Source organism: Streptomyces sp. NPDC002536, assembly GCF_053594995.1.
On sequence record NZ_JBSFWU010000003.1, the window covers coordinates 1 to 54,107 of the forward strand.

The 54,107-nt window shown below is 71.2% G+C and carries 57 protein-coding genes and 1 pseudogene (1 of these 58 running past the window's edge); 23 read left to right on the forward strand and 35 right to left on the reverse strand.

Features of this window, described 5'->3' with window-relative positions; all coding sequences use genetic code 11:
• Positions 1-102: 102 nt before the first annotated feature.
• A complete protein-coding gene (locus ACWD4B_RS01720) occupies positions 103-600 on the reverse strand; it encodes a hypothetical protein (protein WP_451418879.1) in 498 nt (165 codons plus the stop codon).
• Positions 601-766: 166 nt separating this feature from the next.
• On the opposite strand from ACWD4B_RS01720, the gene ACWD4B_RS01725 reads away from it, so the two are divergent.
• From ACWD4B_RS01725 to ACWD4B_RS01745, 5 genes are all read left to right on the forward strand, one after another.
• Positions 767-1,189, forward strand: coding sequence for a hypothetical protein (locus ACWD4B_RS01725; protein ID WP_451418880.1), 423 nt, complete (start codon positions 767-769; stop codon positions 1,187-1,189).
• Positions 1,186-1,980 (forward strand): transcriptional regulator, encoded by a 795-nt coding sequence (locus ACWD4B_RS01730; RefSeq protein WP_451418881.1) that lies wholly within the window; start codon positions 1,186-1,188, stop codon positions 1,978-1,980. The genes ACWD4B_RS01725 and ACWD4B_RS01730 overlap by 4 nt, the downstream gene beginning before the upstream one ends.
• A 34-nt stretch (positions 1,981-2,014) precedes the next feature.
• Positions 2,015-2,449 (forward strand): roadblock/LC7 domain-containing protein, encoded by a 435-nt coding sequence (locus ACWD4B_RS01735; protein WP_336412333.1) that lies wholly within the window; start codon positions 2,015-2,017, stop codon positions 2,447-2,449.
• 104 nt (positions 2,450-2,553) lie between these two features.
• Positions 2,554-2,928, forward strand: coding sequence for a hypothetical protein (locus tag ACWD4B_RS01740; RefSeq protein ID WP_451418882.1), 375 nt, complete (start codon positions 2,554-2,556; stop codon positions 2,926-2,928).
• Positions 2,929-2,973: 45 nt separating this feature from the next.
• The gene (locus ACWD4B_RS01745) at positions 2,974-3,669 is read left to right on the forward strand and encodes an ester cyclase (RefSeq protein WP_451418883.1); all 696 of its coding nucleotides are present in this window, start codon (positions 2,974-2,976) and stop codon (positions 3,667-3,669) included.
• On the opposite strand, the gene ACWD4B_RS01750 is transcribed toward ACWD4B_RS01745, so the two are convergent.
• The 4 genes from ACWD4B_RS01750 to ACWD4B_RS01765 all read right to left on the reverse strand — a co-directional run bounded on the left by ACWD4B_RS01750 (position 3,659) and on the right by ACWD4B_RS01765 (position 6,942).
• Positions 3,659-4,813 carry a methyltransferase gene (locus ACWD4B_RS01750; RefSeq protein ID WP_451418884.1) on the reverse strand — a complete coding sequence of 385 codons (1,155 nt, stop codon included), beginning with the start codon at positions 4,811-4,813 and terminating at the stop codon, positions 3,659-3,661. The genes ACWD4B_RS01745 and ACWD4B_RS01750 overlap by 11 nt on opposite strands.
• An 89-nt stretch (positions 4,814-4,902) precedes the next feature.
• On the reverse strand, positions 4,903-5,514 hold the full coding sequence (locus ACWD4B_RS01755) for a transglycosylase SLT domain-containing protein (RefSeq protein ID WP_451419019.1): 612 nt from the start codon (positions 5,512-5,514) through the stop codon (positions 4,903-4,905).
• Positions 5,515-5,589: 75 nt separating this feature from the next.
• Entirely contained in the window at positions 5,590-5,919 is a 330-nt protein-coding gene (locus tag ACWD4B_RS01760; protein ID WP_451418885.1) for a hypothetical protein, read from the reverse strand.
• A gap of 150 nt (positions 5,920-6,069) precedes the next feature.
• Positions 6,070-6,942, reverse strand: a complete 873-nt coding sequence (locus tag ACWD4B_RS01765; protein ID WP_451418886.1) for an alpha/beta fold hydrolase — start codon at positions 6,940-6,942, stop codon at positions 6,070-6,072.
• Positions 6,943-7,041: 99 nt separating this feature from the next.
• Between ACWD4B_RS01765 and ACWD4B_RS01770 the strand changes: the two genes are divergently transcribed.
• Together ACWD4B_RS01770 and ACWD4B_RS01775 are read left to right on the forward strand one after the other, a co-directional pair.
• Positions 7,042-7,629 carry a TetR/AcrR family transcriptional regulator gene (locus tag ACWD4B_RS01770; protein WP_451418887.1) on the forward strand — a complete coding sequence of 196 codons (588 nt, stop codon included), beginning with the start codon at positions 7,042-7,044 and terminating at the stop codon, positions 7,627-7,629.
• Between the two features lie 325 nt (positions 7,630-7,954).
• The gene (locus ACWD4B_RS01775; protein WP_451418888.1) at positions 7,955-9,469 is read left to right on the forward strand and encodes a M28 family metallopeptidase; all 1,515 of its coding nucleotides are present in this window, start codon (positions 7,955-7,957) and stop codon (positions 9,467-9,469) included.
• Here ACWD4B_RS01775 and ACWD4B_RS01780 read toward each other — a convergent pair.
• Genes ACWD4B_RS01780 through ACWD4B_RS01800 form a run of 5 tightly spaced genes read right to left on the reverse strand, consistent with a single transcriptional unit; the run spans position 9,447 to position 14,944 of the window.
• Positions 9,447-10,790, reverse strand: coding sequence for a hypothetical protein (locus tag ACWD4B_RS01780; RefSeq protein ID WP_451418889.1), 1,344 nt, complete (start codon positions 10,788-10,790; stop codon positions 9,447-9,449). The genes ACWD4B_RS01775 and ACWD4B_RS01780 overlap by 23 nt on opposite strands.
• Positions 10,787-11,905: a GNAT family N-acetyltransferase gene (locus ACWD4B_RS01785; protein WP_451418890.1), complete on the reverse strand. Its 1,119-nt coding sequence runs from the start codon at positions 11,903-11,905 to the stop codon at positions 10,787-10,789. Before ACWD4B_RS01785 ends, ACWD4B_RS01780 begins: the two co-directional genes overlap by 4 nt.
• Positions 11,902-12,651 (reverse strand): class I SAM-dependent methyltransferase, encoded by a 750-nt coding sequence (locus tag ACWD4B_RS01790; protein WP_451418891.1) that lies wholly within the window; start codon positions 12,649-12,651, stop codon positions 11,902-11,904. The genes ACWD4B_RS01785 and ACWD4B_RS01790 overlap by 4 nt, the downstream gene beginning before the upstream one ends.
• The gene (locus tag ACWD4B_RS01795) at positions 12,632-13,579 is read right to left on the reverse strand and encodes an LLM class flavin-dependent oxidoreductase (protein WP_451418892.1); all 948 of its coding nucleotides are present in this window, start codon (positions 13,577-13,579) and stop codon (positions 12,632-12,634) included. The genes ACWD4B_RS01790 and ACWD4B_RS01795 overlap by 20 nt, the downstream gene beginning before the upstream one ends.
• Positions 13,580-13,588: 9 nt before the next feature.
• Entirely contained in the window at positions 13,589-14,944 is a 1,356-nt protein-coding gene (locus tag ACWD4B_RS01800) for a DUF6002 family protein (RefSeq protein ID WP_451418893.1), read from the reverse strand.
• A gap of 190 nt (positions 14,945-15,134) precedes the next feature.
• Between ACWD4B_RS01800 and ACWD4B_RS01805 the strand changes: the two genes are divergently transcribed.
• Positions 15,135-16,409 (forward strand): MFS transporter, encoded by a 1,275-nt coding sequence (locus ACWD4B_RS01805; protein WP_451418894.1) that lies wholly within the window; start codon positions 15,135-15,137, stop codon positions 16,407-16,409.
• A gap of 180 nt (positions 16,410-16,589) precedes the next feature.
• Here ACWD4B_RS01805 and ACWD4B_RS01810 read toward each other — a convergent pair whose 3' ends face one another.
• Complete coding sequence (locus ACWD4B_RS01810; RefSeq protein WP_451418895.1) at positions 16,590-17,186, reverse strand: TetR/AcrR family transcriptional regulator; 597 nt, start codon at positions 17,184-17,186, stop codon at positions 16,590-16,592.
• 154 nt (positions 17,187-17,340) lie between these two features.
• Between ACWD4B_RS01810 and ACWD4B_RS01815 the strand changes: the two genes are divergently transcribed.
• Positions 17,341-18,519, forward strand: a complete 1,179-nt coding sequence (locus ACWD4B_RS01815; protein WP_451418896.1) for an FAD-dependent oxidoreductase — start codon at positions 17,341-17,343, stop codon at positions 18,517-18,519.
• A gap of 122 nt (positions 18,520-18,641) precedes the next feature.
• On the opposite strand, the gene ACWD4B_RS01820 is transcribed toward ACWD4B_RS01815, so the two are convergent.
• A complete protein-coding gene (locus ACWD4B_RS01820) occupies positions 18,642-19,460 on the reverse strand; it encodes a class I SAM-dependent methyltransferase (protein WP_451418897.1) in 819 nt (272 codons plus the stop codon).
• Positions 19,457-20,785: an XRE family transcriptional regulator gene (locus ACWD4B_RS01825; protein ID WP_451418898.1), complete on the reverse strand. Its 1,329-nt coding sequence runs from the start codon at positions 20,783-20,785 to the stop codon at positions 19,457-19,459. The genes ACWD4B_RS01820 and ACWD4B_RS01825 overlap by 4 nt, the downstream gene beginning before the upstream one ends.
• Positions 20,786-21,158: 373 nt before the next feature.
• On the opposite strand from ACWD4B_RS01825, the gene ACWD4B_RS01830 reads away from it, so the two are divergent.
• A complete protein-coding gene (locus ACWD4B_RS01830; RefSeq protein ID WP_451418899.1) occupies positions 21,159-21,674 on the forward strand; it encodes a hypothetical protein in 516 nt (171 codons plus the stop codon).
• The gene (locus ACWD4B_RS01835; protein WP_451418900.1) at positions 21,671-21,925 is read left to right on the forward strand and encodes an NUDIX domain-containing protein; all 255 of its coding nucleotides are present in this window, start codon (positions 21,671-21,673) and stop codon (positions 21,923-21,925) included. Before ACWD4B_RS01830 ends, ACWD4B_RS01835 begins: the two co-directional genes overlap by 4 nt.
• 422 nt (positions 21,926-22,347) lie before the next feature.
• On the opposite strand, the gene ACWD4B_RS01840 is transcribed toward ACWD4B_RS01835, so the two are convergent.
• The 5 genes from ACWD4B_RS01840 to ACWD4B_RS01860 form a co-directional block, all read right to left on the reverse strand.
• Positions 22,348-23,061: a DNA/RNA non-specific endonuclease gene (locus ACWD4B_RS01840; RefSeq protein ID WP_451418901.1), complete on the reverse strand. Its 714-nt coding sequence runs from the start codon at positions 23,059-23,061 to the stop codon at positions 22,348-22,350.
• 126 nt (positions 23,062-23,187) lie between these two features.
• Positions 23,188-23,745: a hypothetical protein gene (locus tag ACWD4B_RS01845; protein WP_451418902.1), complete on the reverse strand. Its 558-nt coding sequence runs from the start codon at positions 23,743-23,745 to the stop codon at positions 23,188-23,190.
• A 267-nt stretch (positions 23,746-24,012) separates the two neighbouring features.
• Positions 24,013-24,483 (reverse strand): DIP1984 family protein, encoded by a 471-nt coding sequence (locus ACWD4B_RS01850; protein ID WP_336412195.1) that lies wholly within the window; start codon positions 24,481-24,483, stop codon positions 24,013-24,015.
• 75 nt (positions 24,484-24,558) lie between these two features.
• Positions 24,559-25,185 carry a TetR family transcriptional regulator gene (locus tag ACWD4B_RS01855; protein ID WP_451418903.1) on the reverse strand — a complete coding sequence of 209 codons (627 nt, stop codon included), beginning with the start codon at positions 25,183-25,185 and terminating at the stop codon, positions 24,559-24,561.
• Positions 25,182-26,756, reverse strand: coding sequence for an MFS transporter (locus tag ACWD4B_RS01860; RefSeq protein WP_451418904.1), 1,575 nt, complete (start codon positions 26,754-26,756; stop codon positions 25,182-25,184). Before ACWD4B_RS01860 ends, ACWD4B_RS01855 begins: the two co-directional genes overlap by 4 nt.
• A 51-nt stretch (positions 26,757-26,807) precedes the next feature.
• Between ACWD4B_RS01860 and ACWD4B_RS01865 the strand changes: the two genes are divergently transcribed.
• On the forward strand, positions 26,808-27,836 hold the full coding sequence (locus ACWD4B_RS01865) for an aminotransferase class V-fold PLP-dependent enzyme (RefSeq protein ID WP_451418905.1): 1,029 nt from the start codon (positions 26,808-26,810) through the stop codon (positions 27,834-27,836).
• 78 nt (positions 27,837-27,914) lie between these two features.
• Here the strand turns inward: ACWD4B_RS01865 and ACWD4B_RS01870 are convergent, their stop codons facing one another.
• The 5 genes from ACWD4B_RS01870 to ACWD4B_RS01890 form a co-directional block, all read right to left on the reverse strand.
• On the reverse strand, positions 27,915-28,877 hold the full coding sequence (locus tag ACWD4B_RS01870) for a hypothetical protein (RefSeq protein ID WP_451418906.1): 963 nt from the start codon (positions 28,875-28,877) through the stop codon (positions 27,915-27,917).
• A 1-nt stretch (position 28,878) separates the two neighbouring features.
• A complete protein-coding gene (locus ACWD4B_RS01875; protein WP_451418907.1) occupies positions 28,879-29,487 on the reverse strand; it encodes a TetR family transcriptional regulator in 609 nt (202 codons plus the stop codon).
• A 76-nt stretch (positions 29,488-29,563) separates the two neighbouring features.
• On the reverse strand, positions 29,564-30,412 hold the full coding sequence (locus ACWD4B_RS01880) for a helix-turn-helix domain-containing protein (protein ID WP_451418908.1): 849 nt from the start codon (positions 30,410-30,412) through the stop codon (positions 29,564-29,566).
• A 14-nt stretch (positions 30,413-30,426) separates the two neighbouring features.
• Positions 30,427-30,942 carry a DUF6879 family protein gene (locus tag ACWD4B_RS01885; RefSeq protein WP_451418909.1) on the reverse strand — a complete coding sequence of 172 codons (516 nt, stop codon included), beginning with the start codon at positions 30,940-30,942 and terminating at the stop codon, positions 30,427-30,429.
• Positions 30,914-31,168 (reverse strand): hypothetical protein, encoded by a 255-nt coding sequence (locus ACWD4B_RS01890; RefSeq protein WP_451418910.1) that lies wholly within the window; start codon positions 31,166-31,168, stop codon positions 30,914-30,916. Before ACWD4B_RS01890 ends, ACWD4B_RS01885 begins: the two co-directional genes overlap by 29 nt.
• Positions 31,169-31,684: 516 nt before the next feature.
• On the opposite strand from ACWD4B_RS01890, the gene ACWD4B_RS01895 reads away from it, so the two are divergent.
• Complete coding sequence (locus ACWD4B_RS01895; RefSeq protein WP_451418911.1) at positions 31,685-32,140, forward strand: glycine-rich domain-containing protein; 456 nt, start codon at positions 31,685-31,687, stop codon at positions 32,138-32,140.
• A 354-nt stretch (positions 32,141-32,494) separates the two neighbouring features.
• A complete protein-coding gene (locus tag ACWD4B_RS01900; RefSeq protein ID WP_451418912.1) occupies positions 32,495-34,039 on the forward strand; it encodes a serine/threonine-protein kinase in 1,545 nt (514 codons plus the stop codon).
• Positions 34,040-34,045: 6 nt separating this feature from the next.
• On the opposite strand, the pseudogene ACWD4B_RS01905 reads toward ACWD4B_RS01900, so the two are convergent.
• Positions 34,046-35,073, reverse strand: a pseudogene (locus tag ACWD4B_RS01905) (mechanosensitive ion channel family protein).
• Between the two features lie 359 nt (positions 35,074-35,432).
• Here ACWD4B_RS01905 and ACWD4B_RS01910 point away from each other — a divergent pair.
• Positions 35,433-36,692: a S53 family peptidase gene (locus ACWD4B_RS01910; protein WP_451418913.1), complete on the forward strand. Its 1,260-nt coding sequence runs from the start codon at positions 35,433-35,435 to the stop codon at positions 36,690-36,692.
• 70 nt (positions 36,693-36,762) lie between these two features.
• Here the strand turns inward: ACWD4B_RS01910 and ACWD4B_RS01915 are convergent, their stop codons facing one another.
• Both ACWD4B_RS01915 and ACWD4B_RS01920 read right to left on the reverse strand, forming a co-directional pair.
• Positions 36,763-37,092 (reverse strand): hypothetical protein, encoded by a 330-nt coding sequence (locus ACWD4B_RS01915; RefSeq protein ID WP_451418914.1) that lies wholly within the window; start codon positions 37,090-37,092, stop codon positions 36,763-36,765.
• Between the two features lie 135 nt (positions 37,093-37,227).
• Positions 37,228-38,577 (reverse strand): RNA-guided endonuclease InsQ/TnpB family protein, encoded by a 1,350-nt coding sequence (locus tag ACWD4B_RS01920; RefSeq protein ID WP_451418915.1) that lies wholly within the window; start codon positions 38,575-38,577, stop codon positions 37,228-37,230.
• Between ACWD4B_RS01920 and tnpA the strand changes: the two genes are divergently transcribed.
• Complete coding sequence (gene tnpA, locus ACWD4B_RS01925; RefSeq protein ID WP_451418916.1) at positions 38,537-38,863, forward strand: IS200/IS605 family transposase; 327 nt, start codon at positions 38,537-38,539, stop codon at positions 38,861-38,863. The genes ACWD4B_RS01920 and tnpA overlap by 41 nt on opposite strands.
• 176 nt (positions 38,864-39,039) lie before the next feature.
• Here tnpA and ACWD4B_RS01930 read toward each other — a convergent pair whose 3' ends face one another.
• The gene (locus ACWD4B_RS01930) at positions 39,040-39,777 is read right to left on the reverse strand and encodes an ABC transporter permease (RefSeq protein ID WP_451418917.1); all 738 of its coding nucleotides are present in this window, start codon (positions 39,775-39,777) and stop codon (positions 39,040-39,042) included.
• Positions 39,774-40,541, reverse strand: a complete 768-nt coding sequence (locus ACWD4B_RS01935; protein WP_451418918.1) for an ABC transporter ATP-binding protein — start codon at positions 40,539-40,541, stop codon at positions 39,774-39,776. The genes ACWD4B_RS01930 and ACWD4B_RS01935 overlap by 4 nt, the downstream gene beginning before the upstream one ends.
• Positions 40,542-40,657: 116 nt before the next feature.
• Here ACWD4B_RS01935 and ACWD4B_RS01940 point away from each other — a divergent pair, with 116 nt between their 5' ends.
• The 4 genes from ACWD4B_RS01940 (at position 40,658) to ACWD4B_RS01955 (ending at position 45,033) form a co-directional block, all read left to right on the forward strand.
• On the forward strand, positions 40,658-41,095 hold the full coding sequence (locus tag ACWD4B_RS01940; RefSeq protein ID WP_451418919.1) for a helix-turn-helix domain-containing protein: 438 nt from the start codon (positions 40,658-40,660) through the stop codon (positions 41,093-41,095).
• 10 nt (positions 41,096-41,105) lie between these two features.
• Positions 41,106-41,519, forward strand: a complete 414-nt coding sequence (locus ACWD4B_RS01945; protein ID WP_451418920.1) for a VOC family protein — start codon at positions 41,106-41,108, stop codon at positions 41,517-41,519.
• 114 nt (positions 41,520-41,633) lie between these two features.
• Positions 41,634-44,048: an excinuclease ABC subunit UvrA gene (locus ACWD4B_RS01950; protein WP_451418921.1), complete on the forward strand. Its 2,415-nt coding sequence runs from the start codon at positions 41,634-41,636 to the stop codon at positions 44,046-44,048.
• Between the two features lie 121 nt (positions 44,049-44,169).
• The gene (locus tag ACWD4B_RS01955; RefSeq protein WP_451418922.1) at positions 44,170-45,033 is read left to right on the forward strand and encodes a TauD/TfdA family dioxygenase; all 864 of its coding nucleotides are present in this window, start codon (positions 44,170-44,172) and stop codon (positions 45,031-45,033) included.
• Between the two features lie 42 nt (positions 45,034-45,075).
• Here ACWD4B_RS01955 and ACWD4B_RS01960 read toward each other — a convergent pair whose 3' ends face one another.
• Positions 45,076-45,648 (reverse strand): TetR/AcrR family transcriptional regulator, encoded by a 573-nt coding sequence (locus ACWD4B_RS01960; protein ID WP_451418923.1) that lies wholly within the window; start codon positions 45,646-45,648, stop codon positions 45,076-45,078.
• 176 nt (positions 45,649-45,824) lie between these two features.
• Here ACWD4B_RS01960 and ACWD4B_RS01965 point away from each other — a divergent pair, with 176 nt between their 5' ends.
• Positions 45,825-47,015, forward strand: a complete 1,191-nt coding sequence (locus tag ACWD4B_RS01965; RefSeq protein WP_451418924.1) for a cytochrome P450 — start codon at positions 45,825-45,827, stop codon at positions 47,013-47,015.
• 140 nt (positions 47,016-47,155) lie between these two features.
• Positions 47,156-48,460, forward strand: coding sequence for a NucA/NucB deoxyribonuclease domain-containing protein (locus tag ACWD4B_RS01970; protein ID WP_451418925.1), 1,305 nt, complete (start codon positions 47,156-47,158; stop codon positions 48,458-48,460).
• A gap of 19 nt (positions 48,461-48,479) precedes the next feature.
• Here the strand turns inward: ACWD4B_RS01970 and ACWD4B_RS01975 are convergent, their stop codons facing one another.
• Positions 48,480-48,944, reverse strand: a complete 465-nt coding sequence (locus ACWD4B_RS01975) for a hypothetical protein (protein WP_451418926.1) — start codon at positions 48,942-48,944, stop codon at positions 48,480-48,482.
• 89 nt (positions 48,945-49,033) lie between these two features.
• The gene (locus tag ACWD4B_RS01980) at positions 49,034-50,218 is read right to left on the reverse strand and encodes an MFS transporter (protein WP_451418927.1); all 1,185 of its coding nucleotides are present in this window, start codon (positions 50,216-50,218) and stop codon (positions 49,034-49,036) included.
• Between the two features lie 159 nt (positions 50,219-50,377).
• Here ACWD4B_RS01980 and ACWD4B_RS01985 point away from each other — a divergent pair, with 159 nt between their 5' ends.
• Entirely contained in the window at positions 50,378-51,232 is an 855-nt protein-coding gene (locus ACWD4B_RS01985) for a helix-turn-helix transcriptional regulator (RefSeq protein ID WP_451418928.1), read from the forward strand.
• 63 nt (positions 51,233-51,295) lie between these two features.
• Here ACWD4B_RS01985 and ACWD4B_RS01990 read toward each other — a convergent pair whose 3' ends face one another.
• The 4 genes in view from ACWD4B_RS01990 to panD are tightly spaced (at most 47 nt apart) and all read right to left on the reverse strand, a layout consistent with a single transcriptional unit that may run on beyond the window.
• The gene (locus tag ACWD4B_RS01990) at positions 51,296-52,402 is read right to left on the reverse strand and encodes a zinc-binding dehydrogenase (RefSeq protein WP_451418929.1); all 1,107 of its coding nucleotides are present in this window, start codon (positions 52,400-52,402) and stop codon (positions 51,296-51,298) included.
• Positions 52,399-53,211 carry a phytanoyl-CoA dioxygenase family protein gene (locus ACWD4B_RS01995; protein WP_451418930.1) on the reverse strand — a complete coding sequence of 271 codons (813 nt, stop codon included), beginning with the start codon at positions 53,209-53,211 and terminating at the stop codon, positions 52,399-52,401. The genes ACWD4B_RS01990 and ACWD4B_RS01995 overlap by 4 nt, the downstream gene beginning before the upstream one ends.
• A gap of 47 nt (positions 53,212-53,258) precedes the next feature.
• On the reverse strand, positions 53,259-53,996 hold the full coding sequence (locus ACWD4B_RS02000) for an SDR family NAD(P)-dependent oxidoreductase (RefSeq protein ID WP_451418931.1): 738 nt from the start codon (positions 53,994-53,996) through the stop codon (positions 53,259-53,261).
• Positions 53,993-54,107: the 3' end of an aspartate 1-decarboxylase gene (panD, locus tag ACWD4B_RS02005; protein WP_390778748.1), read on the reverse strand. 302 nt of this gene lie beyond the right edge of the window; only the last 115 of its 417 coding nucleotides appear in the window; its start codon lies beyond the right edge, outside the window; the stop codon is at positions 53,993-53,995. The genes ACWD4B_RS02000 and panD overlap by 4 nt, the downstream gene beginning before the upstream one ends.

A 54,107-nucleotide genomic window follows, 5' to 3' on the forward strand; every position in this document is an offset into this window, starting at 1 on the left:
TCGTTTTTAGTAGCTAACCCCCCCGGGGGGGGGGGGGGGGCCCCCCCCCCCGAACCTCGACTGCGGGCGCGTCGTGGCCGGTCGCGCAGTTCCCCGCGCCCCTTACGGGGCGTACCCGGCCTGTGACAGGGCCGACACCATCACCGAGCCGATCACGATCGTGCTGTGCGTCAGCTCGTCCAACTGCCGCCGCTGCTCGGCAGGAAGGTGCCAGTCCTCCCACCACACCGTCTCCTGGTGCGAGCAGGCACCCGGTCGTTCCGTCGCCCACGCCTGGGACAGCTGCTGTGCCAGCGGAACGACCCGGCGTGCGTGGTCCGCGTAGGCCTGCAGCAGCACCATCATGTGACTGCCCGGCAGATAGTCTCGCCACAGCGCCAGCAGCTCGTCGGCGACGCGGGCGGCGTCTTCCAGCCAGAGGACGTGCTGGGTCACCCAGCCCTGCGGGTTGCGGCAGGCGGGCATTCCGGGCAGCAGGCGCTGCTCCAGCTGCTCGCGGCGGGCGAAGAACTCACTGGCCAGGGCCAGTTCCTCGGGGATCGGGGTCCACGTGCGCTGATGCAGGGCGACGGCGGCGGCTTCGACGGCGTGGGTCGTCATTCCGCCACCCTACGCGACCTGCACGGACTCCGGACCGGGCGGTCCTGCCGCCTATCACTCGGGGCACATGTGCCGGAGGAAAATGCCAAAACCCTCACGTCCGGGTGCTTTTATCGGTTACCTTCCGTCGCACGGGGCACGCCACTGGTAATCGGGAGAGGATCGTGTGACCGGTATCGACGGGTGCTTAGCCGAGGCCATGACCATCCCGGGGGCCCGGGGGGCGAGCCTGGTGGACTGGAGCAGCGGGCTGGCCCTCGGGGCGGCGGGCGACGGACCGGGCCGCGACCACGAGACCGCGGCGGCGGAGGCCGCCGAGCTGGCCCGGCTGGCCTTCGAGAGCGGGGCGTTCACCGCCGCGGCCGGCCCGCGACCGGGATCCGGGCCGGGATCGGGGCCGGGATCGGGATCGGGGCCGGTCGAGGATGTGATCGTCACCGCGCAGGGCAGCTACCACCTGATCCGCTTCGTCGAGACCTCCTTCGACAGCAGCGTCTTCCTCTACCTGTGGCTGGACCGCACCGAGGCCAATCTGGCGGTGGCCCTGTTCCGGCTCAAGAACATCACCGCCCGGTTGGTGCCGGCATGACCGGCAGCACGGCCGACGCGCCCGGCGCCGTGCTCACCCGGCTCGCCGCGACCGGTGCCACCGGTGCGCTGCACGGCGGGGTGGGGGCCCTCTACTTCGCCGACGGCGCCGTGGTGCACGCCGAGAGCCCGGCGGTGCCGGACGTGGGGTGGCGGCTCACCGCGGGAGGGCGGTTGTCGGCGCGGGAGTGGGAGGAGGCGGTCGAGGAGGGCGGGCCGGACCACCGGGCCGGGTGCCTCCTCGTCGAGCAGGGCCGGCTGAGCCGGGGCGAGCTGGAACTGTGCCATCTCAGCGCGCTGTTCGACGCCGCCTATTTCGTCCTGTCCCCGCTCGACCGCTCCCAGCAGGCGCCGGACCGGTTCCTGAAGGAGGCGCGGCACTGGTTCGGGCCGGTGCGGCCCGTGTCCGTGTCCCTCCTGCAGCGCGAGGTGGGCCGGCGGCGCACGCTGCTCGAACTCGCCTGGCCGCGGCCCGAGGTGGACGTGGCCCCGGTCGTCCCTGCCCCCGGCGCGGGGGCCGGCGGGGCCGGCTGCGACGAGCCGACGTGCGGGCGGCGGGCCGTCCTGGCGGCGGCCGACGGCGTCCGCACCCCGCTGCAGATCGCCCGGGCCCTCGGCCGCTCGGCCTTCGCCACGCTGCTCGACGTCCGGCGGCTGGCGGCCGCCGGGCTGGTCCGTACCCCGGAGGCGGCGGACCCGGCGCCGGGCGGTCCCGTGCCCCGGGCCGCGGGCCCGGCCGTTCCGGAGATCTCCCTGCTGTACCGGATCCGCGACGCACTGGAGGCCCTGTGACCCGGTCCGTGACCCCCGTCGCACCGATCTCATGATGAGGCGCGCCCTGAGGCAGTTCGCCGGAAGGAGACAGTCGATGACCGCCGCACCCGAGGTGCTCTCCGAGCTCCAGGGACTACGAGTCCGGGTACCGCACCTGACCGGTGCGCTGGTGGCCAGCACGGACGGGCTGGTGATCGCGCACGTGGTCAGCGACCTGGAGCCGGACGGCCTCGCGGCGCTGACCGCCGCGGCGCTGGGCGTGGGCGCCCGGCTGACGGAGGCCGTGAGCCACGGCGGCTTCCGGGAACTGCTCGTCTCGGGCGAGCGCGGCTACGTGGCCACCTATGCGGCCGGGCCCTCGTGCGTGCTGACGCTGCTGGCGTCGGCCGAGGCCAACGTGGGCCGGCTGAACCTGGAGGCCCGCAGGGCGGGCCCGCGGATCGCCGGCCTGGTCGACGGCGCGCTGGAGCGTCAACGCCAGGCATGAGCAGCACGCGTGAGCGGACGACCGTAATTCCAGTCCCCATGCCACCCGTCTTTCTCCGGCGGAATCGCCGCCGGGAAACACCGAACCCGGAAAGGGAATTGACCGTGCTGAACACCGAAACGGCCCTCAAGGACGCGATGAGCTCGATCGAGGGAGCCCTCGGCGTGGCCCTCGTCGACTACGGAAGCGGAATGGCGCTGGGCACCCTGGGCGGCTCGCAGTCGCTCGATCTGAACGTCGCCGCCGCAGGGAACACGGACGTGGTGCGGGCCAAGCTGCGGACCATGGAGATGCTGGGCATCCAGGACACCATCGAGGACGTCCTGATCACCCTCAGCGGCCAGTACCACCTGATCAGGCTGCTGACCGGGCGCGGCGGCAACGGGCTCTTCCTCTACCTGGTGCTCGACGCCAAACGCGCCAATCTGGCGATGGCCCGGCACCAGCTCAGGCGGATCGAGGGCGAACTGGAGGTCTGAGTGCCGCGGCACTAGGCTGGAATGGACCTCGGGAGGCGATGTGTCATGACATTCGTCCAGGTAATCGACTGCAGAACCAGCAAATACTCCGAGATGAACCGCCTCTTGGACGCCTGGGTCGAGCAGACCGAGGGGAAGCGCACGGCCACCCATTCCCTCGTCGGCCGGGACCACACGGAACCGGACCATTACGTGGAGATCATCGAATTCCCCTCCTACGAAAAGGCCATGAGCAATTCCAATCTCCCGGAGACCAACCGGATCTTCGAGGAGATGGTGTCGCTCTGCGACGGCATGCCGACGTTCACGGATCTCGACGTGGTCCGGGAGGACCGGCTCAACAAGGCGACCGCGCGCCGGTTCTTCGACGAGGTCGCCACGGACGGGCGCCTCTCCCTGGTCGACGAGCTGTTCCTCGCGGACTACCGGCACCACGACGTCGGCAAGGAGGCCGCCAGCGTCATCGGCACGGAGCCGCTGAAGAACGACATCGCCGACTGGCGGCAGGCCTTCGACTTCCGGTTCACGCTGGACAGCGAGCTGGCCGAGGCCGACCGGGTCTGCGTCCGCTGGACCTGGCGGGCCACCCACCGGGGCACGTTCATGGACGTCCCGCCGACCGGCCGCCAGGTGGAGATGACCGGTGTCACCGAGTTCCGCTTCCGGGACGGCCGGATCGAGGAGGCCTGGTGGACCTACGACCGGCTGGGCCTGCTGCGGCAGTTGGGGGTCAGCGTCTGACGGCGCGCAGGACGACGAACTTGGGGTCGCCGGCGACAAGTTCGCAGTTGCCGAAGATGCGCTTGAGCGTCACGTGGTAGCCGAGGTGGCGGTTGCCGACGACCCAGAGTTCGCCGCCGGGGCGCAGCGCCCTGCGGGAGTCGGCGAACATGCGCCGGGCCGTGGTGTCGGTGGTGGCCTGGTGCGAGTGGAACGGCGGGTTGTTGAGGACCAGGTCCGCCGAGCCCGCCGGAACGTCCGCGAGGCCGTCGCCCACCCGGAACTCCGCCGTGGCGGCGGCCCCGGCGTTCGCGCGGAAGGTGGCCTCCGCGGAGGAGACCGCCTGGAAGGACTCGTCGACGAACGTCACCGTGGAGGCGGGGTTGGCCAGCGCCGCCGCCGTGCCGACCACGCCGTTGCCGCAGCCGAGGTCGACCACGCGGTCCGGGCCCTGGCGGTGCGGCAGGTGGCCCAGGAAGAACCGGGTGCCGATGTCGAGGCGTTCGGCGCAGAAGACGCCCGCGTGGTTGGTGACGGTCATCCCGGAGGCCGCCCCGATGCCGGTGGGCAGGGTGTAGGTGTGCGGCCAGGGGTTGGTGCCGGGGGTGCGCGCGGGGTCCGGGGTGCAGAAGATCAGACGCGCCTTCTTCACGGCCAGGGAGGTCCGGGTGGGCCCGAGGATGCGCTCGAAGAGCCGGAGCGTCGAGGTGTGGATCTCCTTGACCATGCCCGTGCCCACGACGACGGTGCCCTCGTGGACGGCGGGGGCGAGGCGGTGCAGCTGGTCCTCCAGGAGCGCGAGGCTCTTGGGAACGCGCACGAGCAGCACGTCGATCCGGTCCGGCGGGGTGTCCTGCGTCGTCAGCAGCCGCACCGCGTCCGGGGCGATGGCGTTGCGGGCCAGGTTGGCGCGGGTGGCCTGCTGTCCGAGGTACGAGTCGGTGATCTGCACGGGGCGGTGCGCGGCGAGTGCGGTCGCCAGGGCGCCCCAGCGGTCGCCCACGACGGCCACGGTGCCCGACAGGTCCACCGGGTCCGCGTCGATTCCCTTCAGGTGCCGCAGCAGGTACTCGTCGGCGGCGTCCCAGGCACGGAGCGTGTCGCGGGGGTCCTCGGGGAAGCGGGCGAGGTCGAGTTCGCCCCAGGGCGTCGTGAAGCAGTTCATTGTGCCCTCAGGCTAACCGAGTGCGCTCCGTCGCCGGACGGCCGCACTCCGCGTCCGCCGCCGTGCCGTCAGGACTTTCTCAGGACTTCTCAGGACTTCTTGAGGGCCGCGGCCGCCGTGGACCAGTTGGTGCGGAGCCGGTCGAGATACGTCTGCGCGTCCGCGCCGGGCTTCGCCCCGCGGGCGAAGGCGGCCATGTTGCCCCCGCCGGCGTTGTAGCCGAGGGCGAGCAGCTCGTCCTTGGTGTAGGAGCCGGACCAGTGGGCGGGCAGCTGCCCGGCGAGGTCGTGCAGGAACCACGCGGCAGCCTCGATGGCCAGGTTCGTGTCGTCGGGCAGTTCCTGCCAGTCGCGGTGCGCGAAGTCCCGTCCCTGCTTGGTCTCGTCGAAGGCGGCCTTGTGCATGTTGGCGATCCCGAACGCGGCGTCCGGCTTGATCTTCTGCCAGGCGCGCTGGAAGTCGGGGTCGTGGGGTTTGTAGGACTCGTTGTAGAGGACGGCCATCAGCAGCTGCGGGTGGATCCCCGCCTGCGCCGCGTACGTGGCGACGGGCGCGGCGTAGTGGGACGGATCCTCGTTGGCCCGCGGCTTGCCGGGGTCCGCACTCGGCGACGGGGTGCTCGCGCCGGCGGCCGGGGACGACGCAGGTGCTGGATCATGGCCGGAACATGACGTCAGGGCACACACGACCGCTGCTGCCATGGCCCATCGGGCACCGCGCTTCGTCCTCACCTGGCCTCCTCGACTGCCGATTATGCCGGACGGGCCGGCGCGGGATCAGCCCGTCCGGCGGGAGGTCCGGGCGGCGATCCAGCCCGCCCCCTTGGCGGCGAGGACCCGGCGGCGGCGCCAGCGCGAGCGGGACGGCACCATGACGGTCCGGTCCGGCGGCTGGCTCAGGGCCAGGTCCGTCAGGCGCCGCCCGGCCTGGGCGAGCTCCGTGAGGAGACGGTCGCGGTGCCCGCCCTGGCCCGCGGACCGCAGCGCGGTGTAGAGGCCCTCGATCTCGGCCACGGCCGCGCCGATCCGGATGTTCCTGCTGCCTGTTGACGGTGTGCTGCCCCGCGGCACCTGCGGCACCTTCCTTCGCCCGTATTCGCCCGACATGGGTCGCTCCGGATGCCGCGCACCTCTCCGCCGTCGACCGGGGAACTCATCGAGCCAGGCGCATCGACATGCGCCCCGCAGCAATGATTGCACCTTTGCGCAATCCAGCAATAATGTTTCGATGCTTTCGCGCCGCGGGCAGCGGGACCGTCACCGGCGCGGGGCCCGACGGGGCGTCAACCCGCCGCGGCCACCACCATCTTGGACCGGGCGCCCGAACGCTGTCGGCACCGCCTCCGACAGATGACGGTGACCCCGCTCCAGCACCCGTACGAACGCCCCGGGGTCGCGGGCCGGCAGCGCGTGGTCCCCCTTCACGTGGCACAGCCGGACGTGGCCGCCGGACTCCCGCACGATGCGCAAGAACGTTTTCTCCTGGGCGCGGAACAGCAGATCGCTCCTGCTGTTGACGAGCAGGAGGGGGACATGGACGCGGGCCGCGACCTTGAGGAAGTCCCGACGGGTGAGGTCCCCGACGACCTCCGAGAAGCCGCGGACGGCCAGGCCGCCCGACACGACGGCCGTGTAACTCTCGGGCGGCAACTGCCGGTGCAGCGCCCGGTCGGCGAGGCGCGTGGTGCGCTCCGGGCCCAGCTTCTCGAAGGTGCGGGCCGCAGTGCGGTACACCCGGCCCGTGAAGCCCTCCGGCCGGGCGGTGGCGCCGTGCACGAGCAGCGCGGCGGTGCGGTCGGGGTGTGCCGCACCGTAGGCGAGGGCGACATATCCGCCCAGGGAGGTGCCGGCGACCAGCGGGCGCCGCCCGGTCGCCGCGGAGGCCTCCGAGACGGCGGCGTCCACGCGGGCCACCGCATCCTCCAAGGTGAACTGCCGGTCCTGCAGGGCCCCGTGGGCCGGGAGGTCGGGCGCGGTGATGCGGAACCGCGGGGCGAGCCGGGCGGCGTGCGGGTCCCACATCCGGGCGGAGAGCCAGACGCCGTGGACGAGCACCAGCGGAGGGGCGTCGTCCGGTCCTGCCGTCCACATCCCGGGGAGGCCCGGGGCCTGGCTCAACCCGTTCGTCATCGTGTCTCCGTCTCCCGAGTGCCGGCTGTTCCACCACAAGGCAACGCAACGGTGCGTTGCTATCATACGACCGTCGAACCGAGAACGGAGCGCGCAGCCATGACCAGGAACCCGGCACCGGCCGGCGGCGGTCCCCGCCGCAAGGCCGAGATCTTCACGGCCACCCTCGGGCTCCTGGCAGCACACGGCTACGACGCGCTGACGATCGAGGGCGTGGCCCGGAGCTCCGGGGTGAACAAGACCACGATCTACCGCTGGTGGCCCTCGAAGTCCGAACTGCTGCGGGACGCCCTGCTGCACGCGCCCGCCATGCAGTTCGAGGACGCGGACACCGGGAGCCTGCGCGGCGACCTGGAGGCGATCGCCGGACAGGTGCAGGGGCTGCTCAGCGACGAACGGCGCCGTACCGTGGTGGAGTCGGCCCTGGTGGGGGCGGTACGCCACCAGGCGATGCGGGAGTTGGTGGTCTCCTTCCTCGACGACCGCTTCGGCCGCCATCAGCCGGTCTTCGAGCGCGCCGTGCAACGCGGCGAGCTGCCGCCGGACTTCGATCCGGCGCCGCTCGTGGACGCCATGGCCGGGGCACTGTGGATACGCGTGCTGGTGCGGCGCGAGCCGGTGGGCACGTCGTTCACCGACCGCCTCGTCGAGCTGCTGACGGAGGGGGCCGGGCAGGCGGCACCGTAACCTCGCCCCGTCAGGGGCGCGGGGAACTGCGCGAGCAACCACGACGCGCCTGCAGCCGAGGTACCCGGGGTTGTGCGTCAACTGCGGGCCGTCGATGGCTGGTCGCGCCCACGCGGCGGAGCCGCATATGTCAACAGCCCCGCGCCCCTGACGGAGCGCACCGGCAGACCCGGTTGTCCCCCCTCCGTGACGCGGAGCGTGTCCGCCATGTGGCGATCTCGTGTCAGGCGCCCCCAATCCGGCTGCGGCCTACACACATCTGGGTACGGTCGGTTCCAGCCGCGGCGCACCCGGTCGCGGTGATCCCCTGCCCGGAAGGACCCCCGTGCGCGTACCCCACCGCCGCCGGGCGATAGCGGCCCTCGTCGCCTCCGCCGTCGCCACCCCCCTGCTGCTCGCCGCCGCCCCGTCCGCCGAGGCGCGTCCCACGACGGCGGACCGTCAGCACAGACAGGCCCGGCAGCTGGCGGACACCCTGGTCCGGACGTCCTCGGCCCGGAGCGCCTACCGCCATCTGCAGAAGTTCCAGCAGATCGCCGACGCCAACGGCGGCAACCGTGCCGCCGGCACCTCCGGCCACGAGGCCTCCACCGCCTACGTCCACTCCCTGCTGCAGAAGGCCGGTTACGACGTCTCGTACCAGAACTTCGAGATCTGGCAGGCCAAGACGCTCACCGAGAAGCTCTCGGTCGTCTCCCCGCAGCCGCGCGACCTGAAGGTGTCGGCGTTCACCTTCTCGCCGTCCACGCCCGCGGGCGGCATCGACGCCCCCGTCGCCGTCGCCCGCGCGGACAAGGACCCCGGCTGCTCCGCCGACGACTACGCCTCCGGCGTCTTCACCGGCAGGATCGCCCTCGTCGAGCGCGGCGGCTGCACCTTCGCCGAGAAGCAGGCCGCCGCCGCGCAGGCCGGTGCCGTCGGCGCCGTCGTCTACAACAACGACGGCCAGGACGCCGTCCACGGCACCTTCGGCAGCCCCGCCGAGGGCCGCATCCCCACCGCGGGCGTCTCCAAGGCCGACGGCGAGGCCCTGGCCGCGGCCGCCCGGGACGGGGTCACGGTGCACCTGGACATCCGGCAGGAGCACTCCAGGAAGCAGACCCGCAACGTCATCGCCGAGACCAGGGGCGGCAGCGCCGACCACGTGGTCGCCCTCGGCAGCCACCTCGACTCGGTGCCCGCGGGCCCGGGCATCAACGACAACGGCTCCGGCTCCGCAGGCCTGTTGGAGGTCGCCCTCAAGCTCGCGAAGGAGACCCGCAAGCCCGGCCGGCAGCCGGCGAACAAGGTCCGCTTCGCCTGGTGGTCCGGCGAGGAACTCGGCCTCCTCGGCTCCGACCACTACGTCTCCCACCTCGACGCGAAGCAGCGCAAGCAGATCGCCCTCTACCTCAACTTCGACATGATCGCCTCGCCCAACCCGGTCGAATTCGTCTACGACGGCGACGACTCCGACCACAAGGGCTCGGGCCCCGGCCCCAAGGGCTCCGCGCAGATCGAGCGGCTGATCAACGGCTATCTGGACCGCCGCCACCAGCCGCACGAGGGCACCGACTTCGACGGCCGGTCCGACTACGGGCCGTTCATCGAGGCCGGCATCCCGGCCGGCGGCACCTTCACCGGCGCCGAGGGCATCAAGACCAAGGAGCAGGCACAGCGCTACGGCGGCACCGCCGGCACCGCCTACGACCCCCACTACCACGCCGCCGGCGACACCCTCCGCAACCTGGACCTGAAGGCCTTCGACACCAACATCGACGTCATCGCGCACGCCGTCGGCACCTACGCCCACGACCTGAGCTCGCTCGACGAGCCGGTCAGGAACCGACCAGCACGTTGACCAACGCCCCGTGCCCGTACATGCTCACGATCCCGCTCTCGCCGGAGGCGAAGAAGCGGACGAGGCAGCCGGCGGGCCGGCCGGCGACGATGTACGGGCCGAGGAGCGGGGCGATCGTCGTCGCGTACGTCCCCGCCTCCGTTCCGTCCGTGAGCCCGGCCGCACAGCGGCCGGGCTCGACGTATTCCTGCGCGACGCTGTCCTCCTCCCGCACGGCCGACTCGACGGCATCCGCCCAGACGGCCGGATCGGTCGACGGGCCCAGGAGCACGCCGTCGCCGCACATCCCCACGGCCTTCTTCAGCACGAACGACTCCCGCCTGCCCAGCAGCAGTTCCCCCAGGCTGTACGTCCGCCCGCGCCAGACGACCTCGCGGTCCCCGGTGACCCGGGTCCACGGCAGGTAGCGGCGTACGAACTCCCGTTCCGCGCCGGTCATCCAGGGCCGTCCCTCCGAAACCCAGCCGAGGACCTTCTTGTTGGAGACGAGATAGGCGGTCTGCGGGGCGAGGAAGAGACACCCGGCGTCGAGGGCGCGGCGCACCGGGGCGAGGTCGATGCCGTGGTGCCGCCACTCGGCGACGGTGAAGTGCCGCAGCCCGACGGGGTACCGGAAGCGGCCGCCGGCGCCGTGGCCGTGGTGCAGGTCCTCGGGTTCGAAGAACTCGGCGGCGAAGCCGTGCCGCCGCAGGTGGTCCACTTCCAGGTCGAAGTAGCGGGTGCCGTGCACGCCCGGCAGGTCGCGGACGGTGCCGAGCAGCGCGACGCCGCGTTCGGCGCCCAGCTCGGCGCAGACGGCCTCGAAGAGCCGCCTGCGCTCGGCGAAGAGGGAGTGGCTGCGGAAGGGGAGCCGCCCGCCGTCCGGGCCGTCGGCGTGCAGGCGCCGCCAGGTGCGGGTGAGGACATGGGTGTGCACGGCGCCGCCGACCGCGCCGCCCACGTTGACCTCCAGGAACTGCGGCCCGTCGGGCCCGATCACCACATCCGGGCGGGCCATGCAGGCACAGTGGCGCTCCTCACTGCGGTCGTCGGTGAACAGCGGGTGCAGGGTCTCGTCCACCGCCAGCGCGGCCATGCGCTCCGCGCGGCCGGGTCCGGCGGCGAGGACCGCCTTGCGCAGGAGGGCCAGCAACCGGGCCGAGGCCGCGTAGAGTTCGGCGGCCGAGGCGGGCGGCACGGTCAGCGGCCGGGTGGCGACCTGGGCGCCGTTGAACCCCACGTCGCGCATCGCGTGCACGAAGGTCTGCCGAAGCTCCTCGGCGCCGATCCCGGCAGGTGGTGGCAACTCGTCGGTGCCGAACCATGGATGATGGCCCGTCATCGGGGAACCGTCTGCAGGAAGGCGTCCAGGCCGAGGTGCCGGGCGCGGAGGATGCCGGGGCACTGCCAGGCCAGGTCGGTGCGGGGCGGCCGGTCCGCGTCGTGGAAGTACAGGGCCTCGAAGCCGCTCGTCCCGAAGCCTCCCGCCGCGAGGGCGACGACCGGGTTGGTCACGAGGAAGTCCCGCACGCCCGGGGTGTCGCGGACGACACGCAGGACGAGCCGCTTGCCGCCGAAGTGGTCGGCGGGCAGGCGGCATTCGGGGTGGAAGCGCTGCTTGAACTGGAAGATGCCCTTGCTGAGGAACGGTTCGCAGCCCGAGAGGTCGACGTGCGTCATCCCGTGCGTGCAGGCCCACTCCAGGGCGAAGTGCGTGAGCGCCCTGGCGGCGCCGCTCGCGTAGTGCTCCTCGGCCCCGTCGAGGACGCCGAGCAGCCGCATGGTCAGGGTCCGGGAGTGTGCCGGGCGGGCGCACAGCACTCCGGCGACCGGGGTGCCGTTCTCGACGACGAAGAAGAGCGCCCCGCGCCGGAAGAGGCATTCGTAGGCGAGGTCGGGCGGGAGGCTGCGGGTCGCGCATCCGTGCCTGCGGCGCATGGTCGGCAGGTGCATCCGCTCGTAGAAGTGGTCGAACGCCCAGGGGCCGGTGGCCCGTTCCCAGGTCCAGCCCCGTTCCCTGCGGTGGGCGGCGAAGCTGCGCCGTTCCCGCCGGGAGATCCGCGCGCGCAGTGCCTCGGTGCCCTTGCCGACCGGGACGACGAGGCGCACCCGGAAGGGCAGCAGGAGCGTGGCCGGGGGCAGGGCGGGCACGGCGCGGGCCGTCGTGCCGCGCAGCAGGATGTCGGCGGGCGCGTCGCCGGTGCCGCCTGCCGTGGTGGGGACGCCCTGCTGCCGCAGGAACTCCAGGACGTGGCGCGGTCCTTCGCCCAGCCCCGCGTAGCTCAGCCGTACGGGCCCGGCGGGCAGCGATCGGGCGCGCACGGGCCGGTGGCGGCCGCGAACACCGTCCCAGCCGCAGCGGACGGGGGCCAGGCGGGGGCCGGTGTCCCACGCGTACCGGGCGTGCAGGGCGGTGCGGGAGGGCAGCGGGACGCGGGGCGGCGCCGGGGAGTTCACAACGTCCCCCGAGTGACGGGCCGGTAGACGGAGATGCAGCGCCGGGTGTCGGGCCGTACGGTGCCGCCCTGCCAGCCCGGCCAGCGGTCTTCGAGGGTCAGGCCGGCGGCCGCGGCCATCAGGTCCATCTCGGACGGCCACACGTAGCGGATGACCGAGCGGTACGGGGTGACGCCGCCATTCTCGACGACCATGGTCTGGCGTTCCATGATCTGGGTGACGGGGTCGCAGTGGACCACGGAGAAGCGGAAGCGGTCCGGCCCGGCGTGCAGGTGGCGTACGGAGGAGCCGCTGCCGACGGCGTCGGGGATCTGGTGGTCGACGACGAAGCGCCCGCACGGGCCGGCCAGATGACGGGCGGCGACGGCGAAGCAGGCGGTCTGGCGGCGCTGATCGGGCACGCAGAAGAGGCTGTTGAAGACGGAGTAGACGAGCGCGAAGCGGCGGCCGAGCTCGCAGTCGGTCATGTCGGCGAGTTCGGTGCGGACGAGCTCCGCACCGGGTTTGGCGCGCAGCCGCCGCAGCATGTCGGGCGAGGTGTCGACGCCGTGGACGCTGATGCCGCGCGCGGCGAGGGGGATGGCGATGCGGCCGGTGCCGACGCCCAGTTCGAGGGCGCCGCCGTCGCGCCCGTAGCGCGACAGGACCTCGACGGCCCCTGCGCCGTCGTCGAAGTCCAGGGAGTACCAGTCGTCGTAGACGTCGCCGAACGTCCTGCCGTAGTCGTCATCGTGGTGCGTCGCCACCGGCGGTGCCTCCGTTCCCGTCGTGCGCCGGCCGGAGCCGTGCGAGGTGCGGCAGGGCGGCCGCGACGACCGCGTCGAACGTCCCGGCCCTTCCGGCGAACACCCCGGACGGGCGGGGCCGGTGGAGGACGAGGTCGGTGAAGCCCAGCGCCGCGCAGTCGGCGGCGAAGGCGGTGAGCCGGTCGGCCGAGTCCGTCAGGCCGGGGAGCAGGCGGCTGCCGAGGACGATGCGGTCCAGGCTCGCCGGGTCCCTGCCCGCCCGCGTGCAGGCCTCGTCCAGGGCGCGGGTCTGCCGTGCCAGCAGCGGCAGGACGTCGGAGGCGGGCAGCTCGCCCGGCGGCCGGGTCGCGTCGCCCGCGGTGACCCAGGCCTGCCCGTGGCGTGCCGCGAGGCTCATGCCGCGCGGCCCGGTCGCCGCGACCGCGAAGGGGATCCGCGGCCGCTGGACGCAGCCGGGCACCGTGCGCGCCTGCCGGGCGGCGTAGAACGCGCCGTCGTGGTCGGCGGCCGGCTGCCGCAGGAGGCGGTCGAGGAGTTCGACGAACTCCTCGAAGCGGCAGGTGCGTTCACGGGGCGGGAGCACGGGGCCACCCAGGGCCTGTGCGTCGAAGCCGTCGGCGCCCGCGCCGATCCCCGCGGTGATGCGCCCGCCCGCGATGTGGTCGAGCGTCATCAGCTCCTTGGCCAGGACGACGGGGTGCCGGAAGTTCGGGGTGGCCACCAGGGGGCCGATGCGGATCCGGCGGGTGACCGCGGCGACGGCGGCCAGCAGCGGGACCGAGCCGAACCACGGTGCGTCGCGCAGCGACCGCCAGGTCAGGTGGTCGTAGGTCCAGGCGTGGTCGAAGCCGGCCTCCTCGGCGCCCTGCCAGATCTCCCGGGCCTGCGGCCACGGGTGTTCGGGAAGGATGACGACTCCCGTGCGCATCCGGCCGCCTCACGTGTCCTGGACGCCCGCGGCCTTGTGCAGCACCTCGGCCAGGCCCGTCAGCTGCTCGGCGGGCCGGAGGGCGTCGGGGGGCAGCGGGGTGTAGTCGTCGGCGTCGTACGAGCCGGAGCCGTGCAGGACGACCTCGTCGGCGCGGACCAGTCCGCGCTCGACGGCGAGCAGCGTGCCGGTCACCACCATCACCAGCGACCACTCCCGCAACTTCCGGGGATCCGCGGGCAGGTGCACGTCCGCCTGCGCCACCAGGGCGCGCACCTGTGCGTAGCGGCCGAGGCACTCGTGGAGGGAGACCACGATGCCGCTGCCGCCCTGCTCCCGGATGAGCGCGGTCATCCGGGGCGCCGTGGCCGGCTGCTCGGTGTAGAAGGTGGGGTCGATGCTCTCGCGGGGGTCGAAGGCGGCTGCGGGGAACACCGGGTTGGCGTTCTGGACGAACAGGCCGCTCACGGGATGTCGTTGGTAGGAGGGTGATGCGGCGCCGGCGTACAGGTCCTGCACCATGTCGGGGGTCCGCAGGTGCTGGACGAGAAGATAGCCGGGCGGGTCGTCGCGCGCGCCGGGCTCCGCGGCGAGGAGCCGGGTGCCCAGGTGGTGGCCGAACAGGCCGAAGGCGCTGGAGACGGCGTGCGAGTGCCAGCGGATCCTGCCGTCGGGCAGCGGGTGGAACTCGGCCTCGTAGAAGGCCCGTACGGTGTCCGCGGCACGGTAGTTGTCGAGGTCGAGCGTATGCCAGATGCGCACTCCGGCCACCCGCCGGAGCTCCGCCGCACAGGTTTCGGCGCCTTCCTGCGCCAGGGCCTTCACGGCGGCGCCGGGGCCGTCGTGCACGACGACGGGGTTGCGCTCGCACAGTCCGGGATCGGCGGCCAGGCGGGAGTGCCACACCTTGCCGACGGACTCCCGGGGGACGACGCAGGCGATGCGCAGCTCGTCACGGGTGACGAGGCCGGCGTCGACGGCGCGCAGCACCGCGTCGCGCAGGGCGGTGGCCTTGTTCGCCGACGACGGGGTGAGGAGCATCAGCCGCTCCCCCGTCTCGCGGATGTGGCGCACGGCGCGCGCCACGATGACCAGGGAGGCGAAGGTCTTGGTGGTGCGGGTGCCGGGGTTGCGCATGAGGTCGAGGAGGGTGAGCCGCACGCCGTGGTGCGTGCCGAGGACGGCGGAGGCGATCCCGGAGGCGGAGAGGAACTCCCGTGTGGTGGCGTCGAGTTGCGGAAGCCGCTGCTCCGGTGCACCGTCGTCACCCGTGCCGTGCTCGCGGACGTGGTCGAGCGCCGACCGGATCCGGTCGTAGTAGTGGGCGATCGCGTTGTCCAGAACAGCTCGCCTGCGTGGCGCCATGGGCCCGCTTCCGTCCTTCCGGCAGGCTCGGCATCGCTCGCCGAGTTGAGCCGTCCCCCGAGGGCGTGCGGTGGTCGAGTGTATCTCCGGAATTTCCGGTTCCTGCAGATATTTACCGGCCACCTTGCGGGGCCCTCCGGCGGCGGTATCCGATGCCGTGTCCGCCGTGCGCCGCCGGACACTTGACGACGTGAGCCGCCCTTCCCTCCGGTCCCGGCCGACCGCGGACCCCACGGGTCCCCCGTCCCTGCTGCGGGACCGCAACTTCGTCCGCCTCTCCTGGGCCCGCACCGTCTCCGTGCTGGGCAACGGCTTCGCGCGCGTGGCACTGTCCTTCGCCGTCCTGGGGCTGCCCGGGGCGACGCCCGGTGAACTGTCCCTGGTCCTGGCCTGCCAGGCGCTCCCCCAGCTGCTGTTCGTCCTCGTCGGCGGGGTGATCGCCGACCGGGTCCCCCGCGTCCGGCTGCTGGCCGCCGCGGAGTTGACCGGTGCCGCCGCCTACACGGGCCTCGCGGCGATGACGCTGACGGGGCATGCACCCCTGGCCGCGCTCGCCGGGCTCGCCACGGTGGCGGGGCTGGCGACCGCGCTGTTCTTCCCGGCGATGACGGCCGTGGTCCCCGAGATCGTGCCCGCGGACCGGCTGACGGAGGCGAACGCGGTGCTGCGCATGGGGATGAACACCGCCATGCTGCTGGGGCTGGCACTGTCGGGCGCGGTGGTCTCCCTGGTGGGCGCAGGGTGGGCACTGGCGCTCGACGCGGCCTCGTTCCTCGCCGGAGCCGGGCTGATCGCGGGCATCCGGGTGCGCACGCCACGGCCGTTGCGGACGGGCAGGAGCTCGGGATGGTCCGATATGCGCGAGGGATGGCGGGAGTTCGCGTCGCATCAGTGGCTGTGGGTGGTGGTGCTGCAGTACACGTTCGTCGTGGCGGCGATGAGCGCGGAGACCGGGGTGCTGGGCCCGCTGGTGAGCGAGCACGGCCTGGGCGGGGCCCGGGCCTGGTCCACGGTGGTGGCGGCCCAGGCGGCGGGCACGATCGCGGGGGCCGCCCTGGCGGCACGGCTGCGCCCACGGCGCCCGATGCTCGTCGCGGTGCTGGCCACCTTCCCGGCGGCGGTGCCGATGCTGCTGCTGGGACTGCACGCACCACTCTGGCCGACCGCAGCGGCGGCGTTCCTCGCCGGGGTGTCGGGGGACATCTTCGGGGTGCTGTGGTCGACGACCCTCCAACGGGAGATACCGGCGGCGGCCCTGTCGCGCGTGAGCTCCTACGACTGGTTCGGCTCCCTGGCGTTCGCGCCGGTGGGGCTGTACGTGGCCGGTCCGCTCGCCGCGGCGGCCGGGGCGGACGTGGCCTTGCTGGGGTGCGCGGACGTGGTCGTCCTCGCGACGACGGGGGCGCTTCTGGCGCCGGGGGTGCGGCGGTTGGGGGCGGGGCACCGTCAGGGCTGTGCCCCGTAGGCGCGTGGGGCTGTTTTGATGTGCGGCTCCGCCGCGTGGGCGCGACCAGCCCCCACCGGCCCGCAGCCGACGCACCATCCCGGGGATCCGGGGCGCAGCCCCTGGGGGCACCTCCCAGCGGTAGCTGGGGGAACCTCGACTGCGGATGCGTCCTGGCTGGTCGCGCAGTTCCCCGCGCCCCTACGGGGCGCAGCCCTGGCCCTGTGCCAATGGGGTGGCGCCCCAGCCGTTCTCCAACAGCGCGAACAGTTCGCGCACCGTCCGCTCCGGATCCTCGCTCGCGCGGGCGAGGCCGGGGGCTTCGAGGGCGAAGCGGGCAAGGCCGGTGACGGCGGGGGCATCCGGGTCGAGGCCGGTGGCCTCGGCGAGGGCGGCGGCCAGTGTCTTCTCGTGACGCGACCACATGCGCCGGGCGTGATCCCGCAGTGCGGGGGTGGATTCGACGAGGACGAAGAAGGGGTCGTCGGGCCGGACGGCGGCATGGGTGTCCACCATGTGGTCGCGCAAGGCATGCAGCACGGACAGACCGGGCTCCCGGTCACGGACGACGGCGACCAGGGCGTTCTCGACGTCCTCGTCCAGGTCGAAGACGAGGGCTTCCTTGCTGGGGAAGTGCTTGAAGAGGGTGCTCAGCGAGACGTCGGCCGCCTCCGCGACCTCGCGTACGCCGACGTCGTCGAAGCCGCGCTCGGTGAACAGCCGCATGGCGGCATCCGCCAGGGCCTGCCTGGTGCGGGCCTTCTTGCGCTCGCGGCGTCCCGTCGTCGTCTCGGTCATGCCCTCACCCTACCCCCTTGTGCGGATTCGATCGCAAAACGGATCGACTGGAAAGTCGGAGCAGTTGTACTTTTGGAGCGGCTGTGTTTCTGTGGAACCCCGGGCACAGCCCAGGCACTCACCCTCTTCCTCCGTAGAACGGAGCGTGGCCCTCGTGTCCACCACCCTCACGACCCCTCGCATCGCGATCGTCGGCGCCGGTCCCGGCGGCCTCGTCTGCGCGCGCATCCTGCAGCAGCACGGCCTGCCGGTCACGGTCTTCGAGCGCGAGACCGACCCCCACTCCCGTTCACAGGGCGGCACCCTCGACATCCACGAGGACACCGGCCAGGTCGCCCTGCGCGCAGCCGGACTGTTCGACCGGTTCCTCGCCCTCTCCCGGCCCGAGAGCCAGGAGTGGCGCATGTACGACCGTCACGCGACCCTCATACGTCACGACCAGGCCGGCGAGGGCGACTTGAGCAGGCCCGAGATCGACCGGGGCCAGCTGCGCGCCCTCCTGCTGGACTCCCTCGCCCCCGGCACGGTCCGCTGGGGCCACCCCGTGGAGTCCGTCACCCCGCTCCCCCACGGCGCCGTCCGCCTGCACCATCACGACGGCACCGCCGAGGACTTCGACCTGGTCGTCGGCGCCGACGGCGCCTGGTCCCGCGTGCGCCCCGCGCTCTCCGACGCCCAGCCCGCCTACACCGGCGTCACGATGGTGGAAGCTCTCTTCAACGACGTCGACGACCGTCACCCCGGCATCGCCCGCCTTGTCGGCCACGGCACCATGTCGGCGAAGGCGGGCCGCCGCAGCCTTTTCCTGCAGCGCAACAGCAACGGACACGTCCGCGCCTACGCTTTCTTCCGCGGCCCCCAGGACTGGCACGCCGGCCTCGACCTCGCGGACACCGAAGCCGTACGCGCCCGCCTGCTCGCCCAGTACCAGGGCTGGCACGAGAGCCTGCTGGACGCCCTGCGCGACAACGAGGGCGGCTTCGTCAACCGGCCCATGTTCGTCCTTCCCGTTCCTCATACGTGGCAGCGCGTCCCCGGCATCACCCTGCTCGGCGACGCCGCCCACCTGATGCCACCCGTCGGCGTCGGCGCCAACCTCGCCCTGCTCGACGGCGCCGAACTCGCCCAGGCGGTCATCGGCCACCGCACCGTCGACGAGGCCCTCGACGCCTACGAAAGCGTCATGCTGCCCCGGGCCGTCGACAACGCGAAGACGGCCCAACAGATGCTCGCCGCCCTCATGCCCGACACCGATTCCGACGACGCCCTCTTCCCCGACGCCCTCTGGCCGGCCGACGCTGTCCCTGATTCGGGCTCTGCTCAGGCCAGTTGAGCCCGGTTGGCGGTTGCCGGAGCCACATATGACGAGTGATCGTCACAGTGCGAGCGCGTTGTGGCTGACTTCTATGGTTCCCGTTGAGGCGGGGAATTCGAGAGGTGGCCCAGGTCATCAGCTCAGCGGCGGCAGATCAGCAGGCCGCCGAGGCACGTGATCTCGAATCGGCCTTTCTCCTCGATGTGTTGGGAGACGATCCGCTCTGCACGCTGGATCGTTTCGTCGAAGGGTACTTCGTGCTGGTCGGCCCATGCTCGGTACGACGCCATGTGCGCAACGACCGGCGCGGGGTCCGTCACGGCGATGGTCCCAGGCAGCTCGACCACGCGCACGGTGCTGAAAGCGGCGCCGAGTAGTGACGGGGCCTTTTCGAGTGAGAACCGGGCACTGAGCGAAATGCGTGACGGGCCTCGGTCACGGCCGAGGACGTCTCCGGATGCGCGCTGCCAAAGGTCGTCGAGTTCTGCCTTGTCGTGGTCGCCGTTGGTCGATGCGACGACGGTTCCGCCCTCGGCCAGGACCCGGCCGAATTCGGTGACCGCTGCGGGGATGTCTTCCACGTGGTAGAGCATGTGCAGGGCCAGTACGGCGTTTGTGCCGGCGTCGCGCAGCGGCAGTCGTGCGGCATCGGCCACGGCCACCGGTCCGGGCACTTCGCCGAGGATGCCGGCCGAGATGTCGAGGCCCAGCAGCCGGAGGTCCGGCCGGTCCTGCCGGAGACGGTTGAGGAACTTGCCGTTTCCGCAGCCGACGTCCACCACCGTCCCGCGGATTTCCCGCAGTTGCTCCGTCACGAGACCTGGCAGGTCGTAGCGCGGTGACTGCCATTGGTACAGCGACTGCCGAGCTGACAGGTCCCGCCCGCTCCTGTAGGCACTGCCGGACAGGAGCGAGCGGTCGGTGACGGCGGCGTCGTGCTGTACAGGTGTGTCGGTCACGTCATCGGCTCCGGAGGGTCGTTGGCGGGCAATGCGGTGGACCTGGCCGTGTGCTGGATGCGTTCGCGCAGGTGCGCGACGTGTGACGAACCACGGTACTGGGCTGCCGTGAGGTCGTTGCCGAGACCGTTCAGCCGACGACGGATGCTCGCCGAGAGGAGCGGGGCAGGGTTGTCGAGCACGAAGGTCAGCATGGTCTCGGCCGCGTCGGTGTCTCCCGCGAGCATGTGGCCACGGGCAAGGTCCAGGTGGGCCGCGAGCAGGTCTCCGGTCGAGCGATCGTCGGCGTCTGTGTCGAGGTAGAGATCGACAGCGGCGGCGGCGCAGTTGATTGCCTGGCGTACGTTGCCGGTGTCACCCAACGAGAGGTGCGTGGTTCCGGCGTAGGTCAGCTGCTTGGCGTGCGGGAAGCTGAACATGCCGGGCAGCTCGTCACCCTCCCCCAGCAAGTCCCGTGCGCGCTCGGCTCGGTGCAGTGCGGCCGTTGCTCCGTCGCGGTCTCCGGCCTTGCCGAGGGCCCGGGCCTCCAGGCTGGCGAGTCGGACCCCGGCGGTCCCGGGTGCGGGGAAGGACTGGCCGGCACGGGCGAAGTCGGCGGCGGTTCTCGGGTCACCGTCCCAGAAGCTGATCAGCGATTGCACCGCCCGTACCCATGCGCGGAGCCCGTTGTGGTCCGCCTCTTCAGCGCAGGCCCAGGCCGTGCGGGCGTGGGCCATGGCGGACGTGTAGTCCCCCAAGTCGAGGCACACGTGGGCTGAAAGTCCGCACAGGCGTCCCGCCGTCACGTATAGATCCGAGGTCTGCCGTGGCCGCTGCCGTCCCTTCAGCAAGTCGAACGTCTCATCACGCAGGCCGCGAATTCCGGCGTACAGCTCGGAGACCGGATGACTGACGTACTGGCGGGCCAGGGAGAAGACTTCGACATCAAGCTGTTCGACCGCACAAGCGTCTGTGTTCCGCGAGGCGATGAAGCGCGAAAACCTCGCTGACGCAGAGGCGTCCGCTGCCAGCGCGCGGCGTGAAGGCGGAGCAAGAACATGGTCCGGGGGCGTCGGCAAGCTGAGGCTCCGGCCGCCTGCCCTGCGTCTTTTCGTGACGCCGGCCGCGCGGTCGAGCGTCAGTGGATCGACCCCGAAGACTGCGGCAAGGAAGCCACGTGTTCGGTCGGTTGGCACGCGGGATTCGCGCTCGTACCGGCCAATCTCCTTGCCGGTCATGGCCGAGCGGCCTTCGGCCTTGTTGTACTCGTCGGCGACGCGCTGCTGTGACCACCCAAGGTCATCGCGCAACTGAGCGAGCAGTGCCCCGATGCCCGTCTCGGCCACCCGTTGCCCTCCCCAACAGTCCGCTGCTGGCCCCCATAGTGGCCCCCAACTGGCCGTCGCCCCGGCTCCCGACTCGAACGGGTGAGGAGCGGTTGGCTGGGGCCATGCCGTCAGGAAGAACACTCAGAGACCGTAGAGCGCGCTACTTCGCCTTTGTACGGGCCGATCGCATCCGGGAAGGCGACGCCGTCCTCGACCAGGGCGTGTTCCGCACTGTGCGCACACCGCCCGTGGGAGAGCAGCCACCCGGTGGCGGCCAAGTGATCACCATCGTGCTGGAGAACCGCGAGACACCCCTGTGTACCCGGCCGCCTGCGCGCTTCGTGGTGCGTCGGCTCGTTGTTCTGTCGGACGTGCGGAAGGAGGGCACACGATGAATGGCACACTCATGGAGCCGTCGGGCCGAGCCCCTGGCGTCACGCCCGGTCTCCTCTGCTCTGTGGTGGTGTCCACGTGGGTCGAAGACACCGCTGCCGGGCCCGTGGCGTTCCTGCTGATCGGACACCCGCCTGCCCGTCGCCAAGGGGAGACAGCCGAAAGCATCGAACAGCAGATGCTCGGCCTGTCCGCCGCGCTCGACCTCACCGAACCATGCGAAACCCTGCGCCACGTAGGCAACCGCGTGATACTCCTGGGCGTCTCGGGCGCTCTGCTCACCATCGCAGGCGCCCCGTATTCGCTGCGTCTGCCACCGGTCGGCGCTGAATGGTCGCGCATGGTCAGTGAGGGCACCCCGGTGTGCATCCTGCTGGGACTCGATCCCATCCCGCCGCACGCCGGTGAGAGGGCGACGCAGGAGTACCTGGGCCACGGGCTGTCACACAACCGCATCCGCATGGGGGCGACCGCTGCCGTGGACCGGCGAGAGTCGGTGGGGTTGGCGCCATGACGAACACGCCGCCTCCGGGACACCCGATCACGGCTTCCGTGCTCATCACGGACCGCCAAGACCGACTGTTGATCGCTCACCCGGCGAAGCCGGGCGCACCTTGGGCGCTGCCCGGCAGCGCGGTCGAACTCGGGGAATCGCCTCTCGACGCGTGGCGATGGAAGCCACCGACCAGCGTGCTGCAACTCCTGCACCCGCGAATCGCCGCACGCATCGTGGGGCCGCTCCAGTACCTCCGTCCGGCCTCGTAGTCCTCGGGCTTGCAGCGCTGACAAGCCAGGAGCTTCAGGCGGTTGGGGGCAGGGAAGAGCCCATGGCGACTATGGCGCGTAAATACCGGAAGAGTATTCGCTAAAGCCCCGTAAGTCGCCGCCAAGCCCTCCCGAAGGTCGGCGATCTGCGCGCTACCGTCCTCTTGTACCAATTCACTCGACGCATCCGCCGATTACGGCCGGATGCGGTTCCCGCTGCGAATGCAGCGAGGGGAAACGAGGGGAAAACAGATGAGACTTCACATATCCAAGGGACGAACGTCCCGTTTCTCGACGGCTGCCGCAATCGCGGTGGCAATGGCCGTCGTTGCGTTGCCGGGCACCGCCCGTGCCGACGCAGGTGCTGCCCGGAACGTTCCGGGCAGCACCCCCCGCTCCTGACCATGTTCAGGAGACCCTGTTCAGGAGACGGTTCCGCACTTGTTCGCCGCAAGGCCGGTGTTGAGCACTCTCTTGAGTCCGGCAACCTTCTGCGGGGCGAGATCCTTGTTGGGGATGTCCAGCTTGATCGTCGTGTTCGCCACGCCGTTCTTCTTCGGCAGCATGGATATGGTGAAGCTGTCGGGTACCACGGACGGCCCTGCGGGGTAACGCGCCAAGGCGGTGTAGTTGGTGACCTGCGTGCCCGGGGTCTTCAGGCATTTCTTCGCGCCGTTCTCGAACATCTTGTAGATGCCGATGTTGACCGAGTGCCGCATCGGCACGAGGTTGATCCGCTTGCTGACGCCCTTGAGCGTGCTGGCTATCAGATGGCCGCCGTCATAACCCTTGCCGCCCATGTTCCCCACCGTCGTCTCGCACGTGGTGCGCGGGGAGGTGCGGGCGGACAGGATGCCGGCCCGTGCCCATTCGGGCCGTCCCTGGGCGTCGATGTGGTAGGTCCACGTCGCGCGGACGGTCTGGCCTCTGAAAGCCGTCAGGTACGGGTCGCACGGGTAGTCCGCGGCTGCTCCCGCTGCCGACGGCGCGGTCGTCGCCGCAACGGCCGGGGTCGCCAGCACGCCCGCGGTCACGGCACCCGCCAGTCCGGCGGCGGCCCAGAGCCGGCGGCGTCGGGCTGCGCCGTGGCCGTGCCCTTGGCGGAGGTGCGCGAGTGATGTGGATCGTACGGTCATGAAACGTTTCCTCTCTCGTGGCCGGAGTGACCGCCGAGCAGTGCACCACCCGGGCATCAACAGACGATTGACGCGCAGCCCGAGGGCGTGAGAGAGGGTTCGCGACCGGGAAGGGGACGGCAGCGTTCAGTGGCCGCCGGCGGGCCGGTCGCAGCCGGAGTGGTCGGGGTAACCGCCGAAGGCGTCCGCCTGGGTGGAGTCGCGGCTCATCGTGCCCTCCACGCACAACGGCGAGGCGTCGATGAGGAATCCGACCCCAGTGGGGCCGTTCCGGTACGCCTGCACCTTCCCGGCGGCATAGCCGAGGCCGCCGAGCGCGGTGCGTGTGCTCTCCGGGGCGAAGTCACCGCGCTTGCGCAGGGGTTCGAGCGCGGCCTTGACGCGTGCGACGGCCGCCAGCCCTTCGCAGCGGCGTCGGCCGTGCAGCGGGAGGGGAACCATGAAGCCGTGGTTCTCGGCATAGTGGTCGGTGGGCGGCGTGTCCGGGATCGTCGGCGGCCGAGTCGGCGTGGGACTCTCCTCGGGGCACGGGACGTCCGTCGCCGTACCCGCCGCCGCCGTGGCACGCGCCGACTCGGCACCTTCTCCTGGCCGTTGCGTTCCGCAACCGGCTGCCAGCACGGCCAGCACCGTCACCGAAAGCGCCGCCCCGAGCCGGGCCCCTGTCGTCCTCATCATGGTCATGCCCCGCCCCCTCGCTGCGATGTGGGAAACCCCGAACCCGCCCTCACCGCCCCGGATCTGCACGTGGTGATGTGCTGTGCTGTGTGCACCTTTACCTGTACGCGATGCTGAGCTGCGTTGTCGGTGGGGAGTCGAACCCCCGCGTTGCTCTTCACGCGCCAGGAGTGGGCCGGAAAACCGCCGGCCCTCGGTGTGTGCACGCCTCCGGAGCTGCTACCTGCTCCACATCGTCCTGTGCTTGCGCTTGCACTTGCCGGAACTGGCTGATCAGTCCAGCAAGTCGGCCTCCCAGTTCGTCCGCTGGATCCGCGTGTCGATCTCGCGGATCTCCCGTGCGAGGACGTCCGCCTGGGCACGCAGCTCCGCGACCGGGAGCGCGGAGAGCATCATCAGCTCGGACCGGAGCTGCCGGCCGTATCCCCGCTCGCCCGTGCCCGCCGCCGCGTCCGCTGCCGCGGTGACCACCGCATGGCGCAGCCGCAGCACGTCCCGGCGCGCGAGTGCGTCGGTGAGCGTGCCGTCCTCCCCCATCTGGACTGCCGCATTGGTCCGGTTGATCCGCCGGATCAGCGTCTCCAGGGTGTCCAGCACCTCACCGGCCTCGGCCAGCAGCCGGGATGCCTCCTCGGCGGGCGTCTCGCCCTCCTGGTACCGCGCGCTGCCGACGACGCGCGCTCGCAACTGCTCCACGCGCCGTGTCGCCTCGGCGCGTTCGGCCAGTGCCTCGGCAAGTTTCATGGTCTCCTCCTCCCGCCCTCCGTGAGCTGGCACGAGTATCGGATGCGGACTCGTACAGCCGCACCTGGTTTTCGATCAGCCCGCTTCGCCGTCGGCGGGCTGCGCCGCCGCGCCCAGCAAGGTCCGGACGAGGCCGAGGAGTTCGCCGGGGTCGGCGGCGGAGAGCTCCGTGAGCGCGCCCGCGTCGCGGGCGAGGACGATGCCGGTGAGCGCCGCCACCGCGAGCTCCGCCCGCAACTGCGCCCGGGGGACGCCGTCCTGGACGAAGTGCTCGCTCAGCGGGTCGACCAGCCGCTCGTACAGCTGGGTGCGGGCGGCCTCCTGGACGACGGGGTCGCTGTAGGGCACCACGGTGGCCCGGGTCACCGGCCCGGGGCCGTGGTCGGTGATCCTGCGCAGCAGGCCGAGCAGCCGTTCCTCGTCGAGCAGGTCGGCGGGGACCGCCCGGTCGGACTCGGCACGCAGCGACGCGAGGTAGAGCTGCGGCTTGCCGCCGAAGTAGCGGGCGATCAACGCCGGGTCCGCGCCCGCGCGTTCCCCGATCTCGCGGGTCGTGGTGCGGTCGAAGCCGCGCTCGGCGAACAGCTCCCGTGCTGCGTCGAGTAGCCGCTCACGGGTGCGGCCGGCGTCGCGGCGCCGCTGCGGGGCGGCGGCCGCCGCCGACTTCCGGCCTCCGGACGGTGCCTGCTGCTCGGGACTCATGGGGATCTCCGCTCATCGGGTGCGCACCGGGCCGGGGCGGGCGCGGGCGCAGGGTCGTCGTTGTGTGATGCCGCACCGACGGCGCGCTTTTCTCCCGCCTTTTCTCCCGTCGTCACATGCACCGTTGCTGCTCGGGAGCGCGCGGGCAGAACCAGGGTGACCACGATGGTCACGAGCCACACGGCGCATCCCAGCAGCGCGGCGGTCTGGTAGCCGTCGGCGGTGGGCAGCGTCCGGCCGGCGGGGGTGTGCGCCTGGAGGACGGTCGCGCTCAGCGCGCTGCCCGCGGAGTAGCCGACGCAGCGCAGGACCTGGTTGAAACTGATGGCGCTGCCCGTCTCGTGCGCCGGGACCGCGCCGACGACGAGGCCGGGCATGGCCGCGAACGTGCAGCCCACGCCGAGCCCGGCGATGCCCATCGCGAGGAACAGCTCCCAGAGGCTGTCGCGCGCGAAGCCGAAGACCGCCATGGCCAGCAGGGACACCGTGCAGCCCACCGGCAGCACCGCATGGGTGGACACCCGCCGTGCGAGGACGGTGGCGAGTTTGCTGGAGACGACGCTGGCGGCCGAGAACGGCAGCAGGATCAGGCCCGTGACGACGACGGACGCGCCGAAGCCGTAGCCCGTCGCGGCCGGGGTCTGCGCGTAGCGGGTCACCAGGGATATCAGGACGTACATGCCCAGGCCCGCGATCACGGCCGTCACGTCGGCGGTGAGGACCACCGGGTGCCGGACGAGCCGCAGGTCCACCAAGGGGTGCGGGGTGCGCAGTTCGTGCACCGTCCACCACAACAGCAGGACGACCGACGCCCCGGCCAGTCCGAGCAGGCGGGCCGAGGCCCAGCCCCAGGACTCCCCCTCGCCGAGGACCAGCAGCACCCCGGCGAGCGCGACGCCGAGCAGCACCGCGCCGAACACGTCCAGCGGTTGCGGCGTCAGGTGCCGCGTCGGCGGCAGGACGAGCGCGGCGGCGGCCAGCGCGACGGCGCTGATGACGGCCGCGAGCCAGAACCCGGCGTGGAGGCCGAAGAGTTGGGTGAGCAGCCCGGTGACCGGGTAGCCGAGGCCGACTCCGGCGACCAGCGTGATCGACAGCACCCCGACCGTCGATCGCGAGCGCTCGGCGGGCAGGCTCTCCCGCGCGGTGGCGATGGCCAGCGGTATCAGCCCGAGGCCCACGCCCTGCAGGGCCCGGCCCGTGAGCAGCGCACCGAACCCCAGCGGCAGCGCGGCCAGCACACTCCCGGCCAGCACGACGGCCACCGCACCGAGGATCACGGCTCTGCGCCGGGGCCCGTCGCCGAGGCGCCCCATGGTGGGCGTCGCGACGGCGCCGACGAGCAGGGCGATGGTCAGCGACCACTGGGCGGTGGCCGGCGAGACGTGGTCGACGACGGCGATGCGCGGCACCAGCGGCGCACCGAGACTGCTGACCATGGCCACGACCATGCCCAGATAGACGAGCACGGGCACCAGCGCCCGCTGCCGCCATGCGGAGGGGGACGTCGTCCCCCGTAGTTCCCCGGACTCCACAGTTGCCCCCCAGTTCATGTCACCAAGCGATGTCATCACATGATGACACAGGCTGTGCCCCGAACCGGCTTTGGTAGAAAGAGCGGTATGCGTAATGCCTTCGGAGCGGAATTCGAGGTTCCTCGCGGCTACTTGAACACGCCGAGCATCGGCATTCCGCCCGGTGCGGTCGCCGATGCCGTGGCCGCCGGTGTGGACCGGTGGCGACGCGGGGCCGATACGCCGGACGACTTCGACGAGGCGGTGGCCTCGTCCCGGCAGGGCTATGCCGACCTCATCGGTGTCCCGGTCGAGCGCGTGGCCGTGGGCACGGCCGTGTCCCAGCTGCTGGCCCCGGTCGCCGCCGGTCTGCCCGACGGGGCCAAGGTGCTCGTGGCCGAAGGGGAGTTCACCAGCACCACGTTCCCGTTCGCGGCGCAGGCGCACCGCGGCGTGACGGTGACCGAGGTGGAGCTCGACGCGCTGCCCTCGGCCCTCCCCCACCACGATGTGGCCGCCGTGAGCGTCGTGCAGTCCGCGGACGGCACCCGCGTGGACCTCGACGCGCTGCGCGAGGCGCGCGAACGCAGCGGTGTTCCCGTGGTGTTGGACGTCACACAGGCCGCCGGCTGGACGCCGCTTCGACTGGACTGGGCGGACTGGGTCGTCGCCGCCGGATACAAGTGGCTGCTCTCGCCGCGCGGAGCCGCCTGGATAGCGGTACACCCGCGGGCCCTTGAGCGCACCGTTCCGGTCGTCGCCGGATGGTACGCGGGGGAAGTCCCCATGCAGACCGTCTACGGCATGCCCCTGCGACTGGCGAAGGGGGCACGCCGCTTGGACCTCTCCCCGGTCTGGCTGGCCCACTTGGGCGCGGCCGTCGCCCTGCCGTACCTGGCCTCCCTGGACCGGTCCGCCGTCCACTCCCACTGCGCGGGCCTGGCCGACACCCTTCTCACACGCCTCGGCCTGCCCGCGCGGGGCAGCGCCATCGTGGCCCTGGACGCCGACGCCGACAAGCTGGCGGCTGCGGGAGTCACCGCAAGCACCCGAGCGGGCAAGGCCCGACTCGGGTTCCACCTCTACAACACCGTCGACGACGTCGAGCAGGTGCTGGACGCGCTTCGGCCGCGCTGACCGGCGGACGGCGTGAAGCGGACCATTCCCTTGGACTCGACGGACTTGCCGGACTGGAGCGGTCGGAGTCCTGGAGCGTCACTGTGAGTCGAGGTGGCCGTTCGGACGTTGATGTCTGGCACTCATGGCGTGGAACACCCTTTTCGGTTCCCAGCGGGTCTCGTCGAGCATGCGTACAACGCCGTAGGAAGCGATGTCGCGGTCACGAGGCTTGTCGTAGTTGGCGAAGGAGAACCACAGTGCGGTATCAACGCTCTCTTCCTCGAAGATGTCGAGTAGTTCGTTGAGGTAGCGCACTTGCTCGTCCTCGTCCGGGACTGCTCCTTGCGGTGGTTGCCAGGCCATGCCGCCGAGATCGCCCGCGCCTTGGTAGGCGCAGGTTCCGTACTCGGTGACGGCGACGGGCTTGCCATGGGAGAGGGCCTCGCGCAGGTGGGCGCGGAAGGTGTCGGTGGTCTGTGCGGTTCGGTAGGCGTCGATGCTCACCAGGTCGAACGGGTCCCAGTCGACGGGTTCCCAGGGGCCGGAGGCGTAGGTGATCTTCCCACCGAAGTGGGCGCGGACTGTCGTCGCGGCTTGGGCGAGGAAGGCGTTGAGGCGTTCGGGGACCGGCCCGAGGGAGGCCCACCACTGCATGTCGGCGGTGGCCATGGCGTGGAGGCGGTCGCGATAGGTGTCGCCGGGCAGGAATCCATGGGCGAAGGCGCTGAGTTCGCAGCCGGTGACGAGCACCACCTGCGCGCCGTCCTGTCGCAGGGCCTCGGCGCGCCGTGCGCAGTCGGCGAAGAACGGCAGGATCTGTTCCGGGGAAAGGTCGGCGGGGAACGGGGAGAACCACACTTCGAGGCCGGCATCGGCTGCATGCCGGGCTGCGATGCTCAGCCGCTCGGGGTCGTGCCCGGAGATGCGCACGGCGTCGCAGTGCAGGTCGTCGGCGATCACTGTCATGTCGCGCCGGACTTGGGCGGGGTCGAAGGTATTTCGGGTGAGTCGGTGGCTGGGGAAGGTCCCGGTGTCGTAGTTGATGCCGCGTGCGCGCACGTCAGTGCCTTTCCGCTCGATCGAGTCCGCATTCCAGCAGGCCGAAGGCCAGTTCCACGTCCTGGGCCAGGGCATGGGCGGTGTCCTCGGCGCAGGCGCCGCCCAACAGCCGCTGGAAGTACGTCTCCTGGAGGGTGAGCAGGGAAGCGGCGATCTGGGCGGCCATGAGCGCGGCTGCCGTGGGGCCGTACTCGTCGGCCAGGACCTGTGCCAATGCCTGGCGCTGCTGGTAGAGCAGACTGTTGGCCGCGTTCTGCAGCGCCGGACTGCCTTGGATCACGCGCACGCGCGCGAGCAGCGCGTCAAGGTCGGACTGCACCAGCTGTCCGGCAGCGAGTGCGAGGTGGTGCGTTCGTAGTGCCTCCAGGAATGTCTGGCCGGCCGGCCGCCGGGCGACGATGCCGGCGAGGTCGTCGCCGCCCACGCCGTGGAGGACGAGTGATTCCTTGGTCGGGAAGTATGCGAAGAGGGTCACCTTGGCCACCTCGGCGGCCTCGGCGATCTCGTTGACCGTCACTGCGTCGAAGCCGCGCTCGGTGAACATCCGCAGTGCCACCGTGGCGATCCGTTGCCTGGTCTGTTCCTTCTTGCGCTCGCGAAGCCCTGTCACAGGCATCACAATAACCATACCGAGTTCAAAAACATACTCGGTATGCCAGAACAAGCGTGGCTGTGGAGGAGGTTGGTCAGCCCAGGCATGCCACCGCGTCCGCGATGAGGGCGCGGGCTGCCCCACCCCGTACGGCCTGCTGTGAGAGACGTTCGAAGGCGCGGGCGTACAGCTCGACCTGGCTGGGCTGGGTGAGCGTGGAGGCGGCGTCCAGAGTGTCGGCGTGCACCCTCCGGTCGTCGAAGATCGTGAAGGTTGGCATGGGCCACACGGACCGTTGTTCCGTGAACGGGACGATGCCTACCGCGACGTTCTGACGTTCCATGACCCCGAGCAAGTGGCCGAGCTGCGCCGCCATGGTTTGGGCACTGCACACCCGATACCGCAGGACCGACTCTTCCAACACGAAGGAGAACCGGCGTGCGCCGTTGTTCAGCACCTCGTTGCGCCGTATACGGGCCGCCACTGCGTCGCTCACGTCATCCGGGGTGCCTCGGAAGTCCGCGATGGACGACAGCAGCGCAGAGGCGTACCCCGGGATCTGGAGGAAGCCGGGAATCACGTCGGATACGTAGACGCGGAAGGTCTTGGTCCGTTGGTACAGGTCCCCGGTTGTCTCTTGCAGATGCCGGAGGCCGCTCCGCTGAAGCCGCTTCCACTCCACATGCGCTTCGGCGGACTGCCGGTTGGCCGCGATCAGATCGGGGGCCTGCCCATCGGCGGAGCAGGCCCGGCACCATGCTCGAATATCAGCGTCGGAGGGAGGCGTCTTGGCGTTCTCGATCCGGGATGACTTCGACTCCGACCAGTTGCACCTGGCAGCCAGCTCCCGCCCGCTGATCCCCGCGTCCTTGCGGATCTCACGCAGGTGACCCGCAAGTTTCTCGCGGGCCTTCTGAACACGTGAAGAGGGGTGCGGGGGCATGGAGCCGGCTTTCGTCAGACCTTGTACTGATGGTGCGGGATCGCTTGTTCCCAGACTGCTTCGAAGGCGGCGGAGCACAGCTTCACGGCTTCCGGGTCTGCCGTGATCTCGTCCTCCACCACCACGCCGTCACCCGAGAAGTGGTGCACCCGGAGCAGCGCGTCATCGAACAACCAGAAGTCGTTCCCCGGCAGGGGGATGACCGTGGCCCGCCGCCGCGGCAGCCAGCGCACTTGCTCCCCGGCCGTGACGTTGGCATGGGTGACGTAGTGCTCCCACCTGATGTAGTCCGATACCGGCTCGGAGACCATCCGAGCCCTGCGGATCACCACGCCTCTGGCCACTGTGTCGGCAGTCAACTGGTCATAGGGATGCCACCAGGACTCGCGATCCTCCCAGTTGATCCGCTCCCCACGCTTCCACGCCTCGAACCGGTCCGTGGTGGCGTAGGAGTCGCGAAGTTCCAAGTGGACCGCGGATCGCTCGCACTGGCCAAGCAGCTCAGCGAAGCTGGGCGCGCTCGACGGCATCGCACGCCTCCCTGATCATCGGAATCATCCGGGCCGGAATCCTGATGATGGCCTCACTGTCGGGCACGGGACCATTCGCGGGACTGGCTCCCTCGCACTCCACCTGAGTCTCGGGGGTCGGTTTCCACCCCTGCAACAAGATCTCCCGAGCTTCCGCGTCCGCCCACACGGTGGGGCAGTGGTCCCGGTCGGTGTCGGGGTCGATCCCAACGAACTCTACGGCCATGGCAGGCCCCCCTGGTCTTAGGCACTTGCTAGGACTTGCACCAGCTTCTTCGACCTGGGGAGATGGCGTCAATACCGCAACGGGCCAAGCGAATTGGTGTGCAAGCCTGTGCAAGTTTGTGGAGCTCGGCGCTCCCCGATTCCTACGGTCACCGCATCAACACGGCATCGATCGGGAGGGTGGGCATGACGGGCGGGAGCGAGACGGACAACAGCGGAGCGACTGGCCGCATGAGCAGTGGGGAAAGCAGGCGCTTCCTCTCGCAACTCTCCGAGGCCTTCGGCGTTGGCGGGGTACTGCTGGTGGGCAAGGCTGCCGAAGGTGGTCCCGAGGGTGCGGACCTTGCTCCGGGCAGCAGTCTCAGGTGGCCGAGATGCCGGTGCGGCAGCCCGAGGTACCCCGACTACCGGGGTCCGGCGGCGCAGGTTCAAGACGAACAGAGCACCAAGGTCTTCGAGGCCGACGAGCGGAGTCGCAGGACGGGTCTGTGACGTGTCACAACAGGTAGGTACGCAGATGAACGACGTACGCGCATCACTCACTCCTGCAGCGTTCGGGGGTGTCGTCGCAACCGTCATCGACAACAACCCTGGCATGCAGGAGCCGACGGCCAAACGGATCGTGGACGAAGCGCTGAAGTTCGTCGTCACGGGAGCCCGGTTCCCCGAAGTTGCCCTGGCGCCGTCGAGGGTGGTCGACGAGGGATGGCACGCCCTGATCGTGCACACACGGGTGTATGCCGAACTGTGCGAGCAGCACGGCGGATTCGTTCATCACTCCCCGGGCTACGACCCGACTCACTACGACCCGGAGATCCTGGACCGGACCCGGGCGATGATCGAGGAGGCCGGGTTCCCGGTGGACGCGGAGTTGTGGCACGCTCCCGGTGACGAGCGCGTGCCCGTGGCAGCGAACTGCCAGCATGCCCCCGAGTGCGCCATCCAGCCCATCCCAAAGAAGCCGGGCACCTGACTGGCAAAGGCCGAACGCCGTACGCTGCCGGGCACGGGAGGTACAACGTGACCGAGTGGATCGACCCCAGGTACGAGGGGCTCGTGCGAGCCATGCGTACGGCTCAAGCCGAGGCGGCTCAAGGCATGAATGGGCGGCCCGCCACGGTTCGGGGGTTCATCCTCCCCGAAGAAGACGCGGAGTCCGAGTAGTCCCCACCGCCGGCCCCGTCGTGCACTCCGTGGGAGTGCAGGACGGGGTTTCGTGCGTCCGCCGGGCCTTTCACGGCAGCCCGGTCCGGTCGGTGCCGGCCCGTGCCTCTACCCTGGTGCGCGCCATGTCGGGACGCATCGAGCACGAGGAACGGAGCATGCGGTGACAGCGGGGGAGGCCAACGGCGGAGAGCTGGTCGGACAGGTACTCGGGGGGCGCTACCGCGTCACCGCGGTGATCGGCCGCGGCGGCATGGGAGTGGTCGCCCGGGCGGTGGACGAACTGCTCAACCGCGAGGTCGCCGTCAAGGTCCTGCGGGCCTACACCGACGCCTCCGTGTCCGAACTGGCCGACCTGCGGGCCCGGATGCAGCGGGAGGCGCAGGCCGCCGCCCGTATCCGGCACAGTGGCGTGGTCACCGTGCACGACGTGGCCGAGGAGCAGGGCCTGCCGGTCATCGTGATGGAGCTCGTCGACGGGCCCTCGCTCGACGACGTGCTGGCCGAGCGCGGCACGCTGGAGCCGCACGAGGCCGCGGCCATCGGGGCCGAGCTGATGGGCGCACTCGACGCCGCCCACCGGGCCGGTGTGCTGCACCGGGACGTCAAGCCCGGCAACGTGCTGCTGGAGCACGGCGGCAGGGTCGTACTGACCGATTTCGGCATCGCCACCATGGACGCCACCGGCGACGAGGCCATGGCCAAGCTGACCCGCAGCGGTGAGATCGTCGGCTCCCTCGACTACCTGCCGCCGGAGCGGGCGCAGGGCAGGGAACCCGGTCCCGCGTCCGACATCTGGTCGCTCGGCATGACGTTGTACGCGGCCGTGGAGGGCGCTTCGCCGTTCCGCCGCACGTCCGTGTGGTCCACGCTGACGGCGATCGTCCAGGAGCCGCTGCCCGAGCCCCGCCGGGCCGGACCGCTCGCGCCGGTGCTGCAGGCGCTGACGGCGAAGGAGCCGGAGCAGCGGCCCACCGCCGATCAGGCGCGGCGGATGCTGGAGCAGGTCGCTGCGGGAGGGGCGGCGGACCATGCGTCATCCGCACCGGTTCCGGTTCCCGACCGTCCCCGCACGCCCACCGCCGTCTCAACGCCCGCGCCCGGGCCCGGGTTCGGCCCCGCGCCGGTCCCCCTGCCGGCCCCGGCTCCCCCGCCGCCCGGCGACGGTGCGCGGCGACGCCGCCGTGTCGTGATCGCAGCGTCGACCGCCGCCGTCGTGATCGCCGGAGGCGGCATCACCTACGCCTTGGCAGGCGGGCACGACGGTACGAGCAGTGGCGAGATGCGGGCAGTGCGGCACGGGGGCAACTCCCCTTCCCCCAGCGGTCAGGTGACCCACTCGCCGTCCGCCACGCCGTCGCAGCAACCGGGCCCGACGGCGAGCAGCGCGGCTCCGTCCGCGTCACCCTCACAGAAGGCGAAGCCGAGCCCGGTTTCGACGAGTTGCACGGGCTGGAGTCACGCGGACCCGAAGCCGGGCACCTACGGCTTCATGGCCGGCAGCAACCACATACAGACCGGGCCCTACGAGATGTGCCCCTCCGTGACCCTGGCCAAGTCCGGTACGAAGCTCTGGTACCACTGCTCCGTCGTCAACGCCTACGGCAACACCTGGACTTGGGTCCGTGTGGCCGGCACGAACACCTCGGGCTGGATGTCCAACGACAACCTCGTCCGCCAGAGCGGGCCGTCCGCCCCCGCCTGCTGACTCGGCTCACCCCTGCAGCAGCGAGACGGTCCGCTCCGGAGCGGGAATGCGGATGCCCTCGGCGCGGTAGCGCTGGTGCAGGCGCTTGATGAACTCGTGCTTGATGCGGTATTTGTCGCTAAATTCGCCCACTCCGAGGATCACCGTGAAGCCGATCCGGGAGTCCCCGAAGGTGTGGAAGCGGACGGCCGGTTCATGGTCGGGGACGGCGCCGGAGATGTCCTTCATCACGCCCTCGGCGACCTCGATGGTGATCCGCTCGACCTCTTCGAGGTCGCTGTCGTAGGCGACGCCCACCTGCACCGTGACGGACAGCTTCTGCTCGGGCCGGCTGAAGTTGATCATGTTCGTGCCGGCGAGCTTGCCGTTGGGGATGATGACAAGGTCTTCGCCAGCTGCTCCACCACGGTGTTGCGCCAGTCGATGTCGACGACGTAGCCCTCTTCGCCGCTGCTGAGGCGGATGTAGTCGCCGGGCTGGACGGTCTTCGACACGAGGATGTGCACGCCGGCGAAGAGGTTGGCCAGCGTGTCCTTCAGCGCCAGAGCGATCGCCAGGCCGCCCACGCCGAGGGCGGTGAGCAGCGGGGCGATGGATATGCCGAGCGTCTGCAGGACGATGAGGAAGCCCATCGCCAGCACCGCGATCCGCGTGATGTTGACGAATATCGTGGCCGATCCCGCCACGCCCGAGCGGGACTGCGCCACGGAGTGCACCAGCCCGGCGACGACGCGGGCCACGGTGAGGGTCACCGTGAAGATCACGACGACCGTCAGCACCTGGTTGACCGTGTGTCCGACGGTGCGGTTCAGCGGCAGGACCGCGGCCCCTGCCGCGACGCCGGCCGCGACCGCGGCCCACGGCACGGACGTACGCAGCAGGTCCACGATGATGTCGTCCCCGCTCCACCGCGTCCGGCGGGCCCGCTCGGCGAGCCAGCGCAGGATCACCCGCAGGACGAGCGCCGCGGCCAGCCCCGCGGCCACCGCGATGCCGGCGACGATGGCGTCGTGCAGGGTCAGGGCCCGGTTCACCGGCCTCCCCCTGCCCGCCCGCGGCGCGGGGCGGGGCAGTGGCCCGCCGCCCTGGGTCCGGGTCTGCAACCGCGGCCATCGAGGTTATGGTGCGTCACTTCCACCTGCCTGTCCCAGAATTCACGTTCGCGCCGGGCCACAGGAGCGGTCCGGTGCGCGGATGATCATCTTCCACCACCCCGACCGGGTCCGGGACGCAGGGGGCCTGCCAACAGGCAGGGGCCGATCCACCCGCCGATCGTCATGAACCGATCAAGGATTCCCCAGGATCCACCCCTTCCTCTTGTTGACCGTTCACCGACAAAACTACGGTCTGCGCAACCCGCCCACCGGGTCAATCAGCCTCAGGAGGACGTACGTTGCGCTACCGCATATCGGCACGGCACAGATCCGATGCCCCCCGCCGCACCGCCCTCGCCATCCTCGGAGCCGCCGCGCTCACCCTCTCCGGCCTCGTCGCCTCGGCCCCCGCCGAAGCGCAGACCGCCTCCGGTTTCTCGCACGGCGCCGCGTGGGTCCGCTCCTGCGCGAAGGCCACCGCACCGGGCGCCATGGCCTGCAACGCCCTGCGTGTGACCAACGCGCGCCAGCACGTCAGACCGCTCGGCGTCACCGCCGACGCCACCCCCTCCGGCTACGGACCCGCCGACCTGCAGAGCGCCTACAATCTGCCGTCCGGCGGCGGCAGCGGGCAGACCATCGCCATCGTCGACGCCTACAACGACCCCAACGCCGAGTCGGACCTGGCCACTTATCGCAGCCAGTACGGGCTGCCCGCCTGCACCACGGGCAACGGGTGCTTCCAGAAGGTCGACGAGCACGGCGGCACCAGCTACCCGCGCAACAACACGGGCTGGTCCGGGGAGATCTCCCTCGACCTGGACATGGTCTCCGCGATCGCACCGAACGCCCACATCATCCTCGTCGAGGCGCGAACCGCGAGCACGGCCGACCTGGGCACAGCGGTCAACACCGCCGTGCGGCTCGGCGCGAAGTTCGTCTCCAACAGCTACGGCGGGCCCGAGTCGGCCTCGGACACCTCTTACGACGAGAGCTACTACAACCACCCCGGCGTCGCCATCACCGCTTCCTCCGGTGACGGCGGCTACGGCGTCGAGTACCCGGCTGCCTCGCAGTACGTCACCGCCGTGGGCGGCACCGCCCTCAAGCGCGACTCCAGCAGCCGCGGTTGGAGCGAGAGCGTCTGGTCCACCAGCGCCACCGAGGGCGGCGGCTCCGGCTGCTCGGCCTACGACACCAAGCCCGCCTGGCAGGCGGACAGCGGCTGCGCCCAGCGCACGGTCGCCGACGTCTCCGCCGTCGCCGACCCGGCCACCGGAGTCGCCGTGTACCAGACCTACGGCGGCTCCGGCTGGAGCGTCTACGGCGGCACCAGCGCCGCTTCGCCGATCATCGCGAGCGTGTACGCCGACTCCGGCACCCCGTCCGCCGGCTCGTACCCCGCCTCGTTCCCGTACGCGAACACGGGCGCGCTCAACGACGTGACCAACGGCGCGACGACCACGTGCTCCCCCTCCTACCTGTGCACCGCCGGGCCCGGCTACGACGGCCCGACCGGCTGGGGAACGCCCAACGGTCTGACCGCCTTCACCGGCTGAGCCGATACGACCGTGCCCGCCGTGCGATACCGCACGGCGGGCACATCAATGGCCGGTCAAGGACGGGCAGCTACGAGCGGCTCCCGCTCAGGGCCCCCTTGAGCGCCTTGTCGCGGACGGCGCAGAAGGCCTTCGCCGGGTGCTTGTAGTAACGCCACGGCACTGCGTTCACGTGGCCGTCCACCAGCCGGAACTGGATCAGGGCCGCCTCGTGGCGGCCGGCCTTGGCGAGGAAGTACGCCAGCAGGTGCCGGACTTCGGCCAGCCGCGGGTGGTCGGGGCGGGCCGCCGCCACGTCGGCCAGGGCGGCGTCGACGAGGGCGGTGGCCTCCGGCCAGCCGTAGGCCTCGGCGGGCGCCTCGTCGTTGTTGGCCTCGTACCAGTCGAGGAGCGGGAGCACGGTGAGCAGGCTGCCGCGGGGCGCAGTTGCAGCGGCCCGGAACGCGAAGTCGCGGGAGAGCTCGGCGGAGCCGTAGCCGTGCCACTTGGCGTACCATTGATCTCCTCCGCCGCGTGAACGGGGCGGAATCCCTTCTCAGGCCGCGTGCAGCTGAGTGGTTGGTTGACGCTTCGTAGCCTGCCCATCGGCTCCGGCTCCACGTCCTGACACCGCCGATCCGGCGGCGTGATCAATATTGCGTGCTGCATTGGTGTCCGCGTTGGCCTCGTACCCGCACCCGGCCTTGCAGACGAAGCGGGCCTGCGTCTCCCGGCTGCCGGGGGTGGCGAGGCCGCACGCCGAGCAGCGGCGCGAGGTGTTCGGGGCCGGAACCTTGACGACGATGCCACCGCGCTGGGCTGCCTTGTACTCAAGTATCGTCACCGTGCGGCCCCATGCCTCCCCGGCGATGGCGCGGTTGAGTCCGGCCTTCTGGCGGACGTTCCTGCCGGGGGATTCCACGGTCCCCTTGGCGGACTTGACCATGTTGGGGATGACCAGGTCTTCCACCCCGATACGCGAGAAGGTCTCGGCGATCTCGGTGGTGGTCTTGTGCTGCCAGTCGACCGCTCGGCGCTTGGCTTTTGCGCGGAGCTGGGCGATCTGGTCGTACGTGCGGCTGAGACGGGCGCTGGTCTTCTCGCCCGGCTTGCGGGCTCGCTTTTTCCGGGCAGCGGCTTTCTCCAGGCGGCGCAGACGTTTGGTCTCCCCGGCGGTCGCCCACGGGCCGTGCTCGCGGAACGTGCCGTCCGAGAGGGCCAGGGGCTTGGCGATGCCCCGGTCGATGCCCACAGCCGGCCCGGTATGCCCGGCAGGCTCGGGTACCTCAGTCTGGACACGGAAGACGACATACCAGCCGTCGGCTTCCCGAACGAGCCGGGCACCGGTGACTTTGTTCTGCTTGTCGGCGCGTTTGCCGACCGGGAGGTTCTTGGTCCAGCGAAACAGGACGTGCCCGATCTTCGGTGCCCACATCCGGCCCCACCGGCGGTTCAGGCGCACGATCTGAAGGTCGCGGCCCTGGGGGATGTCGATGGCCATCTTCGACCGGAAGCGGCTCTTGAAGTTCGGCTCGTCGGCTCGTCCTTCCCAGCAGTTGCGCCACGCCTGGAAGTACGTCTTGAGGACGGCTTGCGCGGCCTGGGCGGGAAGGGCGGCGAGCCAGGTGAGATCTTTGCGGCCCTGGCGTATCGCCTGATCGGCGGCGACCAGGTTCCGCTTGTCCTTGGGGAGCATCGTCCACCAGTCGTGGATAAGGTTCCACATGGTGCGGGCTGTGTGCCCCTGGTCCTCTGTGGCCAGTTCCTGAGCGGGGGTGAGGAAGAGCCGGGACTTGTGGCCACGCTGACGCTTCAACTTCCCTCCACACCCTGCTCGTTGGCCTGGTTCGTTGAGCGTACCAGCGTTGGTGTGTGTCACCTCGCTGGAAAGCTGCGAAGAGATCATGCGTAACCTGTGCGAGGACTTCGAGGCGGAGCTGAAAGAGTTCAACGGCGAGCTGGACCATGTGCACCTGCTGGTGCACTACCCACCGAAAGTCCAGCTCTCAAAGCTGGTCAACAGCCTCAAGGGCGTCTCCTCCCGCCGCCTGCACTTCGAGTGCACCGGCCAAGTCAACCGCGCCATCATGCACGGCCGGTTCTGGTCCCACTCCTCCTTCGCAGGGAGCTCTGGCGGAGCACCGCTGACCGTCGTACGCCAGTACATCGAGAACAAGCGGCACCCCGTATAACCCGGCCGAGGTGGACAGTTCAGACCAGTCCTCAAGCTGAGGTCAGAGCAATCCTGGGATTGCCTACACCCCTCGCGTGAACGCGGGGGCACTGGCCAAGATCACCGGCAGGTGAGGGCGCACGCATGGAAGGTGTGGATATTTTCGCGGTATGCCAAATCCGCTGGCTCCAAGCCCTAAGCCGTGCGGCGGCGGAGCGTGGCCGCACCGAGCGCCAGCGCGAGCAGGGCCGCGCCCGCGATGACGGCCAAGTCCCGTACCAGCAGGGCGCCGACGCCCGTGGTGGCGGTCAGCCTGGTCATCGCATCGACCGCGTACGAGAGCGGCAGCACGTCCGAGACCCAGCGCAGCACGGCCGCCATGCTCGCGCGCGGGACGAAGAGTCCGCACAGCAGCAGCTGCGGCAGGATCACGGCGGGCAGGAACTGCACCGCCTGGAACTCTGTGGCCGCGAACGCCGAGACCAGCAGGCCGAGCGCCATGCCCAGCAGGCCGTCGCCGACCGCCACCGCGAAGAGCAGCCAGGCCGGGCCCGCCACCTTCAGCCCCAGCAGCCCGAGGGTCAGCGCCGAGGCGAGCACCGCCTGCACCAGGGCGACCAGGCCGAAGGCGAGGGCGTACCCGAGCAGCAGGTCCAGCCGGCCCAGGGGCATGGTGAGCAGCCGCTCCAGCGTGCCGGTGGTGCGCTCGCGCAGCATCGCGACCGAGGTGACCAGGAACATCACCAGCAGCGGAAAGATCCCCAGCAGCGCCGCTCCGACGCGGTCGAAGAGCTGGGGCTGCTGGTCGAACATGTACCGGAGCAGGGCGAGCAGCACACAGGGCACCACGAGCAGCATCGCGATGGTGCGCGGGTCGTGCCGGAGTTGGGCCAGGACCCGGCGGGCGGTGGCGACGGTGCGGGTGGCGTTCACGAGGCTTCTCCGGAGGGGACGACGGCGGCTGCGCCCGGGTCCTGGGCGACGAGGGCGAGGAAGGCGCTGTCGACGTCGGGCGCCCCGGTCCTGCGCAGCAGTTCCGCGGGGGTGTCGTCGGCGAGCAGCCGTCCGTCGCGCATCAGCAGGAGACGGTCGCAGCGAGTGGCCTCGTCCATGACGTGACTGGAGACCAGCAGCGCGGCGCCCCCGTCGGCGAGTTGCCGGAACAGCTGCCAGAGGTCCTGGCGGAGGACCGGGTCCAGGCCGACCGTGGGCTCGTCCAGGACGAGCAGTTCGGGGGTGCCGAGCAGGGCCGCGGCCAGCGAGACGCGGGCCCGCTGGCCGCCGGAGAGCCGGGCGACCAGGGCGTGCGCGTGGGAGCCGAGGCCGACCTGGGCGATCACGCGGTCGGGGTCGGAGGGCGGTGCGCCGAGGACGGCCGCGAAGTAGCGGAGGTTCTCGGCGACGCTGAGGTCGTTGTAGACGGAGGGCGCCTGGGTGACGTACCCGACCCGGTCGCGCAGCACGGCGCTTCCGGCCGGGCTGCCGAGCACCTCCACCCGTCCCCCGGCCACGCGCTGCACGCCGACGACCGAGCGCAGCAGCGTGGTCTTGCCGCAGCCGCTGGGGCCGAGCAGTCCGGTGATCGAACCTCGCGGGACGTCGAGATCGAGACCGTGCAGGACGGTACGGCCACCGCGGACGACCGTCAGGCCGGTGGCACAGATCGCGGGGGCGGGCCCCTCGCCATAATTCATCACGCGGTGAGTTTCCTGCTCGGCGCCCGGCTCGTCAAGCGCAGGCCATGGCTTCCGGCACGCCATGGCCTGCGTCCGGTCCCGGGGCGGGCCGGCGCCGCCGTGCGATGCTGGTGCGCATGAACCTGGAGGATCTGGTGCGGCTGCGCCGCGCCCGGGACGCGATGGACCGCGACTACGCGCAGCCGCTGGACGTTCCGGCGCTGGCGAACGTCGCCCTCATGTCGCCCGGGCACTTCTCGCGCAGCTTCCGCGCCGCCTTCGGGGAGACGCCCTACAGCTATCTGATGACCCGGCGCGTCGAGCGGGCGAAAGCACTGCTGCGACGGGGCGACCTGAGCGTGACGGAGATCTGCTTCGCCGTCGGCTGCACCTCGCTGGGGTCGTTCAGCTCGCGCTTCACCGAGCTGGTCGGCGAGAGCCCCAGCGCCTACCGGGCCCGCAACCACGAGGCGGGGGCCGCGATCCCGGCGTGCGTCGCCAAGATCTTCACGCGGCCGCGCAGGAACGGCGAACCGGTCAGGATCGGAGAAGCGGAATCCGCCGCCGCCTCGTAGCGTCGGGGGCATGAACATCAAGCTTTCCCAGTGCTTCATCGCAGTCGACGACCATGACAAGGCACTCGCCTTCTACCGCGACACCCTCGGTTTGGAGGTGCGCGGCGACGTCGCGTTCGAGGGCATGCGCTGGGTGACCGTCGGGTCGCCCGAGCAGCCGGACGTGCAGATCGTCCTCGAGCCGCCGCTCGCCAACCCCAACGCCTCGCCGGCCGACAAGCAGGCGATGGCGGAACTGCTGGCCAAGGGCATGCTGCGCGGCGTGATCTTCTCCACCGACGACTGCGACGCCACCTTCGAGCGCATCCGGGCCGCCGGCGGCGAGGTCCTCCAGGAGCCGATGGACCAGCACTACGGCGTCCGCGACTGCGCCTTCCGCGACCCGGCCGGCAACATGCTCCGCTTCACCCAGCCCCGGCAGTAGCGACTGGGGCTTCGCCCCGGCCCCTGGGCAGTGCGTCGACTGCGGGCCAGTCGTGGCTGGTCGCGCAGTTCCCCGCGCCCCTGACGGGGCGCAAATCCACCGGACGGAGACACCATGAGCAAGGCCGCGAAGAAGGCCGCCACGAAGCCGCCCGCGCAGCACGCTGCCGACAGCCACGAACTGATCCGCGTGCACGGTGCGCGCGAGAACAATCTCAAGGACGTCAGCATCGAGATCCCCAAGCGGCGGCTGACCGTGTTCACCGGCGTCTCCGGCTCGGGCAAGAGCTCCCTGGTGTTCGACACGATCGCCGCGGAGTCGCAGCGGCTGATCAACGAGACCTACAGCGCCTTCGTCCAGGGCTTCATGCCCACCCTCGCGCGGCCCGACGTCGACGTCCTCGACGGCCTGACCACCGCGATCATCGTCGACCAGCAACGGATGGGCGCCGACCCCCGCTCCACCGTCGGCACCGCCACCGACGCCAACGCGATGCTGCGCATCCTCTTCAGCCGGCTCGGGAAACCCCACATCGGCCCGCCGAGCGCCTTCGCCTTCAACGTCCCCTCGGTCAAGGCGAGCGGTGCGATCACGGTCGAGCGCGGCACGAAGAAGACGGTGAAGGCGACCTTCTCCCGCACCGGCGGCATGTGCCCGCGCTGTAAGGGCCGGGGCACGGTCTCCGACCTCGACCTCGCTCAGCTCTACGACGACTCCAAGTCGCTGGCCGAGGGCGCGATCACCGTCCCCGGCTACAAGGCGGGCGGCTGGAATTACCGGCTCTACAGCGAGTCGGGCTTCTACGACGCGGACAAGCCGATCCGCAAGTACACCAAGAAGGAACTGCACGACTTCCTCCACCGCGAGCCGGTCCGGATGAAGATCGCGGGCATCAACATGACCTACGAGGGGCTGATCCCGCGGATCCGGAAGTCGATGCTCGCCAAGGACAAGGAGGCGATGCAGCCGCACATCCGTGAATTCGTGGAGAGAGCAGTCGCCTTCACCACCTGCCCCGACTGCAACGGCACCCGGCTCGGTGAAGGGGCCAGGTCGTCGAAGATCAAGCGGATCACCATCGCCGACGCATGCGCGATGCAGATCAGCGACCTGGCCGACTGGGTCCGCGGCCTCAAGGAGCCCTCGGTGGCCCCGCTGCTCGCCAAACTGCTGCACACCCTCGACTCGTTCACGGAGATCGGCCTGGGCTACCTCGCGCTCGACCGGCCGTCGGGCACCCTGTCGGGCGGCGAGGCCCAGCGCGTCAAGATGATCCGCCACCTCGGCTCCTCGCTCACCGACGTCACCTACGTCTTCGACGAACCCACCACGGGCCTGCACCCCCACGACATCCAGCGGATGAACGAACTGCTGCTGCGGCTGCGGGACAAGGGCAACACGGTGCTCGTCGTGGAGCACAAGCCGGAGGTGATCGCGATCGCCGACCACGTCGTGGACCTCGGCCCCGGCGCCGGCCAGGCGGGCGGCACCGTCTGCTTCGAGGGCACGGTCGAGGGGCTGCGGGCGGGCGGCACCGTCACCGGCCGGCACCTCGACGACCGGGCAGCCCTCAAGAAGACGGTGCGCAAGCCCACCGGCAGGCTGCCGATCCGCGGCGCGACGACGCACAACCTGCGCGGCGTCGACGTCGACATCCCGCTCGGCGTGCTCGCCGTCGTCACCGGCGTCGCCGGCTCCGGCAAGAGCTCGCTCGTGCACGGGTCGCTGTGCCGGCAGTCGGGGGCGCCCGGCGCGAGCGTGGTGTCCGTCGACCAGGCCGCGATCCGCGGTTCCCGGCGGAGCAACCCGGCGACGTACACCGGGCTGCTCGACCCGATCCGCAAGGCGTTCGCGAAGGCCAACGACGTGAAGCCGGCGCTGTTCAGCGCCAACTCCGAGGGCGCGTGCCCCACATGCAACGGCGCGGGCGTGGTCTACACCGACCTGGCGATGATGGCCGGCGTCGCCACCGTCTGCGAGGAGTGCGAGGGGAGGCGGTACCAGGCGTCGGTGCTGGAGTACCGCCTCGGCGGGCGCGACATCAGCGAGGTGCTCGCCATGCCGGTGGCCGAGGCCGAGGAGTTCTTCGGCACCGGCGAGGCCCGCACACCGGCCGCGCACAGGATCCTGGAGCGGCTCGCCGACGTCGGGCTCGGCTACCTCAGCCTCGGCCAGCCGCTCACCACGCTGTCCGGCGGCGAGCGGCAACGGCTCAAACTGGCCGCGCACATGGGCGAGAAGAGCGGCAATGGCCTTGTCTACGTACTCGACGAGCCGACCGCCGGCCTCCACCTCGCCGACGTCGAGCACCTGCTCGGCCTGCTCGACCGGCTCGTCGACTCCGGCAGGTCGGTCGTCGTCATCGAGCACCACCAGGCGGTCATGGCCCACGCCGACTGGATCATCGACCTCGGCCCCGGCGCGGGCCACGACGGCGGCCGCGTCGTCTTCGAGGGCACACCGGCCGATCTCGTGGCCGCCCGTTCCACGCTCACCGGGGAGCATCTGGCCGCGTACGTCGGGTCCTGACGGGGGCTTCCACTGAATTCAGCGTTCGCATCGGGGGGCTGCACTCGGCCTCCACCGTCCGGTACGTTCCTGGACGGTGACGGAACCTGTCGGCAGGCAACCGCCGCGGAAAGGTGAGCAGATGACCCACCCCGCCCCGGTCGAAGCACCCACGGCGTGGAACGGACACACCCTCGGCGAAGCCGACTGGCTGCTCCAACTGCCGCCCGCCTGCTCGCACGCACTGGACGGCCGCAGAGAAGACACGGGACCCGCTGGTGCACGCTCCGGGACGGCACTGGCGGACCTGGCCAGGCGTGTCACCCAGCGCCTGCGGAACGGCCGCGGGTTCGTCGTGATCCGAGGCTTTCCGGTGGCCGGCCGCGCCGACCAGGAGTGCGTCGCAAGGTGCCGGCAACTCGCCGCCCTGCTGGGCACTCCCAGGCCGGCGGACCCCGGTGACCTCGTCACCGTGACCGACAACGCCGGGCTGGGCAAGACCGACCTCGCTCTGGCCCTGCACACCGACCGGACCCCGGCACCCCGTCCGCCAAGACTGCTGGGGCTGTTGTGCGTGCGACAGGCGGCACAAGGCGGGGAGACGCTGCTGGCCAGCGGCCATACCGTGCACAACAGGCTGCTCACCGACAGCCCGTGGGCCCTGCCCCGCCTCTACCAGGACTTCCGTTTCGGCCGGGGAACCGGCTTCGACCGGCTCCGCCCCGTCTTCCAGCGGCACGGCGCCGACCTGCGCGTGCACTACAACAGGCGTGGGATCGAACGCGCCCAGCACGAGGCCGACGCGCCCCTGACCCCCGACGAGCAGGCGGCCCTCGACGCCGTCGACCGGATCCTGTCCGACCCGCGCACCGTCCTGCGCATTCCCCTGCGCCCGGGAGACCTTCTCTGGCTGGACAACACCGTCGTGCTGCACGGCCGCACCGCGTTCACCGACTCGCCCGGCCCGTACACCCATAGATGCCTGGCCCGAGTGTGGGTGGACTGAAGCGGCTCCGGCTGTATCTGGTCGCATGAGGAGCCGGATAGGTCACGGCAGCCGTTCCAGAAGCCTGCGGACCGCGTCCAGCATCAGCCGGCTCACGTGCTCCGGGTCGGCGCTGGCCAGGGGTTCCTGGCGGACGACGACGCGGGTGAGCCCGATGCCGAGCAGCCAGGCGAGGACCAGTGCGGCGCGCAGTTCGGCGTCGTCGGCGTCGGTGAGGCCGGTCAGCGCCGTGGTGTACTCCTCGGTCAGGCGCCGGTTCGTCTCTGCCGCTTCGTCGTCGCTGCCGGCGGAGCGCAGGAACACTTCGAGCGAGCGGTCGGCGGTCGAAGTGCCGTCAGGGGCGAGCAGGTTGCGCAGGGCGGTCTGCAGCAGGTGCTCGGCGGGGGTCTCCTCCAGCTGCCGACGGCCGTTCATCGCCACGACCTCGCCGAAGAGCGCGGTCTTCGATCCGAAGTAGCGAAAGAGCAGGGCCTGATTGACACCGGCGCGGTCGGCGATCGCGCGCACCGTCGTGCGGTCGTAGCCGCGTTCGGCGAAGAGCTCCGCCGCCGCCTCGACGAGGCAGTTACGGGTGGCCTCGGCATCGCGTCGGCGTGCCGGCTTCTCTGCGGTCATTCCGTTTCCTCCTCAAGCGCCGGGCCGACAGGCCCTGTTGACGCCTGCTCCGTCCCGCCCTACGGTCGATGTAAGCACCTGCTTACATCATGCTCCTGCACTGCCGCGAGACCTTACTGACCGTGCACCGTCCCTGCACCGCCCTGCGAAGGAACGAGAAGGAACGAGGAGTCCGGATGTCCGTCACCCCCACCGAGCCCGCCGCCTATCCCTTCAACGAAGCCGCCGGCCTGGAGCTGTCCGAGCAGTACGCCGAGGTGCGCGGCCACGAGGGCCTGCCGCGCGTCCAGTTGCCCTACGGCGAGCCGGCCTGGCTCGTGACGCGGTACGCGGATGCCCGGCTCGTCCTGGGCGACCAGCGGTTCAGCCGCGCCGCCTGCGTCGCGCACGACGAGCCCCGGCAGTCGGAGAACCAGAACAACAGCGGCATCCTCTCCATGGATCCGCCCGACCACTCCCGGCTGCGCAGGCTGGTGGCCGGGGCGTTCACCGTGCAGCGGATGGAGCGGCTGCGCGCGGACATCCGTGCCCTGGCCGGGAGCCTCCTGGACGACATGGTGGCGGCGGGCCAACCAGCCGACCTGGTCGACGCCTTCGCGCTGCCGCTGCCCGTCTCCGTCATCTGCCGGATGCTCGGCGTGCCCGAGGCGGACCGGCCCCTCTTCCGCAAGTGGAGCGACGACGCGCTCTCCACGAGCTCGCTCACGGCCGAGGAGGCCGAGGCCAGCAGGCAGGAGCTGCGCGCCTACATGGCGGAGCTGATCGCCGAGCACCGGGGGCGGCCCGCGGACGACCTGATGACGTCCCTGATCGAGGCCCGCGACCGGGGGGACCGGCTGTCCGAGGAGGAGCTTATCGACCTCTGCGTGGCGGTGCTGGTCGCGGGGCACGAGACCACGGCCACACAGATCCCCAATTTCGTGTGCACCCTCCTCGACCGCCCCGGCGAGCTCGCGCGCCTGGGCGCCGATCCGGCCCTGATTCCGGCCGCGGTCGAGGAGCTGCTGCGCTTCGTCCCCTTGGGCATGGCGGCGGGCATCCCCCGCTACGCCACCGAGGACGTCGAGGTGGGTGGGACGCTGGTGCGCGAGGGCGAGGCCGTCCTGGTGTCGATGGGTGCCGCCAACCGCGACGACCGGCGCTTCTCCGCGCCGGACGCGCTCGACTTGAGCCGAACCGGCAACCAGCACCTGGGGTTCGGCCACGGCGTGCACCACTGCCTCGGGGCGCCCCTGGCCCGGGTCGAACTGCAGGAGGCCCTGCGAGCCCTCTCCCTGCGGCTCCCGGGCCTCCATGTGGCCGGTGACATCGTCTGGAAGACCCAGATGCTGGTCCGCGGTCCGCGGTCGATGCCGGTGGGGTGGTGACGCACGGGCTGCACCTCGTGGCCGAAAATCGCCCCCGGCTGCGAGCGGTTTCGGCCGGAACCATTGGTTCATGCGTTCGGCGTGCCTAGCGTCGCCCTCTCGTGGCCAACAGGCCGCGAGGAGCGACTCGAGGAGCGCCCATGCACTGGCCGATACGCCGTGCGCTGACCGCCGCCCTGGTCGGCGCCGCCTGTACCGCTCTCCCCGCCACTTCGGCGATGGCACAACCGAGCACAGCCTCAAGAACCGACGTCATCACGACGCCCATCCAGGTCGTCGACGCCGCGCATCCGCTGCCTGCCGTCGGCAGCAGATGGGACGCCGGAGCGCAGAACCGGGCCGCGCAGTGGCGCAATTCCGTACCGCAGCCGCCGGCCGCGCTGCGCGAACACGGTGACGTGACCGCGCAGCGGTCGGGAATCACCTACACGTCCACGGCCACGGCCCGGGGCGCATCCGCACTCGCTGCCGGTGCGGACCTGGCCACCTGTCGGCGCCTGCTGCCGACGTCCGGTGAGCAGATCCTCAATCACTACGCGTACTGCCGCGTCGCCCCGCTCGGATACTCCGTCGTGAGCGGCGGCAAGGTGATCGGCACCGTCTCGTGGCGGAACACCACGGCCGGGGACGGCACCAAGGGATCGCGCGTGATCCGCCTGACGACCGGCATGGACGAATTCCGGCGGGTCGGGGTGACGACCGACGGACTGCTCTCCATCGGGTGGTCCACCAGCGGCTACCGCGGGCCGGACGGCAGCAACAAGGCGTGCGACGTCTTCGGTTCCGGGCCCAACCTGCTGAGCGAGTGGCAGGCGGGCGGCACCGCCATCCACACCATCTCCTCCGCGGCGAACGACGGTTACGGCCGCGACAAGGTGGCACGCTGCGCGATCCGCTCGTCCGTGACCAACAACGGCGGCACCGGAACGGTGCTCGACAACGGCGTCCGGTTCGACTCGGCGAGCTACCTCGGCGCCAAGGGCGCGGGGATATTCGACCGGGTCATGCCGACGATGGGCCAGTACAGCGTCCGCAGCACGCGCAACGGCGCGGTCGCCCGCCACATCCAGCTCGCCCAGACCAACCCGGCGGCCACCTATCCGCCCCCGCCCGCGGGACACACCAAGTCCATTCCCGGCGGCGTCGCTTCCGGCAAGCCGCTGCACCGGCTGGTGTCCAACTGGGACGCGACAGCCACCGCCGCGTACAACAAGAACCGCAGCGTGGTCCAGAGCAACTGTGCCCACCTGCCGCACAAGGCGGGCGAGGAGTGCGACGAGTACCCCTTCGCATCGTCCTGGGAGGGCGCAGGCAAGGGCGACGGCAACTTCTCGGTGAAGTACGTCGACGGCACGCAGAACGGCAACGCCGGAACCGACTTGAACAACTGGTACATCGCCGACCGCATCCTGCACAAGGACGCCTTCTACGTCGTCATCCACTGACCTGACCGTCAGCGGTACGTCATGCCCGGGCCCACAGCTGGATGACATACCGCTCCAGACCGCTGAACAGCGGCGGGTCCGCGGCCTGTTGCCGCGCCCGCGCCTCCGGCCCTCCTCCGTGCCGGTACAGGCGCACGGCGTACGGTCCGGGCCCGCCCAGTTCCACCGGCTCGCCTGCCGGACCGTGCGCCACCGCCCAGGCCGTCACCGCGCCGGACGGCACGTCGAGCACACACTCACCCACCGGCGGCCCGGCCGACTGCGCGGGAGGCGGCCCGTCCCACAACTCGAACCGCACGTCGGCGTCGTGCATCGCAACGGTGCTGGCGACCATCAACCCGCTGCCACTGACGGCGACCTGCCGCCCGTCGAGCGCCGGGAGCTCCCACGGCTGCTCGCCGAACGGCGCCGACGCGTCGCACAGGGCGAACTGCCCTCGCTCGACTCCCACCACCTGCTCGGATGCGTGCACCACAGCCGTCATGCCGACCTCCCGGTACAACCGTAGAACGAACGCTGCTTCTGCCGGGACGACATCTCCCGGCAGAAGCAGCACCAACCAGCACCCAACCCCTACTTCCCGTACCGCGACCGTCCCACCGCCGCCGCCACCGTCAGCGGCACCGTCAGTACCGCCGCGACGGTGAACAGCGTCCCGTAGTGGTGCGCCCCGGCCGCGCCGGCCGAGATGGCGCTGGCCACCGCGCTGCCGACGTACAGGGCCACCCCGAACATCGCCACGCCCGTCGCCCGCGCCGTCGCGGACAGGCCGGTCGCCCACGACTGGATCGTGGAGTGCATGAACGACCAGCCCCCGCCCAGCAGCAGGGCCGTCACCACCAGAGCCGGTATGGACTGGCTGACCGCCGCGACCGCGTAGGCGGCCGCCATCTGCACTCCGCCCGCGACGATCAGCCGGACCGGACCCCACTGGCCCACCAGGCGCTTGACCCACTGGGCGGCGGACATGGAACCCACGCCGTAGAGCGCGGACACCGCTCCCGCGAGCGCGGTCGGCACGCCCCGGGACTCCAGGGCCGGGGCGATGTACGTCAAGAAGCCCAGCAGCACCGCGCCCTCCAGCGCGGCCACGGCCATGACGTACCACTGCCAGCCCGACCGCAGCACGTCCCGCATGGGGGCCAACAGCGAGCCGACGGGCTCCCGTTCGGGCTCCTCCAGGCGGCGCAGGGCGAAGACGAGGTACAGCGCGAGCAGGCCCGGCAGGGCGAACACCAGTCGCCAGCTGACGTACAGCGCCACCACTCCGGCCACCACGGTGGCCACGGCCGTGCCCAGGGCGAAGGCCGTCATCAGCGAGCTCAGCGGGCGTTGCCGCACCGCCGCCGGGACCGTGTCGCCGACGTACGTGAGCGAGGCGGCGATCGACGCCGCGAAGAAGGCTCCGGCGACGGCCCGTGCCACGATCAGCACGGTCGCGTCGGGGGCCGCGGCCGAGCAGAACGCGGCAACGGCCGCTCCCGCGAGGGAGAACCGCATCACCCGCACCCGCCCCAGCCGGTCGCTGGCCACCCCCCACACCGGCTGCATGAGCCCGTAGCAGAGGTAGTAGCCGCTGGCCGCGAGGACCACGGTCGAGAGGGAGGCGCCGAGGTGGGTGCCGATGAGCATGAGCATCGGTGCGATGCAGAAGCGGTCGAAGTTGCTGACGAATCCGGCGGCGCTCAGCAACCGGAGCGAGGGCTTCGCAAGTCCGGTGGCAGGCGGGGCGGAAACGGGGGACGCGACAGTAGTCATGGGGTGGTGCTCCTCTCTTCACCCATGCCTCCATCTCACCGCCCGGCGGCCTGCCGTGATCACCTCAAGCGATTACCATCGCTGACAGGCTCGAATGGCAGGCCCGATGACAGGCCCGATGACAGGCCCGATGACAGGCACGGGGAGGAGCGGGGGGCGATGGGCGCCGGGCACACCACGGCGGGCACGAACACCACGACGAGCACGCCGCGTCGGGAACTCGGGGCCTTCCTGCGCTCCCGCCGGGAGCGGCTCTCCCCGGCCGACGTGGGCCTGCCGGGTTCGCCGCGGCGGCGCACCCCCGGGCTGCGCCGGGGCGAGGTGGCCGAGTTGGCCGGGATCAGCAGTTCCTGGTACGCGTGGCTGGAACAGGGCCGGGTGCGCACCTCGGAGCAGGTGCTGCGCGCGGTGGCGCGGGCGCTGCTGCTGGATGCGGACGAAACGGCGCACGTGCTGTCGTTCACCGAGGACGCCCCGGAGACCGGGGCGGCGGCGCCGGGCTGGGTCTCGCGGAACCTGCTGTCGCTGGTGGAGGCGACGGACCCGAACCCGGCGGTGGTGATCGACCCGCACTGGGACCTGCTGGCGTGGAACGCCGGTTACGCGGCACTGCTCACCGACCCGGCGCGGCTGCCCCCGAAGCAGCGCAATCTGCTGTGGCTGGTGTTCCGCTGGCCGCCGAGCCGCTCGCTGCTGGCGCAGTGGGAGCCCGAAGCGCGCAGTCTGCTGGGCCAGTTCCGCTCGCACGCGGCGCGGCATCCCGGGGACGGGCGGTACGCGGAGATCGTCGAGGAGCTGCTGGCCGACCCGGAGGCGGCCCGCTGGTACGGGCAGCGGGAGACGGCGGCGTTCCACCCGGCGGTGCGGCACTTCCGTCATCCGGTGGCGGGCGATCTGCACCTGCGGTACGTGAAGCTGGCGGCGGTCGACGAGCCCGGCCACCACTTCCTGGCCTATGTGCCGGACGACCCGGACACGGCAACGGCCGTGCGGCGCCTGGCCGGAGGGGCGTGAGACGGCACACAGGAAGGAGCCGCCCGCTGTGCTGCGGGCGGCTCCTCGTCCTTCACTGGTCGTTCAGCTGGTGAGCACGGCCTTCATGACCGCTCCGGCGGCGACCGCCGCCATCGCCTCGGCGTGCTGCTCCAGCGGGAACGCCGTCACCAGGCCGGCGAGGTCGAAGCGTTCGGCCAGCGTGGGCAGCAGCCGTACGTACTCGGTGAGATGGGCGCCGGTGAAGGCCCAGGAGCCGATGACGTCGAGCTGGCGGTGGACGATCTGGTGCGGGTTGAGCAGGGTGTCGCCCGCGTCGGAGTACTGGCCGATGACCAGGTACGAGCCGCCGCGGCGGGCCAGGGTGAGGCCCTGGGCGACGGCGGCGGGCACCCCGGCGCACTCGATGACGAGGTCCGCCCCGTCGCCGCCGGTGGCGTCGCGCACCTCCTGGAGGACGCGCCCGGCGTCCTGGGACCCGGCGATCTCGATGTGCACGTCGCCGATGCCGGCCTTGGCCGCCAGGGCCAGCCGCTCGGCCGGGCCGCCGATGAGGATCACCTTGGCGGCGCCGGCGAGGTGGGCGAAGGCCGCCGCCGCCAGGCCGACGGGACCGCTGCCCTGGACCACGACGGTCTCGCCGAGCCGTACGGGCCGGCGCTCGAAGAGGGCGTGGACCACGGTGGGACCGGCGCAGGCCAGCGACATCGCGGCCAGCGGGTCGACGCCCTCGGCCGCCTTGACGACGGTGGTGCCGGGCTGCAGCACGATGTGGTCGGCCCACGAGCCGGACAGCTCGGCCCCGTCCGTCAGGGGGCGGTTGACGCCGTAGGTGCGGCGGTTCTCGCAGAGGGTGGGTTCGCGGTGCAGCCGGCAGGGCGGGCACTCGCCGCAGGCGATGGACGAGGCCCACATCACCGCGTCGCCCTCGGCGAGCGGCGCGCCGGTGGCGTCCCGGTGCTCCCCGGCGCCGAGTTCGCGGATGACGCCGTAGCCCTCGTGGCCCAGGACGAGCGGGGTGGGGATGGGCAGGTGGCCCTGCTGGAGGTGCAGGTCGGTGCCGCAGATGCCGCCGTAGCCGCAGGCCACGACCATGCCGCCGGCGGGGGCCTGCGGGATGCCGAACTCGCGCAGGGCGAGCGGCTCGCCGAACTCCTCCAGGACCACGGCCTTTCCGGTGCGGGCGGTCATGCCGTCACCCCCTCAAGGGCGTCGAGGAACGGCTCGGACAGCGGGCGCAGCGGCTCGCTGTCGCGGCAGACGACGTACTCGGGGCGCGGTTCGCCGGACCAGCTGGGCAGGTTGGTGACGTCGTTGTAGGTGGCGATGAGCAGGCGGCGGGCGAAGGGGGACATGTTGGGCGCGGAGCCGTGCACGATCTCCGGGGAGAAGAACACCACGGATCCGGCCGGGCCCTTGGGGCTGGACATGCCGTACCGGTCGACGTGCTCGGCGAGTTGGCCGGGGGTCAGGGCGATGTCGTCGGGGTCGAGGTGCTGCTCCGAGCGGGCGCCGGCCTTGCGGCCGTCGCGGACCATGCCGTTGCGGTGGGAGCCGGGGAGGAAAATGACCGGCCCGTTGAACTCGGTGACGTCGTCGAGGAACACGCCGATGTTGACCTGCCGGGGTGCGGGCAGGGCGTCGGCGATGCGCCAGGCGAGGTAGTCCTGGTGCCAGGCCCACTTGTCGCCGCCGAAGGCCGGCTTGGCGTTGATCTTGAACTGGTAGACGTAGACGTCGTCGGTGAGCAGCTGGCGGACGGGGCCGAGCACGCGGGGGTCGCGGATCAGTCCGGCGTACTCCGGCTGCCGGTGGTGGGAGGCGTAGACCGCGCGGACCTCCTCGCCCGCGTCCTCGGTGACGAGGTGGGGGCCGGGGACGGTGCAGTCGCGGGCGAAGGCCTCGCGCAGGGCCGTCACCTCCCGCGGGTCCAGCAGGGACTCGATGAGCAGGTAGCCGTTGTCGTGGTAGTGGTCGAGCTGCTCCTGGGTCAGGTGCATGGTGCAGTACTCCATGGTGTGTAGGGGAGTTCGCGGGCGGGCCCGGGTCAGCCCATGAAGTTGCCGCCGTCCACGATCAGCTGCTGCCCGGTGAGGTAGGAGCTGCGGGAGGTGACGAGGAACTCCAGGGCGTCGGCGATGTCCCGGGGGGTGCCGATCCGGCCCGCGGGGATGGTGGCGAGGACGGCCGCGCGCCGGTCCGGGTCGTCCAGCCGGTAGCGTTCGGTGACCTCGGGGGTGTCGGTGAAGCCGGGGATCAGGGCGTTGACGCGGATGTGCGGGGCCAGTTCGAGGGCCATGCACTTGGTGAGCTGCAGCAGGCCCGCCTTGCTGGCGCAGTAGTTCGCGCCGTTCGCCCGGGGGCGGATGGCAGTGGTGGCGCCGATGTTGACGATGCTGCCGCCGCCGGCCTCGATCATGGCGGGGGCCAGGGCCCGGACGAGGTGGAAGGGGGCGGAGAGGTTGGTGGCGAGGACGTCGTCCCAGTCCTCTCCGGTGAGGGAGAGGAAGGGCCGGTCGCGGTTGATGCCGGCGTTGTTGACCAGGACGGCGGGTGCGCCGTCCGTACCGAGGATCTCCGCGCAGGCGGCCCGGATCTCCACGGGCCGCGCGAGGTCGGCCCGGAGGGTGCGGAGCCGTCCGGCACCCTCCTTCTCGGCCTGGCGGGCGGCCTGTTCGTCGGTGCGGTAGAGGGCGGTCACGCGGTGGCCCAGTGCGCACAGGCGCAGGGCGAGCTCCAGGCCGATGCCGCGTGTGCCGCCGCTCACCACGGCGGTCGGCGTCATCCGGCGAGGATGTCGCCGCGCTTGAGGCCCGAGTCCGCGGGGACGTCCGCGGGGTCGGTGCCCAGGGTCTTGACGGCGTTGTGCTCGTCGACGAAGACCACGCGCGGCTCC

What these genes read in the sequence shown, in the direction of transcription:
- ACWD4B_RS01940 (WP_451418919.1), top strand. Translation starts at nt 40,658, where the DNA reads ATGAACCTGGAGGATCTGGTGCGGCTGCGCCGCGCCCGGGACGCGATG.
- ACWD4B_RS01840 (WP_451418901.1), bottom strand. Translation starts at nt 23,061, where the DNA reads ATGACCGTACGATCCACATCACTCGCGCACCTCCGCCAAGGGCACGGC.
- ACWD4B_RS01920 (WP_451418915.1), bottom strand. Translation starts at nt 38,577, where the DNA reads ATGATCTCTTCGCAGCTTTCCAGCGAGGTGACACACACCAACGCTGGT.
- ACWD4B_RS01735 (WP_336412333.1), top strand. Translation starts at nt 2,015, where the DNA reads ATGAGGCGCGCCCTGAGGCAGTTCGCCGGAAGGAGACAGTCGATGACC.
- ACWD4B_RS01885 (WP_451418909.1), bottom strand. Translation starts at nt 30,942, where the DNA reads ATGCCGTCGAGCGCGCCCAGCTTCGCTGAGCTGCTTGGCCAGTGCGAG.
- ACWD4B_RS01880 (WP_451418908.1), bottom strand. Translation starts at nt 30,412, where the DNA reads ATGCCCCCGCACCCCTCTTCACGTGTTCAGAAGGCCCGCGAGAAACTT.
- ACWD4B_RS01960 (WP_451418923.1), bottom strand. Translation starts at nt 45,648, where the DNA reads ATGACCGCAGAGAAGCCGGCACGCCGACGCGATGCCGAGGCCACCCGT.
- ACWD4B_RS01970 (WP_451418925.1), top strand. Translation starts at nt 47,156, where the DNA reads ATGCACTGGCCGATACGCCGTGCGCTGACCGCCGCCCTGGTCGGCGCC.
- ACWD4B_RS01800 (WP_451418893.1), bottom strand. Translation starts at nt 14,944, where the DNA reads ATGGCGCCACGCAGGCGAGCTGTTCTGGACAACGCGATCGCCCACTAC.
- ACWD4B_RS01895 (WP_451418911.1), top strand. Translation starts at nt 31,685, where the DNA reads ATGAACGACGTACGCGCATCACTCACTCCTGCAGCGTTCGGGGGTGTC.
- ACWD4B_RS01830 (WP_451418899.1), top strand. Translation starts at nt 21,159, where the DNA reads ATGAATGGCACACTCATGGAGCCGTCGGGCCGAGCCCCTGGCGTCACG.
- ACWD4B_RS01835 (WP_451418900.1), top strand. Translation starts at nt 21,671, where the DNA reads ATGACGAACACGCCGCCTCCGGGACACCCGATCACGGCTTCCGTGCTC.
- ACWD4B_RS01980 (WP_451418927.1), bottom strand. Translation starts at nt 50,218, where the DNA reads ATGACTACTGTCGCGTCCCCCGTTTCCGCCCCGCCTGCCACCGGACTT.
- ACWD4B_RS01865 (WP_451418905.1), top strand. Translation starts at nt 26,808, where the DNA reads ATGCGTAATGCCTTCGGAGCGGAATTCGAGGTTCCTCGCGGCTACTTG.
- ACWD4B_RS01990 (WP_451418929.1), bottom strand. Translation starts at nt 52,402, where the DNA reads ATGACCGCCCGCACCGGAAAGGCCGTGGTCCTGGAGGAGTTCGGCGAG.
- ACWD4B_RS01760 (WP_451418885.1), bottom strand. Translation starts at nt 5,919, where the DNA reads ATGTCGGGCGAATACGGGCGAAGGAAGGTGCCGCAGGTGCCGCGGGGC.
- ACWD4B_RS01770 (WP_451418887.1), top strand. Translation starts at nt 7,042, where the DNA reads ATGACCAGGAACCCGGCACCGGCCGGCGGCGGTCCCCGCCGCAAGGCC.
- ACWD4B_RS01985 (WP_451418928.1), top strand. Translation starts at nt 50,378, where the DNA reads ATGGGCGCCGGGCACACCACGGCGGGCACGAACACCACGACGAGCACG.
- ACWD4B_RS01795 (WP_451418892.1), bottom strand. Translation starts at nt 13,579, where the DNA reads ATGCGCACGGGAGTCGTCATCCTTCCCGAACACCCGTGGCCGCAGGCC.
- ACWD4B_RS01975 (WP_451418926.1), bottom strand. Translation starts at nt 48,944, where the DNA reads ATGACGGCTGTGGTGCACGCATCCGAGCAGGTGGTGGGAGTCGAGCGA.
- ACWD4B_RS01810 (WP_451418895.1), bottom strand. Translation starts at nt 17,186, where the DNA reads ATGACCGAGACGACGACGGGACGCCGCGAGCGCAAGAAGGCCCGCACC.
- ACWD4B_RS01765 (WP_451418886.1), bottom strand. Translation starts at nt 6,942, where the DNA reads ATGACGAACGGGTTGAGCCAGGCCCCGGGCCTCCCCGGGATGTGGACG.
- ACWD4B_RS01945 (WP_451418920.1), top strand. Translation starts at nt 41,106, where the DNA reads ATGAACATCAAGCTTTCCCAGTGCTTCATCGCAGTCGACGACCATGAC.
- ACWD4B_RS01995 (WP_451418930.1), bottom strand. Translation starts at nt 53,211, where the DNA reads ATGCACCTGACCCAGGAGCAGCTCGACCACTACCACGACAACGGCTAC.
- ACWD4B_RS01845 (WP_451418902.1), bottom strand. Translation starts at nt 23,745, where the DNA reads ATGACCATGATGAGGACGACAGGGGCCCGGCTCGGGGCGGCGCTTTCG.
- ACWD4B_RS01850 (WP_336412195.1), bottom strand. Translation starts at nt 24,483, where the DNA reads ATGAAACTTGCCGAGGCACTGGCCGAACGCGCCGAGGCGACACGGCGC.
- ACWD4B_RS01755 (WP_451419019.1), bottom strand. Translation starts at nt 5,514, where the DNA reads ATGGCAGCAGCGGTCGTGTGTGCCCTGACGTCATGTTCCGGCCATGAT.
- ACWD4B_RS01730 (WP_451418881.1), top strand. Translation starts at nt 1,186, where the DNA reads ATGACCGGCAGCACGGCCGACGCGCCCGGCGCCGTGCTCACCCGGCTC.
- ACWD4B_RS01860 (WP_451418904.1), bottom strand. Translation starts at nt 26,756, where the DNA reads ATGACATCGCTTGGTGACATGAACTGGGGGGCAACTGTGGAGTCCGGG.
- ACWD4B_RS01965 (WP_451418924.1), top strand. Translation starts at nt 45,825, where the DNA reads ATGTCCGTCACCCCCACCGAGCCCGCCGCCTATCCCTTCAACGAAGCC.
- ACWD4B_RS01720 (WP_451418879.1), bottom strand. Translation starts at nt 600, where the DNA reads ATGACGACCCACGCCGTCGAAGCCGCCGCCGTCGCCCTGCATCAGCGC.
- ACWD4B_RS01955 (WP_451418922.1), top strand. Translation starts at nt 44,170, where the DNA reads ATGACCCACCCCGCCCCGGTCGAAGCACCCACGGCGTGGAACGGACAC.
- ACWD4B_RS01745 (WP_451418883.1), top strand. Translation starts at nt 2,974, where the DNA reads ATGACATTCGTCCAGGTAATCGACTGCAGAACCAGCAAATACTCCGAG.
- ACWD4B_RS01950 (WP_451418921.1), top strand. Translation starts at nt 41,634, where the DNA reads ATGAGCAAGGCCGCGAAGAAGGCCGCCACGAAGCCGCCCGCGCAGCAC.
- ACWD4B_RS02000 (WP_451418931.1), bottom strand. Translation starts at nt 53,996, where the DNA reads ATGACGCCGACCGCCGTGGTGAGCGGCGGCACACGCGGCATCGGCCTG.
- ACWD4B_RS01750 (WP_451418884.1), bottom strand. Translation starts at nt 4,813, where the DNA reads ATGAACTGCTTCACGACGCCCTGGGGCGAACTCGACCTCGCCCGCTTC.
- ACWD4B_RS01890 (WP_451418910.1), bottom strand. Translation starts at nt 31,168, where the DNA reads ATGGCCGTAGAGTTCGTTGGGATCGACCCCGACACCGACCGGGACCAC.
- ACWD4B_RS01855 (WP_451418903.1), bottom strand. Translation starts at nt 25,185, where the DNA reads ATGAGTCCCGAGCAGCAGGCACCGTCCGGAGGCCGGAAGTCGGCGGCG.
- ACWD4B_RS01780 (WP_451418889.1), bottom strand. Translation starts at nt 10,790, where the DNA reads ATGACGGGCCATCATCCATGGTTCGGCACCGACGAGTTGCCACCACCT.